This is a genomic window from Streptomyces sp. NPDC053367 (genome assembly GCF_044545925.1).
Classification (GTDB): domain Bacteria; phylum Actinomycetota; class Actinomycetes; order Streptomycetales; family Streptomycetaceae; genus Streptomyces.
Genome location: NZ_JBITYN010000012.1, coordinates 225,724 through 282,286 on the forward strand (window position 1 = coordinate 225,724; position 56,563 = coordinate 282,286).

The following is a 56,563-nucleotide window of genomic DNA, read 5'->3' on the forward strand; positions in this document are numbered from 1 at the left end:
CTTGGTGGCGTCGGTGATGATGCGCGGGCCGGTGACGTAGTCGCCCCACTCGGCCGTCTCGGAGACGGACCAGCGCATCTTCTCCAGGCCGCCCTCGTACATGAGGTCGACGATCAGCTTCAGCTCGTGCAGGCACTCGAAGTAGGCGATCTCCGGCTGGTAGCCCGCCTCGACCAGGGTCTCGAAGCCGGCCTTGACCAGGGCGGAGGTGCCGCCGCACAGCACGGCCTGCTCACCGAACAGGTCGGTCTCGGTCTCCTCGGTGAAGGTCGTCTTGATGACACCGGCACGGGTGCCGCCGATGGCCTTGGCGTACGACAGGGCCAGCGCGAAGGCGTTGCCGGTGGCGTCCTGCTCGACCGCGGCGATCGCGGGGACGCCGCGGCCCTCCTCGTACTGGCGGCGGACCAGGTGGCCCGGGCCCTTCGGGGCGACCAGGGCGACGTCCACGCCGGCCGGGGGCTTGATGAAGCCGAAGCGGACGTTGAAGCCGTGCGCGAAGAACAGCGCGTCGCCGTCCTTCAGGTTCGGGGCGATGGACTCCTCGTAGACCTGGGCCTGGATCGGGTCCGGGATGAGGATCATGATGACGTCGGCCTCGGCGGCGGCCTCGGCGGGCGTCACCACACGCAGGCCCTGCTCCTCGGCCTTGGCCTTGGACTTGGAGCCCTCGTGCAGACCGACACGCACGTCGACACCGGAGTCGCGCAGCGACAGGGCGTGGGCGTGGCCCTGGGAGCCGTACCCGATGACCGCGACCTTGCGGCCCTGGATGATGGACAGGTCGGCGTCGGCGTCGTAGAACAGCTCGGCCACTTTGGGTTCTCTCCTTGAGTGCAGGTGTTGCGTCCCACCGTATGACGGCGGGGGGAGGGGAAGTTCGGGGGTCTCGGCATACGGGCGGCCGCGTGTCGGCGGCCGCCCGGGGCCGGTGCCGTCAGGCGGAGCGGTCGAGCGCGCGCAGCGACCGGTCGGTGATCGAGCGGGCGCCGCGGCCGATCGCGATCGTGCCGGACTGGACGAGCTCCTTGATGCCGTACGGCTCCAGCATCTTCAGCATGGCGGACAGCTTGTCGCTGGAGCCGGTGGCCTCGATGGTGACGGCCTCCGGGGAGACGTCGACGGTCTTGGCGCGGAACAGCTGGACGATCTCGACGATCTGCGAGCGCGTCTCGTTGTCGGCGCGCACCTTCACCAGAACGAGTTCGCGCTGAACGGCCTGTGCGGGCTCCAGCTCGACGATCTTCAGCACGTTGACGAGCTTGTTGAGCTGCTTGGTCACCTGCTCCAGCGGCAGGTCCTCGACGTTCACCACGATGGTGATGCGGGAGATGTCGGGGTGCTCGGTGACACCGACCGCGAGGGAGTCGATGTTGAAGCCGCGGCGGGAGAACAGGGCGGCGATCCTGGCCAGGATGCCGGGGGTGTTCTCCACCAGGACGGAGAGCGTGTGCTTGGACATGGTCTGCTTCCTTTACCTACGGCTCTCAGTCGTCTTCGTTGTCGCCGAAGTCGGGGCGGACGTCCCGGGCGGCCATGATCTCGTCGTTGGAGGTGCCGGCGGCGACCATCGGCCACACCATGGCGTCCTCGTGGACGATGAAGTCGATGACGACCGGACGGTCGTTGATGGAGTTCGCCTCCTCGATGACCTTGTCGAGGTCCTCCGGCGACTCGCAGCGGATGGCGTGGCAGCCCATGGCCTCCGACAGCTTCACGAAGTCGGGGACGCGGGTGCCGCGGGCCTCGGGGTTGACGTCGTCCGGGCCGGAGTGCAGGACGGTGTTGGAGTAGCGCTGGTTGTAGAACAGCGTCTGCCACTGGCGGACCATCCCGAGGGCGCCGTTGTTGATGACGGCGACCTTGATCGGGATGTTGTTCAGGGCGCAGGTGGTGAGCTCCTGATTGGTCATCTGGAAGCAGCCGTCGCCGTCGATGGCCCACACGGCCTTGTCGGGTGCGCCGGCCTTGGCGCCCATGGCGGCCGGGACGGCGTAGCCCATGGTTCCGGCGCCGCCGGAGTTCAGCCAGGTGGCGGGCTTGTCGTACTGGATGAAGTGCGCGGCCCACATCTGGTGCTGGCCGACGCCCGCCGCGAAGATCGTGCCCTCCGGGGCGAGTTGGCCGATCCGCTCGATGACCGCCTGCGGGGACAGCGAGCCGTCCTCGGGCTGGTCGTAGCCGAGCGGGTAGGTGTCGCGCCAGCGGGAGAGGTCCTTCCACCAGGCGCTGTAGTCGCCCCTGTGGCCCTCGCTGTGCTCCTTCTGCACGGCCTGGACCAGGTCGGCGATGACCTCGCGGGCGTCACCGACGATCGGCACGTCGGCGGCGCGGTTCTTGCCGATCTCGGCGGGGTCGATGTCGGCGTGGACGATCTTGGCGTACGGGGCGAAGCTGTCCAGCTTGCCGGTGACTCGGTCGTCGAAGCGGGCTCCGAGGGCGACGATCAGGTCGGCCTTCTGCAGCGCGGTGACGGCGGTGACCGCCCCGTGCATGCCCGGCATCCCCACGTGCAGCGGGTGGCTGTCGGGGAACGCGCCGAGCGCCATCAGCGTGGTGGTGACGGGCGCTCCGGTGAGTTCGGCGAGGACCTTCAGCTCGGCGGTCGCCTTGGCCTTCAGCACGCCGCCGCCGACGTAGAGGACGGGCCGCTTGGCGGCCGTGATGAGCTTGGCGGCCTCGCGGATCTGCTTGGCGTGCGGCTTGGTCACCGGGCGGTAGCCGGGCAGGTCCATGGTGGGAGGCCACTGGAAGACCGTCTTCGCCTGGAGGGCGTCCTTGGCGATGTCGACCAGGACCGGGCCGGGGCGGCCGGTGGAGGCGATGTGGAAGGCCTGCGCGATGATCCGCGGGATGTCCTCGGCCTTGGTGACCAGGAAGTTGTGCTTGGTGATCGGCATGGTGATGCCGACGATGTCCGCCTCCTGGAAGGCGTCCGTGCCGATCGCCTTGGAGGCCACCTGCCCGGTGATCGCCACGAGCGGCACCGAGTCCATGTGGGCGTCCGCGATCGGGGTGACCAGGTTGGTGGCGCCCGGGCCGGAGGTGGCCATGCAGACGCCGACCTTGCCGGTGGCCTGCGCGTAGCCGGTGGCGGCGTGGCCGGCGCCCTGCTCGTGGCGGACCAGGACGTGGCGCACCCGGGTCGAGTCCATCAGCGGGTCGTACGCGGGAAGGATCGCACCGCCGGGAATGCCGAATACCGTGTCGGCCCCGACCTCCTCGAGAGAGCGGATGAGGGACTGCGCACCCGTGACGTGCTCGGGGGCGGACTGCTGTCCTCCGGATCGGGGCCGCGGCTGCGGATGGTGGGCCCCGGTGGCCTGCTCGGTCATCGGCATTCTCTTCTCGATGCTGAGGGTTTTTGCGAGGTTCGTGCGGCTTGCGGCTGTTGTACAGGCTGCCCTGTGCAACAAAAAACCCCTCGTGCCAGAAGGCAAGCGAGGGGAGCGCGCCGGGTGGGTCTGCCAGGAGTCCGGGTCGGTCCGGACGTCACCAGCTTCAGCCGACGCGCTTTCCAAGTACGAGAATTCGGGTGCGCATGGCACTGACCCTCCCCCCGGCGCGCACCTACTGTCAAGTGGGTGGGACGGGAGTCTCATTATGTGAGCGGAGGGTCGTCCCGCCACCGAAGATGGTGGTCACGCCCGTGCCCATGCCGTCGAAGCCGCGGCCGACCCCGCCCGCGAACGCGGGTTCGGACGGACCGTGCGGCACCGGGTAATGGCCGGAAGTGAGCGCCCGGCGCAGCCGGTACTCGTCCAGCGGCCCGGCGAAGGCCATGCCCTGTCCGTGCGTACAGCCCATCCCGCGCAGGGCGACGACCTGTTCCGGCAGGTCCACCCCGTCGGCGACGGACTGCAGCCCGAGATCGCAGGCGATGCGCAGCAGCCCGCCGGTGATCTTGTGCAGCCGCGCGGACTCGACGACACCCTCGACGAGAGAGCGGTCCAGCTTCAGTATGTCGACGGGCAGCCGCCGGAGGGCGGTGATCGCCGCGAAACCATTGCTGAACCCGTCGAGCGCGATCCGTACGCCGAGCCGTCTCAGGGCGCCCAGACGCCGCTCCAGCTCGTCCAGGGACACCCGCGGGTCGGCGTCGGACAGCTCGATCACCAGCGCGCCCGAGGGCAGCCCGTGCCGGGTCAGCAGCGCCTCCACCGAGCCGAGCGGCAGCGAGCGGTCCAGCAGGCGGCGGGCGCCCATCCGGACGACGACCGGCACGGCGAGCCCGGTCGCGGTGCGCTCGGCGGCCTGCTCGACGGCCTCCTGGAGCACCCACCGGCCCAGCTCTGCGGTCTTCTCGCTGTCCTCGGCGACCCGCAGGAACTCCGCCGGCGTGAACAGCACCCCTTGCGAGGACCGCCAGCGCGCCTGAGCCGCGACCGAGGTGATCCGGCCGTCCTCCAGGCACACCACCGGCTGGTGCAGCAGCGTGAACTCGCCGTCGTTCAGCGCCGACCGCAGCCGGGTGGCCAGTTCCGCCTTGCGGACGACGTCCTGCTGCATCTGCGGCTCGTACAGCTCGACCCGGCCCTTGCCGGCCGACTTGGCCCGGTACATCGCCAGGTCGGCGTTGCGCAGCAGCTCGCCCGCGCCGAGACCGGGCTCGGCGAAGGCGACCCCGATGGAGGCGGCGACGCGGACATCGTTGCCGTCGATCGTGTACGGCTGGGACAGCGTGAGCCTGAGGCGGTCGGCGAGCTCCAGGATGTGCCGTTCGCGGGCGACCCGGTCGCGGCCTCCGTCCCCGACGATCAGGGCCGCGAACTCGTCGCCGCCCAGCCGCGCCGCGGTGTCGGACTGGCGGACCGCCTCCTGGAGGCGGCGCGCGGCCTGGACGAGCAGTTCGTCGCCGGCCTGGTGCCCGATGGTGTCGTTGACGGCCTTGAAGCCGTCGAGGTCGATGAACAGCACGGCCGTGCCGCGGTCGGTGGAGCGGCGGCCGGACAGTGCCTGCTGCACGCGCCGGGTGAACAGGGCGCGGTTGGGCAGGTCGGTGAGCGGGTCGTGTTCGGCGTTGTGCTGGAGCTGCGCCTGCAGGCGCACTCTTTCGGTCACGTCCCGGCTGTTGAAGATCAGGCCGCCGTGGTGGCGGTTGACGGTGGACTCCACGTTCAGCCAGCCGCCGTCGCCGGAGCGGAAGCGGCACTCGATGCGGGTGGTGGGTTCGTCGGCCGGGCTGGCGGCGAGGAAGCGGCGCACCTCGTGCACCACGCAGCCCAGGTCGTCGGGGTGGATCAGCTCGGCCAGTTCGGTGCCCACCAGGTCCTCGGCGGGGCGTCCGTAGACCCCGGCGGCGGCCGGGGAGACGTATCGCAGGACGCCGTTGGGGGCGGCGATCATGATGACGTCGCTGGAGCCCTGCACCAGGGAGCGGAAGTGGTTCTCCTTCTGCGCCAGCTCCTGGGTGAGGGTGATGTTGTCGAGCAGCATGATGCCCTGGCGCACCACGAGGGCGAGGACGACCGTGCCGGCGGTGAGCAGCACGAAACGGTCGACGCTGCGGCCGTGCAGGACGTTGTAGAGGATGCCGAGGGTGCACACGGCCGCGGCCAGGTACGGGGTGAGCGCCGCGAGCGAGCCGGTGATGGGCCGGGCCGCGGCGTAACGGCCGGGTTCCTGCGGGGTGCGGTGGTGATGGTGGGCGCCGCCGGGGTGCCCGGGCCGGTGCTCGTGGACCACGCGCGTGTGCGGCTCCTCGTCGGGCAGCCCCTCCCGGGGCGCGGCCCAGGGGGCGTACGCCAGCAGCAGGGAGCCCGCGAACCAGCCGGCGTCCAGCAGCTGGCCGGAGCGGTAGTTGTTGTGCAGCAGCGGCGAGGTGAACAGCGCGTCGCACATCACGGTCAGGGCGAGCGCGCCGATCGCGGTGTTGATCGCGGAGCGGTGGGCGCCGGAGCGCCGGAAGTGCAGCGCGAGCACCATGCTCACCAGCGCGATGTCGAGCAGCGGGTAGGCGAGCGAGAGCGCGGTGTGCGGCACGCCGGAGCCGTCGGCCCGGGCGGTCTGCGCGAGCGCCAGGCTCCACGCCAGGGTGAGCAGCGAGCCCGCGATCAGCCAGGCGTCCAGGACCAGGCAGATCCAGCCCGCCTTGGTCACCGGCCGCTTGGCGAGCACCAGCAGGCCGACGATGGCCGGCGGCGCGAAGCACAGGAAGAACAGGTCGGCGTAGCTGGGACTGGGCACGGGCCGGTCCAGGACGACCTCGTACCAGCCCCAGATCAGGTTGCCCAGGGCCGCCATCGCCGAGGAGAGGGCGAACAGCAGCCAGGCGGACCGGAAGGGGACCCGGTGGCTACGGGCGTAGAGGAAGCAGGAGACGGCCGCGGTGCCCGCCGCGGCGCTCAGCCCGAAGTCGCCCATGACCAGAGCTGCTTGCTCGGAGCCCCAGCCGAGCGCGGAACCGACGGCGTATCCCGCGCACACCACGGCGAGACCGAGTTGGCGGCCCGGGCCCGCCCCGCCGCCGGCCGGTGGCCTGTGCGGGGCCGCCGGGGGTGCCGGGCGGCCGCGCAGCGCTGTGTCGAGCGTGGTCATGGGGGGTGGCGAGGTCACCGGTCGCTCCCGGTCCGGGCCGCACCCTCCGGGGTGCGGTGCGCGGGAGGCGCCTGCCGCCTGCGGCCGCTGTGCCTGCGGTGGCTGCTTCTGCCGCCGTGGCTGCTGTGGCTGCTGTGATTCGTGTGCTGGCTGTGACTGCCGCGGTGACCGTGACTGCCGTGGCAGCCGCGTTCGAGCGCGGCCGCACGCCAGGGCCGTCGCCGGCGGCCTCGCCGCGTCGGATCGCTTGTCCATAGGCCGTGCATCGCCCGTCGCCCCCCTCACAGTCTGAAATGTCCGTCCCCGGCGCCGATCGGTGCGCGGCGCTGCCCCTGTCGGGACGATACACCAGTCTCGTCACTCAGGGACATAGCTTCTCTACGCTCCGTGACGACCAGGGGTAACGCGAGCACCGCCCGCATCCGCAGGACTGCGGAGGGTACTCGAACCGGACTACGCGTCCGGCGCGCCCGTCGTAAGGATCACGTTCGCCAGCGGCTCCCGGTTCACAAACCGGCGCAACTGCCCTACGAGGAGCCGCTTGGCGCGCGGCAGGAACGCGGACGTGGGGCCGCCGACGTGCGGGCTGATGAGCACACCGGGCGCACGCCACAGCGGATGGCCCGCCGGCAGCGGCTCGGGGTCGACCACGTCCAGGGCGGCGGTGATCCGGCCGCTCTCCAGTTCGGCGAGGAGCGCCCCGGTGTCGACGACGGCCCCGCGCGCGACGTTCACCAGCAGGGCGCCGTCCCTCATCCGGGCCAGGAAGGCCTTGTCCACCAGGCCGCGCGTGCTGTCGTTCAGGGGTGTGGTCAGGATGACGACGTCCGCCTCGGGCAGCAGCGCGGGCAGATCGGTGAACGGGTGCACCGGGCCGCGCTCCGTGGTGCGCGCCGAGCGCGCGACGCGCAGCACCCGCGCGACCTCGAACGGTACGAGCCGGTCCTCGACGGCCGAGCCGATCGCCCCGTAGCCGACGATCAGCACGCTCTTGTCGGCGAGCGAGGGATGGAACGCGCCCTGCCAGTGCTCGCGCTCCTGCGCCCGCACGAAGGAGGGGATGCCGCGCAGGGACGCCAGCGTCAGGGTGAGCGCCAGTTCGGCGGTGCTCGCCTCGTGCACCCCGCGCGCGTTGCACAGCTGTACACCCGTCACGAGGTCGTCCAGGCGGGACATGACGTCGTCGACGCCCGCGGTCAGCGTCTGCACCAGCCGCAGGTTCGTCATCTGCGGGAGCGGCCGCACCTTCACCGGGTAGCGCTTCATGTACGGCACGACGTAGACGGCACAGTCCGCGGGGTCGGCCGGGAACTCCTGCTCACCGTCCACTCCCCCGTCCCAGAAGTGGTAGGTCAGGCCCTCGGGAAGGCCCTCGATCTCGTCCGGCGGGATCGGCAGCCACACATCGGAAGTCATGGTCAGGAGGCTATGCCAGGGTTCCGCGGGCGCAGAGGTTAGGTTGGGGTCCCAAGAGAGGGAGGGTCACGACCAGGTGGAGCGCAGGACGATCGGCGCGGGGGCACTCTCGGTGGGGGCCGTCGGGCTCGGGTGCATGCCGATGAGCTGGGCCTACAGCACGTCACGGCAGCGGGGCGACGAATCCCTCAGGGCGGTGCACCGGGCGCTCGACACGGGCTCGACGCTGCTGGACACCGCCGACATGTACGGGCCGTTCACCAACGAGCTGCTGATCGGGCGGGTGTTGAAGGAGCGGCGCGCGGACGCCTTCGTGTCGACCAAGGTCGGACTGCTCGTCGGCGAGCAGCACATCGTCGCCAACGGCCGCCCCGGCTATGTGAAACGGGCCTGCGACGCGTCCCTGCGGCGCCTGCAGACGGACGTCATAGACCTCTACCAGCTGCACCGCGCCGACCCCGAGGTGCCGGTGGAGGAGACCTGGGGCGCGATGGCGGAGCTCGTACGGGCGGGCAAGGTGCGGGCGTTGGGGCTGTGCGCCGTCGGGGTGCGGGGCAACCGCCGCTCGGGGGCCCGCCTGTACGACGCGACGCTGCGGCAACTGCAGCGTGTGCAGCAGGTCTTCCCGGTGAGCGCCGTGCAGGCCGAGCTGTCCGTGTGGTCGCCGGAGGCGCTGCGCACCCTGCTGCCCTGGTGCGAGGCCCGCGGTATCGGCTTCCTGGCGGCGATGCCGCTCGGCAACGGCTTCCTCACCGGCACCCTCACCCCTGGGCAGGGGTTCGAGCCGGACGACATGCGCGCCCGGCACCCTCGCTTCACCGCCGAGATGATGGCCGCGAACCAGCCGATCGTCGTCGGCCTGCGCCGGGTCGCCGCCCGCCACGGCGAGGCGGTCACCCCGGCCCAGGTGGCCCTCGCCTGGGTGCTGGCCCAGGGGCCGCACGTGGTGCCGGTGCCGGGGGCCAAGCAGGAGCGGTGGGTGGCGGAGAACGCGCGGGCGGCGGACCTGCGGCTGAGCCCGGAGGACCTGGCCGAGCTGGCGGGACTGCCGCGGGCCAGGGGATCCTGGGACTGACGGGAGCGCGCCGGGGCCGGGAGGTCATGGACCGCTCGGACGGGGTGATCGGCCGGCTCGGACCCGGGATCTGCCGGACCGTATGAGCCGGGGACCGGCGGACCGCGGGGATCGGGGACCCGCTGAATCGCGCGGAACGGGAACCCGAGGGGTGCCGGCGGTGTATGAGAAGGAGTAGCCGCCGCGTCGAAGGGACCAAGATCGTGCAACGTCGAGTCGGGACGGCCGTGCTGGCCGCCGCGCTTCTGCTGACGGCCGGCTGCTCCTCGGACGGCGGCGGAGGGGATCCGCCCGGTGGGCCGGGGAGCACGGCATCGGGGAGTACGGCGGCCGGTGCGCCCTCCTCCGCCGCGGCCGAGGAGACCCCGCCGGCGAAGGGCTCGGTGAAGGTCGTCCGTACGGTCGCGGAGGGCCTGGACAGTCCGTGGGGCCTGGCCCCGCTGCCGGACGGCGACCTGCTGGTCTCCTCACGCGACGAGGGCACGATCCTCCGGGTCGACGTGGAGACCGGCCGCAAGACCGAGCTGGGCGAGGTGTCCGGGGTGTCCCCGGAGGGCGAGGGCGGCCTGCTGGGCATCGCGCTGTCGCCGGACTACGCCTCGGACCACATGGTCTACGCCTTCTTCACCTCCGCGTCGGACAACCGCATCGTGCGGATGCTGTACGACGCGGACAGGCCGCCGGGCGAGCAACTGGGCGCGCCCGACACGGTGTTCAAGGGCATCCCCAAGGGGTTCATCCACAACGGCGGCCGGATCGCCTTCGGCCCGGACGGCATGCTCCACGTCGGCACGGGCGAGACCGGCGACACCGGACTCGCCCAGGACAAGGAATCCCTGGGCGGCAAGATCCTGCGGCTGACCCCGGAGGGCGAACCCGCCCCGGGCAACCCCTTCCCCGACTCCCCCGTGTACTCCTTCGGCCACCGCAACGTGCAGGGACTCGCCTGGGACGCCGAGCAGCGGCTGTTCGCCTCGGAGTTCGGCCAGGACACCTGGGACGAGCTCAACGCGATCGCACCGGGCGGCAACTACGGCTGGCCCGAGGCCGAGGGCCGCTCCGGCGACGGCGACTTCACCGACCCGCTGGCACAGTGGCACACCGCCGACGCCTCCCCCAGCGGTGTCGCCTACGCCGAGGGCTCCCTGTGGATGGCGGGCCTGCGCGGCGAGCGGCTGTGGCGCGTCCCGCTCAAGGGCACCCAGGCGTCGGCCGACCCGCAGGCCTTCCTGGAGGGCGAGTACGGCCGGCTGCGCACGGTGGTCTCCGGGGGCGGCGGCAAGCTGTGGCTGGTGACGAGCGAGACCGACGGCCGGGGTTCCCCGGAGGAGGGCGACGACCGGATCCTGGAGCTGGAGGTGCGCTAGGGGGTGCCGGAGTGCTCCTCGGTCGCCGGGGCGGGGCCCTCTTCGGCCGGCTGGGGTGCCCTGACGACGACCTTCCCGGACGCCAGGTCTATCGGCCCGCGCCCGGGATCGTTGTCCCCCACGTCCTCACGGGTGAGCTCCAGCCGCTTGCGCTCGTCCCGGGTGTGCTTGCGGCCCGGAGCGAAGAGTTCCTCGAAGGGGCTGAACATCGTCTCCCTTTCCTGGGGCCGGGTGGCCGGTTGGGTCACCTGTTCCATCATCGCGCGGCCGGCCTCAGCCCGGCTCGGGAGAGAACAGTTCCAGCCGATGAGCCAGCGCGGCCGCCTCACCCCGGCTCGGGAGAGAACAGTTCCAGCCGATGAGCCAGCGCGGCCGCCTCACCCCGGCCGGAGACGCCGAGCTTGGCGAGGATGTGGGAGACGTGGACGCTGGCCGTCTTCGGGGAGATGAACAGTTCCTCGGCTATCTGGCGGTTGCTGCGGCCGGCCGCGACCAGGCGGAGGACGTCGCGTTCCCGGCCGGTCAGGCCCAGCGCCCTGGCGGGGTCGGTGGGGGTGGCGTCCGCCGGGGCGGTGCCGTCGAGGGTGAGGCGGGCGCGCCGGGCGAGGCGGGTGACGCGGTCGGCCAGCGGGACGGCGCCCAGGTGGCGGGCGGCCGCGAGGGCGAGCCGCAGCAGCTCGGTGGCGCGGTCGCGGGTGTCGTCCGAGGCGGTGTGCCGGTCGTCGGCGGTGGGCGGTGGGCCCGCCGAGAGCAGGGCTTCGGCGAGGCGGTGACGGACGCGGGCGAGGTCGTAGGGGCGCTCCAGGCACTCGAAGGCGGTGACCACGGCCGACCAGGTGCCGGGGGTGTCCTCACCCCGGGCGTGGGCGAGTTCTGCGCGGACCCAGGCCTCGTGGGCGTGCCAGACGGGCGCGTCGGTGGTGAGCTTCCTGGTCACCTCGCGGATGCGGGCGAGGGCCTCGGTTCGGCCCTCCTGCGCGGCGGGCAGGGCCCGGGTGTCGGCCTCGGCGACGGCGGCGTCCAGCAGCAGGGGCCAGGCGTAGTGATGGGTGCCCGGGGGGATGCCGGCGTCCAGGGCGCGGGCCAGTTCGGCGCGGGCGTCCTTGAGCCGGCCTTCGGCCGCGGCCACGCCGACAGCGGCCCGGGCCAGGGGCAGCCACTGCTGCGGCACCCGGTCGTGGGTGCCGAAACAGCGCCCGGCGACGGCCAGTTGGCGGGCGGCCTCGGCCGGTTCGCCGCGGTCCAGGGCGATCTGGGCCAGGCACATGGCGGCGGCGCCCAGTGGCTTGGAACTGAGGTCGCGGCGGGCCGCCTGCTGTGCGGCTTCGACGGCCTCGTCCCAGCGGCCGGCGGAGTACAGGGTGTCGGCGAGGTTGGCCCAGCTCCACGCCTCGGCGACGAGCAGGCCGTATCGCTGGGTGAAGCGGATGCCCTCCTTCAGGAGCGGGGCGGCCTCGCGTGAGCGGCCCACGGATTCGAGGGCGTGGGAGAGGTTGGCGTGGGCGCGGCCGGCGATATGGGGGAAGCCTTTGGTCACGGCCTGTCGGCGGACCTGGTCCAGCTCCGCCAGGCCGGTGTCGACGTGGCCGGCGTCCACCAGGAGTCCGCCGTGGGTGACACGGGCGTTGAGCTCGGTCTCGCGGGCGCCGATCATCCGGGCGTACTCCAGGGCGCGTTCGGCGGCGGTGAGGGCGTCGGGGCCGGGCTCGTGGAGCATCGTCCAGTCGGCGACGGTGCCGAGCACCTCGGCGTGCACCTCCGACGGGGGAAGTCCGCGCAGGAGTTCCTGGGCGGTGGCCAGCTCGTGGTGTCCGTCGCCGCGGCCCAGTGACTGCACGAGCGTGGAGCGCTGGGTCCAGAACCAGGCGGCGCGCAGGGTGTCGCTGTCACCGCCGTCGCCTTCGCCGTCACCGTCGGCGTCGAGCAGGTCGAGGGCCCGCTTGGTGATCTTCAGGGCGCGTTCGCGTTCCCCGCACAGCCGTCCGGCGACGGCGGCCTCGGCCAGCAGGTCCAGATAGCGCAGGGTGGTGGTGGCGGGGTCGCAGCCGCAGTAGGCGTCGGTGTGGTCGCCGAGCCGCAGTGCGCCGCGGGTGTCCTCGGCGGCGCTGTCCCACAGCTCCATCGCCCGTTCCAGGAGCCTGAGTTGCTCGGCGTAGGCGTGGCGGCGGCGGGCGGAGGCGGAGGCGTCGAGGACGGCGGGCAGGGCCTTGGCGGCGTCGTGCGCGTGGTACCAGTAGCTGGCCAGGCGGGTGACGCGTTCACCGGCGGGCACGAGCGTGGGGTCGGCCTCCAGCGCCTCGGCGTAGCGGCGGCTGAGGCGGGAGCGCTCACCGGGGAGCAGGTCGTCGGCGACGGCCTCGCGGACCAGGGAGTGGCGGAAACGGTAGCCCGCCCCGTCGGGGGCCGGGGTGAGGATGCCGGCGTTGACGGCGGCGCGCAGGGCGGTGATGAGGTCGTCCTCGGTGAGCCGGGAGGCCGCCGCGAGGAGCCGGTGTTCGACGGTGGAGCCGCCCACGGCGACGATCCGGGCGACCTGCTGGGCGGCGTCGGGCAGGCTCTCGACGCGGACCAGCAACAGGTCGCGCAGGGAGTCGGTGAGGCCGGTGGGGCAGCCCTCCTGGGCGGCGACGGCGAGTTCCTCGACGAAGAAGGCGTTGCCGTCGGAGCGTTCGAAGATGGCGTCGACCTGGGCGGGGTCGGGTTCGGCGGCGAGGATGCCGGCGATCTGGCGGCCGACCTCCTCGCGGTTGAAGCGGCTCAGTTCCAGGCGGCGTACGGTGCGCAGCCGGTCGAGTTCGGCGAGCAGGGGGCGCATCGGGTGGCGGCGGTGGATGTCGTCGGAGCGGTAGGTGGCCAGGACGACGAGGCGGCCGGTGCGCAGGGTGCGGAAGAGGTACGCGAGCAGATGGCGGGTGGAGGTGTCGGCCCAGTGCAGGTCCTCCAGGGCGACGACGACCGTGCGGTCGGCGGCGGCGCGTTCCAGCAGGCGGACGGTGAGCTCGAAGAGCCGGGCGAGGCCCTCCTCGTCGTGTCTGCCGGCTCCGGTGTCGCCCAACTCGGGCAGGAGTCTGGCCAGTTCGTCCTCCTGGCCGGCGGCCGCTGCGGCCAGTTCGTCCGGCAGGGCGCGGCGCAGGGCGCGCAGTGCGGCGGAGAACGGGGCGAAGGGCAGACCTTCGGCCCCGACCTCCACACAGCCGCCGAGCGCGACGACGGCCCCCGCGCGGGCGGCGGTGTCGGTGAACTCCTCCACCAGGCGGGTCTTTCCGACGCCGGCCTCGCCGCCGACGAGAAACGCCCGCGGCTCGCCCGCGGCTGCGCGGGCGAGCGCGTCGTTCAGCGTGTCCAACTCCTGGGCGCGGCCGATGAACACGGGACTGACGGACGTGGTCTGCACGAGTGCGAGCATCGCACGCAGGTGCGGGTGCTTGTCATCCGTGTGCTCCAGGGCCGCCGCCCCGGCCGCGCTCACGCGGTGCGTGCCGAGCGGAGCCGGCGTGGACGGCGGCTATGCGACTCGGCCTCGGCGGGCCGTGCGTCGGCCCCCCGGCGCTTCGCCTCGGCGCGCGCGGCACGGCCGGTGCGGACGGCCTCCCGGACCAGCCGCTCGTGGTCGGCGCGGCGGATCAGCTCGGCGGAACGCATCTGCTGCATCTCGTACTGGAACATCTCGGACTCCCTGGTGAAGGCCCGGTCTCCGTGTGGTCCGGAGCCCGGTCGGGGCACCGCTTTCTGCGATGCCTCGACCTTCGTCTCCCAGGGGGGTCCGCCACATCGGGAGAGTTCCGCATCTTCCGAGGTGGGAGGGGCCTTAGACATGCCTGAGGGGCCTCAGGGCGTGTCTAAGGCCCTTATGCGGAGGGCAGGCCCAGCAGGACGTCCGTGTACTTCAGCACGGCCAGCAGCAGACCGATGACGCCGAGGGAGACGCCCGCCCAGGAGACCGACCTGATCCAGTGGGCCTGCGGCCTGCCGGGGGCGCCGAAGGCGGGGCGGGCCAGCACCATCACGCCGGTGATCAGCGCGGCGAGGGCGAACACGCCGGCCCACAGGGCGGCGGCGTGCCAGGCGTCGCCGTAGCCCTCCTTGACCATGGTGGCGACGCTGGAGGACGAGGAGGTCTCCAGCTGGCCGATGAGCGACTCGCGCGCGGAGGCGACGGTGCCGATCCAGCCACCGGTGAGGGAGACCAGGCCGAGGGCGGCGGAGACGACGGCCCCGGCGCCCTGGCCGACCCCGGAGGGTCCCTCGTCGGCGGAGCCGTCCGGGGTCCCGGCCTCGTCCGCGGCCTCGTCCGCGGCCTGCCGGGCCGGGGTCCCGGTGGTCGCGGTGGTGCCGGGCGCCTCGGTGGTCTCGGCGCTGTCGGCCGTCTCGGCGGACTGGGCGCTGTCGACCGTCCCGGCCGTCTCGGCGTTCTCTGTCGTCCCGGCGGTCTCTGTCGTCCCGGCGGTCTCTGTCGTTCCGGCCTCAGTCTTCGTTCCCATGCTCCGCACCGTACGGACGGAGTCTGAGAGGGGCCTTAACGATCCGCGAGGGCCTCGCGAGCGCTCCGCCACTCGGCAGCGAGCAGCGACCAGACCTCCATGTCCAGACGTACGCCGCGATGCGGGTAGCTCTCGCGCCGCACGCCCTCCCGGGTCATGCCGAGGCGGCGGGCGACGTTGACGCTGGGCGTGTTGCCGGTGGCGGCGATCCACTCGACGCGATGGATGCCGCGGTCGAGGACGACATGGTCCAGCAGCACCCGCATCGCACGGGTGACCAGGCCGCGCCCGGTCGCGGCGGGCTCCAGCCAGCAGCCGACCTCGCAGTTGCCCTGGGCCTCGTCGAAGTTGAGGTAGAGCACCCCGCCGACGAGCTTGCCGTCGAGCCAGATGCCGTGCAGGGAGGTGGTGCCGGCCGCGCGCCAGTCGGCGTACCGCTGGAGCGTCTCGCGGGCCGAGGCCACGTCCGTGGCGCGTGAGCCGAAGGGCACGTACCGGTTGATGAACTCCCGGCCGCGCTCCAGGTGACCGAGGAACTCCTCGGCGTGCCAGGGCTCCAGGGGGCGCAGTTCGGCTCCGTCGTCACCCAGCGATATCGCGTACATTCCGTTCCCGCTCCTCTTCGAACTCGGCCGCAACCTCGGCGAGCTTCTCATGCGCGGCGCGGCACTCGGGCGGTTCGATGCTGATGCGGGGCAGACGCCGGTCGAGCCAGCGCGGGAGCCACCAGTTGGCGCCGCCGAGCAGATGCATCAGGGCGGGCACCAGCAGCGTACGCAGGACGAAGGCGTCGAGGGCGACGGCGGCGGCCAGCGCGATGCCGAACATGGCGATCACGCGGTCGCCGCTGAGCACGAAGGCGAGGAAGACGGAGATCATGATGACGGCCGCCGAGTTGATCACCCGGCTGGTCTCGGCGAGGCCGACGCGGACCGCACGCCGGTTGTCGCCGGTCTCCAGCCACTCCTCGTACATCCGGCTGACCAGGAAGACCTGGTAGTCCATGGACAGCCCGAACAGCACCGACACCATGATCACGGGCAGGAAGGGCTCGATGGGGCCCGCGCGGCCGAGGCCGAGCAGTTCGCCGCCCCAGCCCCACTGGAAGATCGCGACGACGACACCGAACGCGGCGGCGACGGCGGCGACGTTCATGGCGGCGGCCTTGAGCGGGATGCCGATCGAGCGGAAGGCCAGCAGGAGCAGGACGCAGCCGAGCCCGATGACGACGCCGACGAACAGCGGCAGCTTGCCGACGATCACGTCCGCGAAGTCGTCGTAGCCGGCCGTGACCCCGCCGACCTGCAGGTCGAGCGAGGTACCCGACTCGGCACGCGGCAGCACCTCGGCGCGCAGCACGTCGACGAGCTCGCTGGTCTCCCGCGACTGCGGCGAGGACTCCGGTACGACGGTGAGGTACGCGGTGTCGCCGCCGCTGTTGTACGTCACCGGGGTCACCGAGGTGACGCCGTGGGTGGAGCGCAGGGCGGTGTCGAGGTTGTCCAGGGCGAGCTTGTCGGCGGCGCCGTGCACCTGGCCGACGAGGGTGAGCGGGCCGTTGACGCCGGGGCCGAAGCCCTCGGCGAGCAGGTCGTAGGCCTGCCGGGTCGTCGAGGTCTCGGTGTTGTTGCCCTGGTCGGAGGTGCCCAGGCGCAGGGAGAGCGCGGGCAGGGCGAGCAGGGTCATCACGACGAGGGCGAGGGCGCCGAGCTTCTTGGGATGGCGTTCGACGAAGGCGGACCAGCGCGCGGCGAACCCGGTGGGGATCTCGGGCTCGGGCCCGTGCTCGGCGAGGCGGCGCCGCTCGCGGCGGCTGAGCGCCCGCATGCCGATCAGCTTCAGCAGCGCGGGCAGCAGGGTCACGGAGGCCGCGACGGTGAGGACGACGGTGAGCGAGGCGGCGATGGCGACGCCGTTGAGGAAGCTCAGCCGCAGTATCAGCATGCCCAGCAGGGCGATGCAGACGGTGGCGCCCGCGAAGACGACCGCGCGTCCGGTGGTGGCGACCGCGTTGGTGGCGGCCTCGGTGACGCTCAGCCCGCGTTTCAGGCCGCGCCGGTGCCGGGTGACGATGAACAGGGCGTAGTCGATGCCGACGCCGAGTCCGATCAGCATGCCCAGCATGGGCGCGAAGTCGGCGACCGTCATGACGTGGCCGAGCAGCACGATCCCGAAGTAGGCGGTGCCGACGCCGATCAGCGCGGTGGCGATGGGCAGCAGCGAGGCGGCGAGCGAGCCGAAGGCGAGGAACAGCACGACCGCGGCGACGACCACGCCGACGACCTCGGCGAGATGCCCGCCGGAGGACTCGGTGAGCGCGATGGCGTTGCCGCCGAGTTCCACCTGGAGCCCGTCGGCCTCGGCGGCCTTCGCCGTCTCGACCACGGCCTTCACCTGGCCGGCGTCGAGGTTCTCGGCCGACTGCTCGAAGGTGACGGTGGCGTAGGCGGTGTGCCCGTCCTCGCTGATCCGGTCCGCGCGGTGGCCCCCGTAGGGGCTGGTCACGGAGGCGACGCCCGGCAGCTCCGCGATGTCGTCGAGGGCGCGGGTCATGGTCTGCTCAACGTCGGCGGCGCGGACGCTGCCGGAGCCGGTGTGCCAGACGACGGTGTCGCTGTCCCCGCCGAGGCCCTGGAAACCGTCCCGCAGCAGCTGGGTGGCGCGGCCCGACTCGGTGCCGGGGACCTCGTAGTTGTTCGAGTACGCCGAACCGGCGACGGCGGCGGCCGCGGAGACCCCGCCGAAGGCGAGGAGCCACAGCAGAACGGTGACGAGGCGGTGCCGGACACACCAGCGTGCAAGGGCTGCCACGAACCTGCTCCCAGAGACGACCGTTTGTGAATCTTTGACCGGGAACAGTCGTGCATGAACCGAACAGCCCGCAAAGAACCTATGAGAATGCCTAGTCACTCTTACAGGCGGAAATGATCCTTTGGACTGTTCGTGGGCTTATTCACAGAAGTGGGCGCCGACGCACGGATCGCTCACCCGTCACACGCCGATCAGTCGAACTGGTCCCCGAGGGCCATCACCATCACGCCCGCGATCAACAGCCACAGCGCCCGCCGGGTGCGCCCGCGGGAGCCGATGAGGGCGGCGGTCGCGCAGACCGCGGCGCCGAGGGCGTAGGCCGCGGGGACGAGTGCGGGCGCGGTGCCGGCGAGCCGCAGGAGGGCCGCCGCGAGCCCGGCGAGGGCCAGCAGGACGCCGGTGCCGGTCGCCGTCCAGCGTGCCCGCCGCGCGTCCTCGGCGAGGTCCTCGTCGGCCGCCTCGGCCATGTGCGCTGTCGCTGTGTGCGGTGTCTCTGTGTGCGGTGTCTCTGTGTGCGCTGTCTCTGTGTGCGCTGTCTCTGTGCGCGGTGTCTCTGTGCGCGGTGTCTCTATGTGCGGTGTCTCGGAATCGACGGGTCCCTTCATGGCGCGGCAGCGTAGCGCCTGGGGTTCGCGGGCATGCCACAGGCCCTGGGGAAACGGGTCCCCAGGGCCTGTACGCGGATCGGGCTCAGCCCTCGCCGACGCCCAGCTTCTCCAGGATCAGCTCCTTGACACGGGCGGCGTCGGCCTGGCCACGGGTGGCCTTCATGACCGCGCCGACCAGGGCGCCGGCCGCGGCCACCTTGCCGCCGCGGATCTTGTCCGCGACGGCCGGGTTGCCGGCGATGGCGTCCTCGACGGCGGCGGTGAGCGCGCCCTCGTCGGAGACGACCTTCAGGCCGCGCTTGTCGACGACCTCGTCCGGGGTGCCCTCGCCCGCGAGGACGCCCTCGATGACCTGGCGGGCCAGCTTGTCGTTCAGGTCGCCCTTCGCGACGAGCTCGGTGACCCGGGCCACCTGCGCCGGGGTGATCGCCAGCTCGTCGAGCGCCTTGCCGGATTCGTTGGCGCTGCGGGCCAGCTCGCCCATCCACCACTTGCGGGCGGACGCGGCGTCGGCACCGGCGTCGATCGTGGCGACGATCAGGTCCAGCGCACCGGCGTTCAGGATCGCCTGCATGTCGGTGGCGGAGATGCCCCACTCGGCGAGCAGCCGGGTGCGGCGGGCCAGCGGCATCTCCGGGAGGGCCGCGCGGATCTCCTCGACCCACTCACGGGACGGGGCGACCGGCACGAGGTCGGGCTCCGGGAAGTACCGGTAGTCCTCGGCCTCCTCCTTCACACGGCCCGAGGTCGTCGAGCCGGTGTCCTCGTGGAAGTGGCGGGTCTCCTGGACGATGGTGCCGCCACTGCCGAGCACGGCCGCGTGGCGCTGGATCTCGTAGCGCGCGGCACGCTCGACCGAGCGCAGCGAGTTGACGTTCTTCGTCTCCGAGCGGGTGCCGAACTTCTCGGTGCCGTTCGGGCGCAGCGAGAGGTTCACGTCGCAGCGCATCTGGCCCATCTCCATACGGGCCTCGGACACACCGAGCGCCCGGATGAGCTCGCGCAGCTCACGGACGTAGGCCCGCGCGACCTCGGGGGCGCGCTCGCCGGCACCGACGATCGGCTTGGTGACGATCTCGATGAGCGGGATGCCCGCGCGGTTGTAGTCGAGGAGCGAGTGCGAGGCGCCGTGGATACGGCCCGTCGCGCCACCGACGTGGGTCGACTTGCCGGTGTCCTCCTCCATGTGGGCGCGCTCGATCTCCACGCGGAAGGTCTCGCCGTCCTCCAGCTGGACGTCGAGGTAGCCGTTGAAGGCGATCGGCTCGTCGTACTGGGAGGTCTGGAAGTTCTTCGGCATGTCCGGATAGAAGTAGTTCTTCCGGGCGAAGCGGCACCACTCGGCGATCTCGCAGTTCAGTGCGAGACCGATCTTGATGGCGGACTCGACTCCGGTCGCGTTGACGACCGGGAGCGCGCCGGGCAGGCCGAGGCAGACCGGGCAGGTCTGGGTGTTCGGGTCGGCGCCGAGCGCGGTGGAACAGCCGCAGAACATCTTCGTCTTGGTGCCGAGTTCGACATGGACCTCAAGGCCCATGACGGGGTCGTACGACGCGAGAGCGTCCTCGTACGACACCAGGTCGGTCGTGGTGGTCACGGTGAAACTTCCCTCTCAGCCCAGCAGGACGTCGTCGTCGCCCAGCCGCTTCAGCTCGCGGTAGAGGATGGCGAGGCCGGTGACGATCGCGGCGGCGGACACGGCGGCATCGACCAGACGGAGCGTGTCGCTCTCGGCGCGGGCGAGCTTCGCCTGCTTGGCGACGCTGAACGCGCCGAACGCGGTGGTGGCCATGGACAGGTACAGGCCGTTCTTGGACTTCTTGAAGCCCTTGGCCTTCGACAGCTTGCTCACAGCGACGGTGCCTCCTCCAGCAGCGGGTGACCCCACTTTTCCACGAAGGCGGCCTCGACGGCGGCGCCGACCTTGTACAGACGCTCGTCCTTCAGCGCCGGGGCGATGATCTGCAGACCGACCGGGAGGTTGTCCTCCGGGGCGAGGCCGCAGGGCAGGGACATGGCCGCGTTGCCCGCCAGGTTGGTCGGGATGGTGCACAGGTCCGCGAGGTACATCGCCATCGGGTCGTCGGCGCGCTCGCCGATCGGGAAGGCGGTCGTCGGCGTGGTCGGCGAGACGATGACGTCGACCTGCTCGAAGGCCTTCTCGAAGTCGCGCGTGATGAGCGTGCGGACCTTCTGGGCGCTGCCGTAGTACGCGTCGTAGTAGCCGGAGCTCAACGCGTACGTGCCGAGCATGATGCGGCGCTTGACCTCGGCGCCGAAGCCCGCCTCACGGGTGAGGGAGGTGACCTCCTCGGCGGAGTGCGTGCCGTCGTCGCCGGTCCGCAGGCCGTAGCGCAGGCCGTCGAAGCGGGCGAGGTTGGAGGAGCACTCGGAGGGCGCGATCAGGTAGTACGCCGACAGCGCCAGGTCGAAGGACGGGCAGTCCAGTTCGACGATCTCGGCGCCCAGCTCCTTGAGCAGCTCGACGGACTCGTCGAACCGCTGGATGACGCCGGCCTGGTAGCCCTCGCCGCGGAACTGCTTGACCACGCCGACCCGCATGCCCTGCACGCTGCCGTTGCGGGCGGCCTCGACGACCGGCGGGACCGGGGCGTCGATGGAGGTGGAGTCGAGCGGGTCGTGCCCGGCGATGACCTCGTGCAGCAGGGCCGCGTCCAGGACCGTGCGGGCACAGGGGCCGCCCTGGTCGAGGGAGGAGGAGAAGGCGACCATGCCGTAGCGGGAGACCGCGCCGTAGGTCGGCTTCACGCCGACCGTGCCGGTGACGGCGGCCGGCTGGCGGATGGAGCCGCCGGTGTCGGTGCCGATGGCGAGCGGGGCCTCGAAGGAGGCGAGCGCGGCGGAGGAACCGCCGCCGGAGCCGCCCGGGATCCGGGTGAGGTCCCAGGGGTTGCCGGTCGGGCCGTAGGCGCTGTTCTCGGTGGAGGACCCCATGGCGAACTCGTCCATGTTGGTCTTGCCGAGGATGACGACGTCGGCGGCCTTCAGCTTCTTGGTGAGGGTCGCGTCGTACGGCGGGATCCAGCCCTCGAGGATCTTGGAGCCGACGGTCGTCGGGATGCCCTCGGTGGTGAAGATGTCCTTCAGCGCGAGCGGGACGCCGGCCAGCGGGCCGAGCTTCTCGCCACGGGCCCGCTTCTCGTCGACCGCGCGGGCCTGCGCGAGCGCGCCCTCCCGGTCGACGTGCAGGAAGGCGTGCACCTTCTCGTCGACGGCGTCGATCCGGGCCAGGTGGGCCTCGGTGACCTCGACGGCCGTGAGCTCGCCGGAGGCGATCTTCTCGGCGATCTCGGCGGCGGTGAGCTTGATGATGTCCGTCATGGCGATCAGTCCTCCCCCAGGATCTGCGGCACCTTGAAACGCTGCTGCTCCTGGGCCGGGGCGCCGGAGAGCGCCTGCTCGGGGGTGAGCGACGGACGCACCTCGTCCTTGCGCATGACGTTCGTCAGCGGGAGCGGGTGCGAGGTCGGCGGTACGTCTTGGTCGGCGACCTCGCTGACGCGGGCGACCGCGCCGATGATGTCGTCCAGCTGGCCGGCGAAGTGATCAAGCTCTTCGGGCTTCAGCTCCAGACGCGCCAGCCGGGCGAGGTGGGCGACCTCCTCGCGCGTGATGCCAGGCATGCAGCGATCCTCTGGGGTGAGTTGTGTGGTTGGGGGGCCGGGGTCGGTCGTCGCATCCCCGTCGTCCGCCCCGAAGGGCGGGTCGCGCGGCGTCCGTGCGTGCGATCGCAAGGCGCCGGAGCGGCCTCGTGGCGGGAGCCATGTGGCCGATTCGGCAACGCGGCGAGCGTGCGTGCCAGGCGTCGCGCGGCAGACGGGAATGTGACGACTGGCCCCAATCCTAGGGGGCGGGGGCCCGAGGCCGTTAAACGGTTTCGCCCGGGGCGGGCCGGTTCAGCGGCGGCCTTCCCAGGCGGGGCTGCGCAGGAAGTGGTTGTCGTACAGCTCCTGCACCTCCAGCAGGCTCTCCGGGCCGGCCTCGCCGAGGCGTATGCGCTGCAGGTGGCGGAAGTAGTCGAAGCGCTCCACACCGGGCGTGATGACGATGAGCAGGTCGGCGGTGCTGCCGGGCGGCGCGGCGAAAGCGTGCGGCCGGCCCGGCGGGACGATCACCAGGTCACCGCGCTCGGCGGTGATCACGTCCTCCCCGGAGAGCAGCTCGGCCTCGCCGTCCAGCAGGAAGAACATCTCCGCGGAGTTGCGGTGCAGATGCGGCCTGGCGCCGTCGGCGCCCTCGCCCAGCGTGACCCGCACGGTGGACAGCGCCCCGCCGGAGGCACTGCTGTCGGCCAGCAGCTTCACGGCGACGGGGTCCTCGCCGACCGTCTCGGCGTCGGCGTCCCGGACCAGCACCGTGTCGTCGAACGTCGGCACGAAGAGCGACATGCCCCAACCCCCTGATGATGTGCGGCGCGGTGCGCGCCCGTTGCGTTCATCAGGACAACGATCACCGTGCGGGCTTCGATTCCGCCCGGCCCCTGACTCGGCCCTGGAACTGGACCCCGACCGATGTCGGGGACAACGGTCACTCCGCCGCCGGGAGGGCCGCCTTCGGCCGCTGCCAGCCGCGCGCGCCGCGGGCGCGGAGCCAGGCCGTGGTCTCCTCGGGCGGCATCGCGGCGGCGACCAGCCAGCCCTGTACGGCGTCGCAGCGCAGGTCGCGCAGGCGCTCCCAGGTCTCGTCGTCCTCGACGCCCTCGGCGACGACCAGGAGGCCGAGGGAATGGGCGAGGTCCACGGTGCAGCGGACGATCTCGGCGTCCTCGTTGTCGACGGCGAGACGGGCCACGAAGGAACGGTCGATCTTCAGCTCGCTGACCGGCAGGCGGCGCAGGTGCACGAGCGAGGAGTAGCCGGTGCCGAAGTCGTCCAGGGACATCTTCACGCCGTGGCCGGTGAGCCCGGCGAGGGTGTCGGCGGCGCGCTGCGGGTCCTCCAGGAGGACGTGCTCGGTGATCTCCAGCTGGAGCGCCCCGGCCGGGACGCCGTGCCGGGCCAGCCGGGCGGCGACGGAGCCGGCGAAGCCGGGGGTGTGGACGTCGCGCGGGGAGACGTTGACCGCGACGGGCACGAACAGGCCCTGGGCGCGCCACTTGGCGACCTGGCCGAGCGCGGTCTCCAGGACGTACTCGGTGAGGTGCGGCATCAGCCCGGAGGACTCGGCGATCGCTATGAACTCGTCCGGCGGCACCTTGCCCCGCTCGGGGTGCACCCAGCGGACCAGGGCCTCGAGGCCGGCCACCTGGCCGTCGAAGCGGACTTTGGGCTGGTAGTGCAGCTGCACCTCGTGCGCGTCCAGCGCGCGGCGCAGGTCGGCGAGCAGTCCGAGGCGGTCGGGGGTGTTGGAGTCGCGCTTGGACTCGTACACCTCGACGCCGGTGCGGTCCCGCTTGGCCTGGTACATCGCCACGTCGGCGCGGCGCAGCAGGCCCTCCGCGTCCAGGGCGTGGTCGGGGAAGACGGCGACTCCGGCGCTGGCCTCCAGGACGAGTGTGAGCCCGTCGAGGTCGAGCGGGGAGCTCAGTGCGGCGACGATGCCGCGGGCGATACGGGTCGCGGACGTGGTGGAGTCGGCGACCGGCAGTAACACGGCGAACTCGTCGCCGCCGAGCCGCGCCACCTCTGCGCCGCGCGGCAGGGCCAGCCGCAGCCGGTCGGCGGTCTGCAGCAGCAGCCGGTCACCGGCGAGATGACCGAGCGTGTCGTTGACCGAGCGGAAACGGTCGAGGTCGATCAGCATCAGGGCGGCGCGGGCGCCGATGCGCTCGGCGTCGTCCAGGGCGGTCCAGATGCGCTCCAGGAGCCACTGCCGGTTGGGCAGCCCGGTCAGCGGGTCGCGCAGCTGCTCCTCGGCGCGGGCGCGGGCTATCCAGAGGGTGGAGTCGAGGGCGACGAGCGGGATCGCGAACAGCGGCAGCAGGATCGGCTCGGCCATGGCGACGACGCACACCAGCGGGGCTATCCCGAGCAGCGCGACCGCCACCAGGCCCTGTCTGACCAGGGCGGTGCGGGCGACGGTGGGCAGCCCTCCTGAGCGGGGCGCGTGCAGGTACCACAGGAGGGCGCGGGAGACCGCGAGGTACGCCCCGGCGGCCAGCACCACCTGGGGGGCGGTGTAGAGCGTCCAGGTGTCCGGGTACCAGGGGTTCTCCACGGACGGCACCCGGCCGAAGCCGGCCAGCACCAGGGCGCCCGCGCCGATGCCGAGGACGTCCACCGAGCCGTGCAGCACGCCCTGCCGCCAGCGGTGGCGCCGGGCTATGCCGACCAGTACGACGACGGTGAGGCTGACCATCCCGGCGGGCACCCAGCCGTACAGCAGCAGCACGGCGAGGGTGAGGGCGGCGCCCGAGCCGGTGCCGCCCCACCAGCGGGCCCTGCCGAGCATGACCAGGTGGCCGACGATCAGGCCGGCCAGCACGGCCAGTGACCAGCCGGGTGTGCCGGACGGGAAGAGGGCGTGGCCGCCGGTGAAGGCCCCGTAGAACCCGGCGCCCAGGACGAACCCCGCGGCCGCGACGACCGCGGCGGGCAGCGGGGGCCAGCTCGCGTGCCGGTCGGCCTCGGTGGTGCCGGGCAGTCCGTGGGTCTGCCCGGCGGTGAGCGGGGCGGTGCCGATCGGCACGGTGCCGAGGGGGCCGGTGCGGGCCCGGTCCGTTGCGTGATCGCGCGTACCGGCGCGCCGGGGGGCCGCCCGGCCCCCGCGCAAGGCGCCGGCCAGCCGGCGCAGCCGTGAGTGCGGGGCGGCGCTCTCGGTCGGTTCCATTCCCGTCCCTCTCACAGCCGGCGGTGCCCACGCCACGCGGCCCGATGCCCGACATCCCTCAACGGCACCGCGTCGGAAATCCCTTTCCCCCTGCTCTCCTGGAGCAGGGCGATGCCCCGACCGCAGCTGGGCACGGCAGGTGCATATCTCAACAGTAGGCCGCGTAAGGCTTCCTCGGGCAGCGGTCGCCGACGGTTGCCCGAATGCGCCCGGGCCACCCGTATGCATCTGATATGCGCCGATCGGGTGGCCTTCAACCGCTACTCCTCGGTCGGAAGTGCGACTTCCGCGGCGGCTTCCGGCCCTTGTCCGAGCAGGACGTCGAATCCGTCCTCGTCGAGGACGGGAACCTTCAGCTGCATCGCCTTGTCGTACTTCGATCCGGGGTTGTCACCCACAACGACGAACGAGGTCTTCTTCGACACCGAACCGGTCACCTTCGCACCCCTGCTCTGCAGGGCGTCCTTGGCTGCGTCGCGGGTGAAGCGCTCCAGGGTGCCGGTGACGACGACGGTGAGGCCCTCCAGCGGGCGCGGCCCCTCGTCCTCGCCGGAGCCCTCCTCCTCCATCCGCACGCCGGCGGCCTTCCACTTGCGCAGGATCTCCTGGTGCCAGTCCTCGGCGAACCACTCCTTGAGGGCCCTGGCGACGATGCCACCCACTCCGTCGACGGCGGTGAGCTCCTCCTCACTGGCCTGCTGGATGCGGTCGATCGACCGGAACTCGCGCGCGAGGGCCTCCGCGGCGACCGGACCGACATGCCGGATGGACAGTCCGGTCAGCAGCCGGGCCAGCGGGCGCTCCTTCGCTGCGGCGATGTTCTCCAGCATCGCAAGCGCGTTCTTCTTGGCCTCGCCCTGCTGGTTGGCGAAGACCGTGACGATCTTCTCCTCGCCGGTCTTCGGGTCCCGCTTGGGCAGCCCGCTGTCCTGGTCGAGGACGTACGCCTTGATGGGCAGCAACTGCTCGACCGTCAGGTCGAACAGATCGCCCTCGTCCTTCAGCGGCGGGTCGGACGGCTCCAGGGGCTTGGTGAGCGCGGCCGCCGCCACATAGCCGAAGTGCTCGATGTCCAGCGCCTTGCGGCTCGCGAGGTAGAACAGGCGCTCGCGCAACTGGGCCGGGCAGGTGCGGGCGTTCGGGCAGCGCAGGTCGACGTCGCCCTCCTTCATGGGCCGCAGCGGCGTCCCGCACTCGGGGCACTCGCTCGGCATCACGAACTCCCGCTCGGTGCCGTCGCGCAGGTCGACGACCGGGCCGAGGATCTCCGGGATGACGTCACCGGCCTTGCGCAGCACCACGGTGTCGCCGATCAGCACACCCTTGGCCTTGACCACGTCCTGGTTGTGCAGCGTCGCGAACTCGACCTCCGAGCCCGCCACCGTCACCGGCTCGACCTGCGCGTACGGCGTGACCCGGCCCGTACGGCCCACGCCCACGCGGATGTTGACCAGCTTGGTGTTGACCTCCTCCGGCGCGTACTTGTACGCGATCGCCCAGCGCGGGGCGCGGGCCGTGGAGCCCAGGCGGCCCTGGAGGCGGATCTCGTCGAGCTTGACGACCACGCCGTCGATCTCGTGCTCCACGGAGTGGCGGTTCTCGCCGTAGTACGCGATGAACTGCCGTACGCCGTCGAGGTCGTCGACCACCTTGTTGTGCGTGGAGGTGGGCAGGCCCCAGGACTTGAGCAGGTCGTACGCCTCGGAGAGGCGGGTCATGCCGTCGTAGCCCTCCAGGGCGCCGATGCCGTGGACGACCATGTGCAGCGGGCGGGAGGCGGTGACGCGCGGGTCCTTCTGGCGCAGAGAACCGGCAGCCGCGTTGCGGGGGTTGGCGAAGGGCTTGTCGCCGGCCTCCACAAGGCGGGCGTTGAGCTCCTCGAACTTCTCCATCGGGAAGTAGACCTCGCCGCGGATCTCCACGAGGTCCGGGACGCTGTCGCCCTGGAGGCGGTCGGGGATCTCGGCGATCGTACGGACGTTGGGTGTGATGTCCTCGCCGGTGCGGCCGTCGCCACGGGTGGCCGCGCGAGTGAGGCGGCCGTGCTCGTACGTGAGGTTGACGGCCAGGCCGTCGACCTTCAGCTCGCACAGGAAGTGATACGCCGAGGTGCCGACGTCCTTGTGGACGCGCTCGGCCCAGGCGGCCAGCTCCAGGTCGTCGAAGGCGTTGTCCAGGGACAGCATGCGCTGGGCGTGCTGGACGGCCCTGAACTCCGTCTCGTAGGCCCCGGCCACCTTCTGCGTCGGCGAGTCCGGTGTCCGCAGCTCCGGATACTCCTCCTCCAGCGCCTCCAGGGAGCGCAGGAGCTTGTCGAACTCCGCGTCGCTGATGACGGGAGCGTCCTTCACGTAGTACCGGAAGCGGTGCTCCTCGATCTGCTCAGCGAGCTTCGCGTGCTGCTCCCGCGCTTGTGCGGGCACCGTCGTCTCCGCTTGCCTGTCGCCGGCCACCGTGTCGTCCTCCCGTTACTCAGGGTTGTCCGCGAGGGATCTCGCCGCCCGGGCGCAGTGGGCGAGGGCCCGGCGGGCGTACTCGGGAGACGCGCCCGCGAGTCCGCATGCCGGGGTGACCGTGACCGCCTCCGGGAGAAGACCCGGTCGCAGCCCCAGCCTGCGCCACAGCGTCCTGACACCCATGACGCTACCGGCAGGGTCTGACAATCGGCCGTCCGTGCCCGGCACGACACCGGTGAAGAGGCGGGTGCCCGCCTCCACGGTTTCCCCGATCACATCGTCGTCACGCTCGGTGAGGAGCGAGAAGTCGAACGAGATCGCGGCCGCGCCCGCCCGGCGCAGCAGGGCGAACGGCACGTCCGGCGCGCACGAGTGGACCACGGTGCGGGCCGCCTCGTGCACCCCGAGGACGTCCCGCAGGGCGGCCTCGACGACCTGCCGGTCGACGGCGCGGTGCGTGCGGTAGCCGCTGGCGGTCTTCACCTGCCCGCGCAGTACGGCGGTCAGGGACGGCTCGTCGAGCTGGAGGACGAGCTGGGCGCCGGGGATGCGGCGCTGCACCTCGGCGAGGTGCTGGCGCAGGCCCTCGGCCAGGGACGCCGCGAGGTCGCGGCAGGCGCCGGGGTCGGACAGCGCGGCCTCGCCGTTGCGCAGCTCCAGGCTCGCCGCGAGGGTCCAGGGGCCGACCGCCTGCACCTTCAGCGGGCCCGAGTAGTCCTGGGTGAACTCCTCCAGCGCGTCCAGGTCCTCGCGCAGCCAGGAGCGGGCCCGCTTGGTGTCACGGCCGGGCCGGTCGCCGAGACGCCAGCCGCTGGGCTCCACGCGCGCGTACAGCTCGACGAGCATCCCGGCCGTGCGCCCGATCATGTCCGCGCCGGGGCCGCGCGCGGGGAGTTCCGCGAGGTACGGGAAGTCCTCGAAGGAGCCGACGACCGTCTTGGCGGCCTCCCGGGCGTCGCCGCCGGGCATGGAGCCGACGCCGGTGGCGGGGGCGAAGCTGAAGTGTTCGTTCACGCCAGGAAGCCTACGTACCGGGGAGCCCGCCCGGTCGCGTCGCCCCCGGCACCCTTGCCCGTCCCCTCCGCAGGGGCTCCGCCTCGGCGCCCCCGCCAGGAGGCTCCCCCGCCTCGGTCGGTCGAGAAGCGCGACCTGAGCCCGGTGATCGAGGGCGAGGCTCGTTCAGGACCGACAGCGGTCAGCGTCCCGGCCGGACCGTCACGTCGTTGATCTCCGCGTCCCTCGGCAGGTCGATCGCCGTCAGGATGGTCGTCGCGACGGACTCGGGGTCGATCCACTTCGACGCGTCGTAGTCCTTGCCCTCCTGCTGGTGGACCTTGGCCTGCATGGGGCTGGCGGTGCGGCCGGGGTAGACGGAGGTGACGCGGACGCCGTTGCCGTGCTCCTCGTGGCGCAGGGAGTCGGCGAGGGCCTTCAGGCCGTGCTTGGAGGCGGCGTACGCGGACCAGTCGGCGTGGGCGGCGAGGCCGGCGCCGGAGTTGACGAAGACCACGTGGCCGCGGGAGGCGCGCAGTTGGGGCAGGAAGTGGCGGGTCAGCTCGGCCGGGGAGATCAGGTTGACGTTGAGCTGGTGGCGCCAGGACTTCGGGGTCAGTTCGCCGACCGGGCCGAGGTCGACGACGCCCGCGATGTGCAGCAGGGTGTCGACGCGGTCCGGGAGGGCCTGGTGGGAGAAGGCCCAGCTGAGCTTGTCGGGGTCCGCGAGGTCGCCGACGAGGGTCTTCGCGCCGGGGAACTCGGCGGCCAGCTCCTTGGCGCGGCCCGCGTCACGCGCGTGCAGCACGAGGTCGTCCCCGCGCGCGTGCAGACGGCGGGCGACGGCCGCGCCGATGCCGGAACCGGCCCCGGTGATCACATGTGTAGCCATGCCCGCCATGCTCGCACTACTGCACGCCCTGACTCTCCTCGAGGTAGGCCAGCGCGCCCACCGGCTCCTCGGCGAAGAACACCAGGTCGGTCAGCGGGCGGGGCAGGAAACCCTCGTCCTCCATGCGGCGGAACTGCTCCTTGAGGCCGTCGTAGAAGCCCGCGGTGTTGAGCAGCACGACCGGCATGTCGGTGTGGCCGTGCTTCTTCAGCTCCAGGATCTCGGTCGCCTCGTCGAGGGTGCCCGTACCGCCCACCATGATCACCACGGCGTCGGCCTTCTGCAGGAGCAGCCTCTTGCGCTCGGCGAGGTCGTGGGCGATCACCATCTCGTCGGCGCCCGGACGGGCCTTCGCGGACAGGAAGTCCACCGAGACGCCGACCAGCCGGCCGCCCGCCGCCTGCACGCCGTCCGCGACGACCTTCATCAGGCCGACGTCCGAGCCGCCCCAGACCAGCGTGTGCCCGCCCTTGCCCATCAGCTCCGCGAACTCACGGGCGGGGCGGGTGTAGCGGTCGTCGAGGTCGGCGGCGGAGAGGAAGACGCAGATGTTCATGGGGACCACCGTACGGGGTGCCCTCTGCGCCGCCGGACGGGAAGGCGGCGCTACCGCACGTCCACGTAGTCGCCGGTGGTGGCCTTGGCGCCCGTGACGGAGTTCCCGCCGTAGTACCAGCGCCAGGTGCCGTCCTTCGTGGCGGTGACGGTCGTCCTCAGGGCGCCCGTGGACGAGGTCGTGACCGTCCTGACGTAGCTGTACGCGGTGGCGCCCGCCGCCTTGAACTGGAGGACGACCTTCTGCCCGCCGTAGAGGTCGTAGCGGTGCGTGTTCCAGTTGGCGCGCTTCAGGGTGCCCTTGACGGTGATCGGACCGCCCTTGGTGACCGGCTCGGGGGTCGCGTCGGCGCCCTCGATGACCGAGGCGCGCTTGAGGCGGGTGGTGTAGGAGAGCAGGTCGTCGTCGTAGCCGCCGCCGACCTTGATCCCGAGGCCGGCGGTCTTCCAGACGGTGGCGTCGCTGTTGACGAGCTTCCGGCCGCCCGGGAGCATGTCGGGGTCGACCTGGAGCGACTCGTCGCAGTCGTAGAAGGTGTAGCCGCCCGCGCTGGACTGGCTGCAATTCCACCGGATCGTTCCGATGGCCAGGTGATACGAGTTCTGGCCGTAGGTGCCCCTGTACGGCGACACCTGCCAGCTGTCCAGCCTGACCCTGGTCTTCAGCGTGTAGGTCATCGGCACCTCGATCTCGGCGCCCGTGCCGAGAACGATCGGCTTGCCCTTGTTGATCACCACGTTCGAGAACGTGATGTCGCTGTCGGCCGCGTGCGCGCCGGGCGCCATGAGCAGTGTGCCGGCGAGCGCCGTACCGGCGGCCGTGAGCACGGTCGCCGCGCGCGGGAGTCTGCGCTGTTTCCGCAGAGTCATGTCCCACCCCTGTTGTCTGCCTGTGAGCACCGGACGGACGATCTTCCGCCCGGTGCAGGCACTTTAGATCAGGAGTGCGACAGCGCCGCCGCGCGCGTGGTCGACGCGATCGTCGCCGAGCCCACCACGCGCGTGCCGTCGTACAGGACGATCGCCTGGCCGGGCGCGACGCCGCGGACCGGCTCGGTGAAGGACACGCGCAGCTCGCCGTCGACGAGCTCGGCCGTCACCTCGGTCTCCCCGCCGTGGGCGCGCAGCTGGGCGGTGTAGGTGCCGGGGCCGGTCGGGGCGGCGCCGCACCAGCGGGGCTTGACCGCCGTGAGCGCGCTGACGTCCAGGGAGGCGGCAGGGCCGACCGTCACCGTGTTGTTCACCGGGGAGATGTCGAGGACGTAGCGCGGCTTGCCGTCGGCGGCCGGGGTGCCGATGCGCAGGCCCTTGCGCTGGCCGATGGTGAAGCCGTAGGCGCCCTCGTGGGTGCCGAGCTTGGTGCCCGACTCGTCGACGATGTCGCCCTCGGCCTTGCCGAGCCGCTTCGCCAGGAAGCCCTGGGTGTCGCCGTCGGCGATGAAGCAGATGTCGTGCGAGTCCGGCTTCTTGGCCACGGCCAGCCCCCTGCGCTCGGCCTCCGCGCGGATCTCGTCCTTGGTCGTCACGGTGTCGCCGAGGGGGAACATCGCGTGGGCGAGCTGCTTGTCGTCCAGCACGCCGAGGACGTACGACTGGTCCTTGGCCATGTCGGCGGCGCGGTGCAGCTCGCGCGTGCCGTCCTCACGGACGATCACCTTGGCGTAGTGGCCGGTGCAGACCGCGTCGAAGCCCAGCGCGAGCGCCTTGTCCAGCAGCGCCGCGAACTTGATCTTCTCGTTGCAGCGCAGGCACGGGTTGGGCGTGCGGCCGGCCTCGTACTCGGCGACGAAGTCCTCGACGACGTCCTCGCGGAAACGGTCGGCGAGGTCCCAGACGTAGAACGGGATGCCGATGACGTCCGCGGCGCGGCGGGCGTCGCGGGAGTCCTCGATGGTGCAGCAGCCCCGCGCGCCCGTGCGGAAGGACTGCGGGTTCGCGGAGAGGGCGAGGTGGACGCCGGTCACGTCGTGGCCCGCCTCGGCCGCGCGGGCGGCGGCGACGGCGGAGTCCACACCGCCGGACATGGCGGCGAGGACGCGGAGGGGGCGGGAGCGCTGCGGGGTGTCAGTCATAACCCTTCCAGGGTAAGGGGGCGTGGGAACCGCAGCCCCCGAGTATCCGTTGGAGATCACATGGAGCGGACTACGGGGGACACGGACCGGCAGGTCAGGCGGCGCGCCCTGATCGTCGGCGGTATGGCGGCCGCGGCGGGCGTCGCCGTGCTCGCCCGCGACGACCTGCGCAGACTGTGGTGGCGGGCGCCGGGGGTGGACAAGCCGCGCAAGGAGGGCGAGGTCGACTTCGCCGGTGCCCGCTGGACGGCGGCGTCCGACGCCAACTTCCGCTGGGCGGACCGGCCCGACGACTACGGCATCGACCTGGTGGTCATCCATGTCACCCAGGGCAGCTTCGCGAGCGCGGTGAAGGTGTTCCAGGACCCGGGGCACGGGGCGGCGGCGCACTACATCGTCGGCCAGGACGGCCGGATCACCCAGATGATCCGCGAGCTGGACGTGGCGTACCACGCGGGCAACCGGGAGTACAACGAACGCAGCGTGGGCATCGAGCACGCCGGTTTCGTCGACCGCCCCCAGGACTTCACGGACGCGATGTACGCGGCCTCGGCACGTCTGACGGCCCGGATATGCGCGCGCTACGACATCCCCGTCGACCGCGAGCACATCATCGGCCATGTGGAGGTGCCGGGCACGGACCACACCGACCCGGGGCCGCACTGGGACTGGGACCGCTATCTGAAGCTCGTACGCAGAGCCCGTACGGCCCCTCCCGCACCCCGTACGGCACCCACGTCCGCGTAGCGGCTCGGCGCCGGACCCGGGCACGTGCGCCCAGCGGGCTCGGCCCGGGGCTCGGGCGCCTCCGCCCGGCGGCTCGGCCTCCGGCTCAGGTCAGCCCCGCCGCGCGGGCCCGCTCCACCGCCGGCCCGATGGCCTTGGCGACGGCCTGGACGTCGGCCTCGGTGGAGGTGTGGCCGAGGGAGAAGCGCAGGGTGCCGCGGGCCAGGTCCGGGTCGGTGCCGGTGGCGAGCAGGACATGGCTGGGCTGGGCGACACCCGCGGTGCAGGCCGAGCCGGTGGAGCACTCGATGCCCTGGGCGTCGAGCAGCAGCAGCAGGGAGTCGCCCTCGCAGCCGGGGAAGGTGAAGTGGGCGTTGGCGGGCAGCCGGCCCTCGGGCGCCGGGTCGCCGCCGAGGATCACGTCGGGCACGGCCGCGCGGACCGCGGTGACGAGGTCGTCGCGCAGGGCGCCGATCTCGCGGGCGAACCACTCGCGCTGCTCGGCGGCGAGCCGTCCGGCCACGGCGAAGGAGGCGATGGCGGGCACGTCGAGGGTGCCGGAGCGCACGTGCCGCTCCTGGCCGCCACCGTGCAGGACGGGCACGGGGCTGTACTCCCGGCCGAGGATCAGCGCGCCGATGCCGTACGGCCCGCCGATCTTGTGTCCGGACACGGTCATGGCGGCGAGTCCCGAGGCGGCGAAGTCGACCGGAATCTGACCGAACGCCTGGACCGCGTCGGCGTGCAGCGGGACCCCGAACTCCCCCGCGACCTCCGCCAGTTCGCGGACCGGCATGACGGTGCCGATCTCGTTGTTGGCCCACATGACGGTGGCGAGGGCGACGTCGTCGGGGTTGCGTGCGACGGCCTCGCGCAGCGCGTCGGGGTGGACGCGGCCGTGGGCGTCGACGGGGAGGTACTCGACCGTGGCGCCCTCGTGTTCGCCGAGCCAGTGCACGGCGTCGAGCACGGCGTGGTGCTCGACGGGGCTGGCGAGGACCCGGGTGCGGGCCGGGTCGGCGTCGCGGCGGGCCCAGTACAGGCCCTTGACCGCGAGGTTGTCGGCCTCGGTGCCGCCCGAGGTGAACACGACCTCGCTGGGGCGGGCGCCGAGCGCCTCGCCGAGGGTCTCGCGGGCTTCCTCGACCGTGCGGCGAGCCCGGCGGCCCGAGGCGTGGAGGGACGAGGCGTTTCCGGTGACGCCCAGGTGGGCGGTCAGGGCCTCTGCCGCCTCCGGAAGCATCGGCGTCGTCGCGGCGTGGTCGAGGTATGCCATGGTGCCGCCGATTCTACGGGGCGTTCACGGCGGGGCGGCGTGCGGTGCCCGCGGAGCGAGGCCGGAAACCGACTCGGCGGCCCCGGCGCGAAAGCCCCACCGCCGCGGGCTCAACCGCTCGGGAGCCGCGGCTCGGGCACCTTGTTGTCCCCGGCCCCATCACTCAAGAGCCCGCGACTCAGGCAGCCCGACGCCCCGGCCCACCACTCACAGGCACTCCGAGGTCCGGGGCCCATCTGCTCTCGAAGCCCGGCTCGGACAGCCCGAAGCCCCGAGCCGGCCACCCAAGAGCCCCCGGCCCAGGCACCCCGCAGCCCGTATCCCAACTGCTCACGAGCCCCCGGCCCAGGCACCCCGCAGCCCGTGGCTCAGAAGCTCCACGAGACGGCGTTGTCGGCCTGCATGAACACGGCCAGCACCACGAGGTCGGCGATGCCGAGGCCGAGGCCGAGGAAGGCGCGGCCGCGCCGCCCGGTCCCGCGCCACAGCGCGACACCCGCAAGGACGATCGCGGTCGGGCCGAGGAAGAGGTTGAAGACGAGCAGGCCCAGCAGTCCGAGGACGAAGGACGCGACGGCCATGCCGTCGGCGTCGCGGGCGGTGGAGGTCCGGCCGTTGGCCGGAGCGGTCAGCTGCATGACGATCGGCTCCCGATGGTCAGCGGATGGTTGTGTGGTGGCGGCGGCCGTGCCGCTCGCGCAGGGCGAAGACGCCGAGCCAGACGGCGATGACGGCGGCCGCGACCAGGCTGAAGGAGAGCGGTGCGTGGGCGACGGCGCCCAGGACCACACCGAGGAGCAGAAGTGCGGCGACGAGAAACAGCATGGGATGGAATCCCCCTCCGGATCGCCTCGGGGTTCGGCCCCGAAGTTTCGGTGAACGTTTGTGGTTACACTTGTTCACTGACTTTCGAGTCTAACGCACGTGACGACTTCCCAATTCCGGAGAACAGTTGTTAACTGCATGGTATGAGTCACACCCTCGGCGTCCGGCAGGCCCAGAAGCAGAAGACCCGTCAGGCCCTTCTGGACGCGGCCCTGGAGCTGCTGGAGCACCAGAGCCTGAGCAGCCTGGGCCTGCGTGAGGTCACCCGCGCCGTCGGAGTCGCGCCGACCGCGTTCTACCGCCACTTCCGCTCCACGGCGGATCTGGGCGTCGCGCTGGTCGAGGAGGCACTGGGAAGCCTGCACGCCACCGTGCGGGCGACGGTGTCCACGACCGGGGACGCCGACGAACGCATCGCCCGTGCCGTCGAGTTGATCGCCGGGCATGTGGACGCCCACCCCGCGCACGTGAGGTTCGTCGCCCGCGAGCGGCACGGCGGGGTGCGGCCGGTGCGGGAGGCCATACGGAGCCAACTCGCGCGGTTCGGCGAGGAGGTGAAGGCCGAGCTGGCCAAGGACCCGGTCTCGGCGGGCTGGAGCGAGGACGACCTGTCGATGCTCGCCGGGCTCTACGTCGACCAGATGCTGATCACCGCGTCCTCGTTCCTGGAGGCACAGGAGACCGGGGCCTCGGAGGAGCAGCGGCGGCGCGTCGCCCGGGTCGCGGAACGGCAGATGCGGCTGATCAGTGTGGGGCGGGCCCACTGGGCGGACTGAAGCCGGCCGCCCGGCGCCCCGGGGCGGGGGCTCAGCCCAGCCGGACCCGTGCCAGCTGGCGGGACTGGGCCACCAGCCGGTCCCGGCTGTCCCAGATCTCCGCGTCCTCCTCGAGGAAGCCGCCCGCGAGGTTGCGGGTCGTGATGGAGACCCGCACAGGACCCGGGGCCGGGCGGCACCGTACGTGGACGGTCAGTTCGACGGTCGGGACCCAGCCCTTGACGCCCAGCTCGAACGCGGTGGGCGGGAGGGCGTCCACGGCCAGGAGGAGGGACAGGGGGTCCATGTCGCGGCCGTCGGCGAGGCCGAACCAGGCGCGCATCTCGCCCCTGCCGGAGGGCTGACCGAGGGCCCAGCCGAGGGTGGCCGGGTCGAGCTTGAGCATCAGGCGGTCGGCGATGGCGGAGCTGCCGTCGACCGGGGCGGGGCCGTCCTCGGGGCCGAAGCACTGGTCCATGGGCGGAATCGCGGGCGGCACGGCCGTGGTGCGGACGTCGTCCGGCAGGGAGTCCAGGTCGCCGTAGGAGGCGAGGACGCGGATGCGCTCGACCTCCGTGCCCTGCTCGTCGTACTGGAAGAGCGAGGCCTGGCCGGTGGACAGCGTGCGGCCGGCGCGGACGACGTCCGTGCGGACGACCGCCGGGCCGGGCTGGGAGGCCGTCAGGTAGTGCGCGGAGACGGTGAACGGGTGCGGGTGCGGCAGGGCGTCGGCGAGGGCGCGGCCCAGTACCGCCAGGAGGTAGCCGCCGTTCACGGCGCTGATGATGGTCCAGCCCGCGGAGAGGTCGATGTCGTAGACGCCCTCGGAGCGGCGGGTGAGCGCGGTGTCTCGGTCGAACTCGCTGTCGCCGATGATCGCCTGGGATGCCTGAGCCATGGCGGTACCGTACAACAAGAAACTACTAAGCGGTAGCTTTTTCGGTTTCCTCGGTCACCGTGGACCGCCGGTTCCAGGCCCGCGGCGCCCGCCAGTGGTAGTGCATCGCCAGCAGCCGCAGCACGAAGGACGTGACGACGGCGAGACCCGAGGTGAACGTCGTCAGCACGTCGAAGCGGATGCACAGGACCACCATGCCCGCGCCGACCATCGCCGGCACGGCGTACAGGTCGCGGTCCCAGCGCAGCAGGGAGGGGACCTCGTTGGCGAGGACGTCGCGGAGCACACCGCCGCCGACCGCGGTCGCGAGGCCCAGGGCCGCGGACGCGGTGAGGTTCAGGCCGTACTCGTACGCCTTCGTCGTGCCCGCGACCGCGAACAGGCCGAGGCCCGCCGCGTCGAAGACGTTCACACCGAACTGGATGCGCTCCACCTCGGGGTGCAGGAAGAAGACCAGGAGGGCGGCCAGCAGCGGCGTCAGGAAGTAGCCGAGGTCCGTGAAGGCCGCCGGCGGCACCGCGCCGATGACCAGGTCCCGGAAGAGCCCGCCGCCGAGCGCCGTGACCTCGGCGAGGACGGCGATGCCGAACACGTCGAAGTTCTTGCGCACGGCCAGCAGGGCGCCGGAGATGGCGAAGACGAAGATGCCGACCAGATCGAGCGTGTGCTGGACGGACGGGCTGAAGAGTTGCTCAAGCACCCCTAATTCTTACCTATGAGCGAGCCCCCGCCTTACATTGCAAGGCGGGGGCTCACTCAGGGGTCACTTCTCTTTGGCGACCTCGGCTTCGGGGACGTCCTCGGCCGCAGCCTCGGCGGACCGCAGCAGCTTGGTGTCCCCCGGCTGCTGGTCCTCGAAGTTCTCCGGGTGGTGGCAGGCGACCTGCTGGCCGGGGCGCAGCTCGATCAGCGGCGGCTCGGTGGTCTTGCAGATCTCCGTGGCCTTCCAGCACCGGGTGTGGAAGCGGCAGCCGCTCGGCGGCGAGATCGGCGAGGGCACGTCGCCCTTGAGCAGGATCCGCTCGCTCTTGGCGGCCTTGCGCCTCGGGTCCGGGATCGGCACCGCCGACATCAGCGCCTTGGTGTACGGGTGCATCGGCGCCTTGTAGAGCAGGTCGCGGTCGGCCAGCTCCACGATCTTGCCGAGGTACATCACCGCGATCCGGTCCGAGACGTGCCGGACGACCGAGAGGTCGTGCGCGATGATCACGTACGTCAGGCCCAGTTCCTGCTGGAGGTCGTCCAGCAGGTTCACGACCTGCGCCTGGATCGACACGTCCAGGGCCGAGACCGGCTCGTCGGCCACCACGAGCTTCGGGTTCAGCGCGAGCGCGCGGGCGATGCCGATGCGCTGGCGCTGGCCGCCGGAGAACTCGTGCGGGTAGCGGTTGTAGTGCTCGGGGTTGAGCCCGACCACCGACAGCAGCCGCTGGACCTCCTTCTTGATGCCGCCCTCGGGCTCGACGCCCTGGAGCCTGAAGGGGGCGCCGACGATCGTGCCGATGGTGTGGCGCGGGTTCAGCGAGGAGTACGGGTCCTGGAAGATCATCTGCACGTCGCGGCGCAGCGGACGCATGCCCGCCACCCCGAGATGCGTGATGTCCTTGCCCTCGAACTCGACCCTGCCGCCGGTCGGTTCGAGGAGGCGGGTGATCAGCCGGCCCATGGTGGACTTGCCGCAGCCGGACTCGCCGACGACGCCCAGGGTCTCGCCGGAGCGGACCTCGAAGTCGATGCCGTCGACCGCGTGCACCGCGCCGACCTGCCGCTTGAGCAGGCCCTTCTTGATCGGGAAGTGCTTCTGCAGGCCGGTGACCTTCAGCAGCACCTCGCGCTCGGCGGGGGTGCTCTCGCTCTTGGCGGCGGTCGTCACCGCTTTCTCGTCACTCACAGCTTCGGCGCAATCTCTTCGGTCCAGATACGCTCCCGCTGCTCCTGCGTCATGTGGCAGGCGGCCCAGTGCTTGCTGCCGACCTCGGTCAGCTCGGGCCGGACCGTGCGGGTGACGTTGTCCTTCGGCAGATCCGCGTACGGGCAGCGCGGGTTGAAGGCGCAGCCGGACGGGACGTTGATGAGGGAAGGCGGGGAGCCCTTGACCGGGATCAGCCGCTCCTGCTGGTCGCGGTCCAGGCGCGGCATCGAGCCGAGCAGACCCCACGTGTAGGGGTGGCGGGGCTCGTAGAACACCTTCTCCGCCGGACCCCGCTCGACGCACCGGCCGCCGTACATCACCAGGAGGTCGTCGGCCAGTTCGGCGACGACGCCCAGGTCGTGGGTGATGATGATGACCGCCGAGCCGAACTCCGTCTGCAGATCGCGGATCAGGTCCAGGATCTGCGCCTGGACGGTGACGTCCAGGGCGGTGGTCGGCTCGTCCGCGATGAGCAGCTCCGGGTTGTTGACCAGCGACATCGCGATCATCGCGCGCTGGCGCATACCGCCGGAGAACTCGTGCGGGTAGTTGTCGACGCGCTTGTCGGGCTGCGGGATGCCGACCCGGTCGAGCATCTCGACCGCGCGGCGCCGCGCGGTCTTCTTGTCGACGTCGTGGTGGATCCGGTACGCCTCCACGATCTGCTGGCCGATCGTGTAGTACGGGTGCAGCGCGGACAGCGGATCCTGGAAGATCATCGCCATCTCGCGGCCGCGCATCCTGCGGACCTTGTCGGGATCGGCCGACAGCAGCTCGGTGCCGTTCAGCCAGATCTCGCCGGAGATCTGCGCCTTGCGCTTGCCGTACTGGCCGGCCGTGTGCAGGCCCATGATGCCGAGGCTGGTGACCGACTTGCCGGAACCCGACTCGCCGACGATGCCGAGGGTCTTGCCCTTCTCCAGCGAGAAGCTGAGCCCGTCGACGGACTTGACCAGGCCGTCGTCGGTCGGGAAGTGCACCTTCAGGTCCCGCACTTCGAGGAAGGCGGAGGGCGCTTCACCGGTGGTGGGCTCGCCGACGGCGGCACCGGTCTTGCTGAGTTCGGTCATGCGAGCCTCACTCGGGGGTCGATCACGGCGTACAGGACGTCCACCACGAGGTTGGCGATGAGCACCGCGAGGGAGGTGATCAGGGTGACGCCCAGGATGATGGGCAGGTCCTGGGTCCGGATGCCGTTGAGCACGGCCTGGCCGAGGCCGGGCAGGCTGAACGCGGTCTCGGTGAGGATCGCGCCGCCGATGAGGGCACCGAGGTCCATACCGAGCATGGTCAGGATCGGCGTCATCGTGGAGCGCATCGCGTGCTTGCCGATGACGACCTTCTCGGTGAGACCCTTGGCGCGCGCGGTGCGGATGTAGTCCTCACCCATGATCTCCAGCATGGTGGCGCGGGTGATCCGGGCGTACATCGCGGCGTAGAGGAAGGCGAGCGTGACCCAGGGCAGCAGCATGCTCTGGAACCAGCCGCCGAAGCTCTCCTCCAGCGGGACGTACTCGCCGTCCACCCAGCCGAGTCCGTAGTCGAAGATCGCCAGCGAGAGCATGGCGGTGAAGTAGATCGGCAGCGAGACGCCGCCGAGGGCGACGATCATCGCGCCGCGGTCCCACAGGCTGCCCCGCTTGAGGGCGGAGAGCACACCGGCCGAGACACCGAGCAGCAGCCACAGCACGGCCGCGCCGAGCGCCAGCCCCAGGGTCACCGGGAGGCGGTCGGTGAGCACCGGCCAGATGGCCTGCTCGCTGCGGAAGGAGTAGCCGAAGCAGGGCGCGGCGCACTCGGTGACGTCCCCGCCGCCCGAGTAGGTGCGGCCGACGAAGATGCCCTTGAAGAACTCCCAGACCTGGGCGTAGATCGGGTCGCTCAGGCCCAGCTTGGACCGCACGGCCTCGACGGCCGCAGGGTCGGCCTGCTTGCCCACGAAGCTCGTGGCGATGTCGACGCCCGCCCACTTCGGGACGAGGAAGAAGATGCCGAAGACCACCATGATGATGACCACGAGCATCACTGCGGCGGCGAACAACCGCCTGATGAGGTAAGTGAGCACAGCTCTCGGCCCGCGGCGGGCCGCGGACCACCGGAGGTCTTCCGGTGGCCCGCGGCTCACGCCTCGCCGGCCTTCACCTGCCTTTCGTGCCGTGCGGCGGGTGTGCCGGTTACTTCGCGGACTTCAGGCCGAGGTTGACGAAGTCGTACATGCCGCTGTAGCCGTCCGTGGTGTAGACGTTCGCCAGCCGGCTGCCGCGCCAGTTGATGAACTTCTCGAAGACGAAGGGCAGGTAGTAGCCGCCTTCCATGACCTTGTGGTTGATCTGCGTGGAGATCTTGGCCTTCTCGGCGTCGTCGAGGGTGTTGACGTAGTCGTCGAACAGCCCGTCGATGGCCTTGTCCTTGATCAGGGCGTAGTTGTTGTTGCCCGACTCGAGGATGTACTTGCTGTGCCACAGCGGCAGACCGAAGCCCTGCACGGACGGGAAGTCCGGACCCCAGCCCATGATGATGATGCCGAAGCCCTTCTTCTTCACGTTCGAGGGGCTGCCGATGATGCCGGAGGTCTGCGAGCCGTCGAACTGCTCGATGTCGGCCTGGACGCCGATCTTCTTCAGCGACGCCTGGAGGGACTCGGCGGTGGCCACCTCGACCGGCTTGTTGTTGCGCACGGCGATGGTGGTCTTGAAGCCGTTCGGCTTGCCGCAGGCCTTGAGCAGCTTCTTGGCCTCGGCCACGTTGCCGCTCTTGTTCTTGCCGGCCAGCTCGAACGGGTCGTAGGACTGGCCCTCGGAGCCCGGGATGGACGGCGGCAGCATGTTGGTGCCGATGTCACCGCCGGCGATGGGGCCGCCACGGGCGTTCTGCAGCGACACGTGGTCGGCGCCGAGGATCACGGCCTTGCGGCAGTTCTCGTTGTCGAACGGCTTCACGCTCTGCGGGAAGACCGCGTAGCGGATGTAGCCGGAGACCGGGTTGTCCAGGTTGGCCTTGTGCTCCTTCAGGGCGGTGGTGCGGCCCTGCGGGGACATGCCGGTCTGGTTGATGTCCAGGTCGTAGTCGCCCGCGATCAGGCGCTGGTCCATGTCGTTGGCGTTGGAGAAGATGTTGAGCGTGATCGCGTCCGGGTACGCCTTGCGGACCGGGTCGGATGCCTGCTTCCAGTTCTCGTTGCGGACCAGCTTCAGCGACTTGCCCGGGTCGTACGACTCGAACTTGTACGGGCCGGAGGAGAAGGGACGCAGGCCGTACTTGGACTTGGTGTCCTTGTCCTGGCGGACCGGGGAGGCGGAGATCAGCGCCAGCATCTCCTCGAAGTCCGAGTTGGCCTTCGGGAGCTTGAAGACGATGGTCTTGTCGTCCGGCGTCTCGATCGCCTTCAGGCCGAGCTTGTCGGCGGACTTGTCCTTGTACGGACCCTGGTACTCGCCCTTGGGGTCGAGCACCTCCTTCAGGTACGTCGGGCCGCCGGCCAGGACGTCCTGGGCCCAGACGCGCTCGATGCCGTACTTGACGTCCTTGGACGTGATCGGCTTGCCGTCCTCCCAGGTGACGCCGTCACGCAGGGTGTACGTGTAGGTCTTGCCGTCGTCCGTGACCTTCGCGAGGCCCGTGGCGAGGTCCGGGGTGAGCTCGGCGCCCGCCTTGCCCGGCTCGGTCTTGTTCGTGACGAGCTGGCGGCTGTAGTAGCGCGCGAAGTTCCACATGAAGCCGTAGTAGCCGCGGGTGGTGTCCCACGAGTCGGCGTCCTGGGCACCGGCGAACTTCAGCGTGCCGCCCTTCTTGGCCAGCGAGGCCTGGGCGACCTTGTTGTTGGCGGCGTCGAAGCCGGCCGCGCCGGTCTTCGAGCCGTTGTCGCCGTCGCCGTCGCCGCCGCCGCACGCCGCCGTGGTCAGCAGCGCGGCGACCACCGCGGCAGCGGCCATGGCCTGCTTGCGCCGCCCTGAGGTGCGTTGGGTAGTCACGATCTCGGATCCTCCGGTTGTGATGAGAGATCCCGTGTGGTGTGCCACGGGTCGCTTGGGGTACGGCAGTTCAGCGGGAGCCCTTCGGGTCGAGCGCGTCGCGCACGCCGTCGCCGAAGAGGTTGAAGGCAAGAACCGTGATGAAGATCGCTACACCCGGGACGACCATGTACATGGGGTCCGACTCGTAGTAGTCGATCGCGTTCGAGAGCATCTGCCCCCACGAGGCCGTGGGCGGCTTGACGCCGACGCCCAGGAAGCTGAGTGCCGCTTCGGTGAGGATGTTGGTGGGGATCATCATCGTCGTGTAGACGACGATCGGGGCGACCAGGTTGGGCAGCAGTTCCTTGAACAGGATGTAGAAGCGCCCGGCGCCCAGCGATCGGGCGGCCTCGACGTACTCCCGCTCGCGCAGGGAGAGGGTCTGACCGCGCACCACGCGTCCGATGTAGGGCCACCCGAAGAAGCCGATGACCAGGATCATCACGAACAGGCGGACGTTCGTGCCCTCCAGGCCCAGCATCTCGCTCGGCATGACGGAGACCAGCGCGATGATGAAGAGCAGCTGCGGGAAGGCCAGCAGACCGTCCATCACACGGCTGATCACGGAGTCGACCCAGCCGCCGAAGAAGCCGGCGAGGATGCCGAGGACGGTGCCGATGGCGACGGCGACGACGGCGGACAGGAAGCCGACGAGCAGCGAGATCCGCGCGCCGTAGACGATGCGCGCGAAGATGTCGCGGCCGCTGACCGGTTCGACGCCCAGCAGGTGATCGCCGCTGATGCCGCCCAGGGAGCCCTTGGGCGTGCCGAACAGCGGGTCGATGAGGTCCTCGTGGTGGGACTCGGGGTCCTGGCCGACGAGGTCGGTGATCAGCGGGGCGAACACGGCGACCAGGACGAGCAGCAGCACGAGGGCGCCGCCCGCCAGAGCGAGCTTGTCGCGCTTGAGGCGCTCCCAGGCGATCCGGCCCAGGGAGCGGCCCTGTACGGCCTTCGCGTCACCGCTGACTGCCGCGGCTTCCTCGACCGCGCTCGGGGCCGCTTCCGCGGTCGGCTCGTGCAATGGTGCCGTCATCTGGCAGGGACCCCTCTCAACCGGCGGTAGCCGGCCCGCACTTGCCGCTGTAGCGGCGTTGTCAGTCCGTCGTACTGGGGCGAACACCCGGGCGAACACCCCTGGTGCGGGAGTCTTCAACGCTTTGGCGATCTGTTGCCAGACTTGGCGGTGAATGGATGCGTAAACGTGATGCTGTCCTGGGGAATCCGTTATCCGGACAGCGGGTAACGGCGGCCGGACGAGGACAACTTGTGGCGTCTGGGACAGATGGGGCGATACCGACGGTATCTACGCGCGCAGAAGGATCTCTGCGGATCCGGGAGGACTGAGGGATGAGACGGCTCAGTACGCGCCCTGAACCGGCGGGTAGCCGTAGCCCGCGGCCGGCGCGGGAGCGGCGTGCGCCTCGCGGTCGTAGAAGGGGCGGGCGTTGGACCGCATCCACATCGCGACCGGGCAGTACTCGTCGGACATCGCCACCGTCGACACCGGCAGGCCGTCCGGTACGGCGCCGATGGACTGGTGCATCATCGCGCGTACGGAGTCCACGGCCTGCGGCGAGGTGTCGTACACGTCCAGGCCGATGGCCAGGTACGGTGCCCCGAGCGAGGGCTGCACCCAGGCGCGACGCAGGGTGCGCACGGCGGGGGTGCGGTGGGCGTTCTGCGCGAGGAGGGCGTAGAACTGCGGGATCTCGATGCCGGGTTCGGCCAACCGCAGCGGGCCGGCCGGCTGGCGGTCCAGGCCCGTCGCGATCCGGCGCAGGTCGAGCCACGGGATGCCGACGCCGCCGCCGGGGGCGTGCGGGTTGAGCCAGAGGCCGTAGTGGTCGGGGTAGAGCGTGCGGGCGACGTCGATGCCGTCGGCCACCTCGTAGCTGCGGTTCCAGCCGCTGGCGGCGAGTTCCTGCGCGGAGGTCACACAGGGCGCGTAGGCGTGGCCGTCGACCTCCATCGTGCCGTACTGGGCGTCGGGGGAGCCGGCCTGGCCGTGCCACAGCAGCATCCAGATCTGGCCGGAGGTGGGCGTCGCGAGGGCACGCAGGAGCGCCTCGTAGGCGTCGTAACGCCCCGGGGAGACCTGGCGCAGCGTGTGCTCGACCGTGCCGGTCGCGGCGGTGCCGCTCGCGCTCACTGTGTTACGCCCCTTCTTTCTTCGACTGGGTAATGAAACCAGGTTATGTCGTCCGGGGGGAGGATCGGAGGGGGCTCGGGGGTTGTTCCGACGTCCGCCGGGTGCCGGCTTCGTCGTGGTCGCTCGCGCTCACGCGGCGGCAGCCGCACATCGATACAGCCCCGCGCCCCTCAGGCAGGCGCGGTCCGCTACCGCTGGAAGAACGGGCGGACCTTCGTCTTCATCCAGTCGCCCACCGGGTCCTGGGCCACGTCCAGCAGCACCAGGTTCACCGGCCACCGCACCGGGACCCTGCCCAGTGCCCGGCCCAGGGCGTCCATGGGTACCGTGCGCAGGTCGCCCTCCCACTGGGAGAGCTCGACGCCGATGAACAGCGCCGGGTCGGCGGTCTCGATCGCGGCGAGGCAGCGGCGGGCGCTGAGGACGACGCCGGTGGCCTCGAACTCGGCGGCGGCCGCGGACAGGAAGTCGACGGGGTCGTCCTGCCAGTCGGGCTCGAAGAGGCGGACCCGGCCGCCGCTCGCGGGCCCGTCCAGCGGGCTGCGGCCGGCCCGGCACAGCTCGGCGACCGCCTCGGGCGGCAGCGGGACACCGACCACACCGCCGGGGTTCAGCGCGATGCCCGCCTGCGGGGGCAGCCCGCGGGCGAACTCGACCGCGGGCGCGATGGCGTACGACATGGCGGGCCCGGCGCCCTGGCGGAACTGCTCCTCGGAACTGAAGACGGGCACGTAGGCCTGTCCTTCGATCTCCAGGGTGGGCAGGTCCAGGGGGCCGCTGTCGGGGCCGCCGCCGTTGGGCAGGGGCACCCACACGAAGCTGCGGCCCAGCACCTCGACGATCCGCGGGCCGGCCGACGGCACGCCCAGGGAGGCGGAGAGCACCTCCTCCAGTTCGTTGCCGGGCCAACCGCCGTGCGGATGGGGGTGCGCCTGCGCCGGGAAGTCCATCTGCTGCCTACCGCCTGCCGGGAACCTGCTGAGGCTCAAAAGGCTAACCCGTACGGGCCACCGCCCCACCGGCCCGCCGTCAGCCGGTGAAGCCGATGCGCCGCAGGGCGTCCGCCGCGTCCCGGTCGAGCAGGACCGCCGATCCGCAGCCGCGGGGCAGGGCGCCGCGCTGCACCCGGCGCAGCAGCCGCGAGGCCGCGCCCCGGTGGCGGCGGAAGGCGTAGCTGGACACGCCCCGGCCGCGCTCGCGCTGCCCGGCCAGGGCCTGCTCGGGGGTGACGTCCAGCAGGAGCAGATGGAGCGTGCCGCCGCGCCGGCGGGCCTCGCGGGCCAGCCAGCCGCGCACCCAGGCCTGGGTGCCGCAGTCGTGCACGACGAGGCCCTCGCCGCCGCGCAGGGCGCGGCGCAGCCCGGCGTAGTGCGCGAAGCGGACGAGCGGCCGGTAGACGGCGTAGGGGAGGAAGCGGGGCATGCGGGCGTCGAAGCGGTCGCGGGTGTCCTGGGAGTCGATGCGGATGCCCGGCACCGCGCGCCGCATCAGGGTGGACTTGCCGCTGCCGGGCAGACCGGTGATGACGACGAGGTCGCGGGGGCCGAAGAGCAGCGCGTGCGGGCTGCGGCCGCCACGGTCGCGCAGATCGCGGACGACGGGGGCGGAGGGGACCTCGCGGGCCGGGACCGCGGGCTGTGCGGGCAGTGCGAGGGCCGGGGTCGTGGTGGCGTACGACGTGGTCCTGTTCACCGTGATCGTCCTCCCCTGGGGCGGGTCGTAGGACCCATGCCCGTCGTGTGTAAAGAGACGGTAATGCGGTACGGCCGGTGATTTCGTGTGCGTACTGCCACAGGCCGGTCACAGATGCGGCCTGCCGTGCCGGGCGGATGCGTGCAATGATGGGCCCGCCAACTGCATACCGGCCGTTTGAATCCGCGCGGGAGAGTTCCCAGCCTGGCTGGGGCGCCGAAGGAGCAAGTCCCTCCCTTGAATCTCTCAGGCCCCGTTACCGCGCGGGCGAGGCACATCTGAAAAGCGGGCCGCTGTCGTTCAGTGGTCCCACCCAAGGTGCAAGCCATGCCCTCTCCTGTACACCCGTTGTACGGGCGGTCATGGCGAACCTCTCAGGTTCCGATGACAGATGGGGAGGAATGACCTCGCCTGTCGTGTACTTGGGAGACGACCGACCGATGAGCAGTACCGAACTCCGTCGCACCGCGCTCGATGCGCTGCATCGTTCGCTGGGCGCGACGATGACCGACTTCGCCGGCTGGGACATGCCGCTGCGTTACGCCTCCGAGCGCGACGAGCACAACGCCGTGCGCACCAGGGCCGGGCTCTTCGACCTCTCGCACATGGGCGAGATCACCGTCACCGGCGCACAGGCCGCGGACTTCCTGAACTTCGCGCTCGTCGGCAACATCGCCGCGGTCGGCGTGGGCCGCGCCCGCTACACCATGATCTGCCAGGCCGACGGCGGCATCCTGGACGACCTGATCGTCTACCGGCTGGCCGAGACCGAGTACATGGTCGTCGCGAACGCCTCCAACGCCCAGGTGGTGCTGGACGCGCTGACCGAGCGCGCCGCCGGTTTCGACGCCGAGGTCCGCGACGACCGTGACGCGTACGCGCTGATCGCGGTCCAGGGCCCGGAGTCCCCCGGCATCCTGAAGTCGCTGACGGACGCCGACCTGGACAACCTGAAGTACTACGCCGGCCTGCCCGGCACGGTCGCGGGTGTCCCCGCGCTGATCGCGCGCACCGGCTACACGGGCGAGGACGGCTTCGAGCTGTTCGTGAAGCCCGGGCACGCGGTGGAGCTGTGGCAGGCGCTGACCGAGGCGGGCGAGGGCGTCGGCCTGATCCCGTGCGGTCTGTCCTGCCGGGACACGCTGCGCCTGGAGGCGGGCATGCCGCTGTACGGGCACGAGCTGACGGCGGAGCTGACGCCGTTCGACGCCGGCCTCGGCCGGGTCGTGAAGTTCGACAAGGACGGCGACTTCGTGGGCCGCGAGGCGCTCACCGAGGCCGCCGCGCGGGCCGAGCAGAACCCGCCGCGGGTGCTCGTCGGCCTGGTCGCCGAAGGCCGTCGTGTGCCGCGCGCGGGCTACTCCGTGGTCGCGGGCGGCGAGGTGATCGGCGAGGTCACCTCCGGCGCCCCCTCCCCCACCCTGGGCAAGCCGATCGCCATGGCCTACGTCGACGCCGCGCACGCGGCGCCCGGCACCGAGGGCGTGGGCGTGGACATCCGGGGCACCCACGAGCCGTACGCGGTCGTGGCGCTGCCCTTCTACAAGCGCCAGAAGTAGACACTGCGAGCGGGCGGTGCGTGACCTCACGCACATTCCCGCTGTTCACGCACGTTTCCTGCAGTCCCCCCGTCATCAGCACGTTCCCGCGTACAGGAGAATTCAGGCCATGAGCAACCCCCAGCAGCTGCGCTACAGCAAGGAGCACGAGTGGCTGTCGGCCGCCGAGGACGGCGTGTCGACGATCGGCATCACCGAGTTCGCGGCCAACGCGCTCGGCGATGTCGTGTACGCCGACCTGCCGGCCGTCGGCACCGAGGTCACCGCGGGCGAGACCTGTGGTGAGCTGGAGTCGACGAAGTCGGTGTCCGAGCTCTACTCCCCGGTGACCGGCGAGGTCGTCGAGATCAACGAGGACGTGGTGAACGACCCGTCGCTGGTGAACAGCGCCCCCTTCGAGGGCGGCTGGCTGTTCAAGGTGCGCGTCGCGGAGGAGCCGGGCGACCTGCTCTCCGCCGACGAGTACGACGCCCACACCGCCGGCTGAGGAGACCCATGTCCGTCCTGAACACGCCCCTGCACGAGCTCGACCCGGAGGTCGCCGCGGCGGTCGACGCGGAGCTGGTGCGGCAGCAGTCCACGCTCGAGATGATCGCCTCGGAGAACTTCGCTCCGCTCGCGGTCATGGAGGCGCAGGGCTCGGTCCTGACCAACAAGTACGCCGAGGGCTACCCGGGCCGCCGCTACTACGGCGGCTGTGAGCACGTCGACGTCACCGAGCAGATCGCGATCGACCGGATCAAGGAGCTGTTCGGCGCCGAGTACGCCAACGTCCAGCCGCACTCCGGTGCCTCCGCGAACCAGGCCGCGCTGTTCGCGCTGGCCCAGCCCGGCGACACGATCCTCGGCCTGGACCTGGCGCACGGCGGTCACCTGACCCACGGCATGCGCCTGAACTTCTCCGGCAAGCAGTTCGACGTGGTCGCCTACCACGTCGACGACGCCGGTCTGGTGGACATGGCCGAGGTGGAGCGGCTCGCCAAGGAGCACCGCCCGAAGGTGATCATCGCCGGCTGGTCGGCGTACCCGCGTGAGCTGGACTTCGCGGAGTTCCGCCGGATCGCCGACGAGGTCGAGGCGTACCTGTGGGTCGACATGGCGCACTTCGCGGGCCTGGTCGCGGCAGGGCTCCACGCCAACCCGGTCGAGTACGCGGACGTGGTGACCTCCACCACGCACAAGACGCTCGGCGGCCCGCGCGGCGGCATCATCCTGGCGAAGAAGGAGTTCGCGAAGAAGCTGAACTCCTCCGTCTTCCCGGGCTTCCAGGGCGGCCCCCTGGAGCATGTGATCGCCGCCAAGGCGGTCTCCTTCAAGGTCGCCGCCTCGGAGGAGTTCAAGGAGCGCCAGCGGCGTACGGTGGACGGGGCGCGCATCCTCGCCGAGCGGCTCACCGCGGCCGACGCCCGTGAGGCCGGGATCAACGTGCTGTCCGGTGGTACGGACGTACACCTGATCCTGGTCGACCTGCGCGAGTCGGAGCTCGACGGCCAGCAGGCCGAGGACCGGCTCCACGAGGTGGGCATCACGGTCAACCGCAACGCCGTCCCGAACGACCCGCGTCCGCCGATGGTGACCTCCGGTCTGCGCATCGGTACGCCGGCCCTGGCGACCCGCGGCTTCACGGCCGAGGACTTCGCCGAGGTCGCGGACGTCATCGCGGAGGCGCTCAAGGCGCCTTCTCCCTTCGGGGAAGCCGAGGCGGAGAGCCTGAAGGCCCGGGTGCAGGCGCTCGCCGACAAGCACCCGCTGTACCCCGGCCTGAACAAGTAAGTCCCCGGCGGGGTACCCGGCGATCCCGGGTGCCCCGCCACCCCAGCTTTGAGGAGTCGACGTGGCCATCTCGGTCTTCGACCTGTTCTCGATCGGCATCGGCCCGTCCAGCTCCCACACGGTGGGCCCGATGCGTGCGGCGCGCATGTTCGCCCGCCGGCTGCGCAACGAGGGCCTGCTGCCCTCCGTCGCCTCGGTGCGCTGCGAGCTGTACGGCTCGCTGGGCGCGACCGGCCACGGCCACGGCACCCCGAAGGCGGTGCTGCTCGGCCTGGAGGGCGACTCGCCGCGCACGGTCGACGTGGAGGGCGCCGACGACCGGGTGGAGTCGATCAAGGCTGAGGGCCGTATCCGGCTCCTCGGCGAGCACGAGATCCCCTTCTCCTTCGACGACGACCTGGTCCTGCACCGCCGCAAGGCGCTGCCGTACCACGCCAACGGCATGACGGTGTGGGCGTACGACGCCTCCGGCGCCGAGCTGCTGTCGAAGACCTACTACTCGGTGGGCGGCGGGTTCGTCGTCGACGAGGACGCGGTCGGCGAGGACCGCATCAAGCTGGACGACACGGTCCTGAAGTACCCGTTCCGCACGGGCGACGAGCTGCTGCGCCTGACGAAGGAGACGGGCCTGTCGATCTCCGCGCTGATGCTGGAGAACGAGCGCGCCTGGCGCACCGAGGAGGAGATCCGCGAGGGTCTGCTCGACATCTGGCGCGTGATGCAGGCGTGCGTGTCGCGCGGCATGTCCCGCGAGGGCATCCTGCCCGGCGGCCTGAAGGTGAAGCGGCGTGCGGCGACCACGGCCCGCAAGCTGCGCTCGGAGGGCGACGCGCAGGCGCTCGCGATGGAGTGGATCACCCTCTACGCGATGGCGGTGAACGAGGAGAACGCGGCCGGCGGCCGGGTGGTCACCGCCCCGACGAACGGCGCGGCCGGCATCATCCCGGCGGTACTGCACTACTACATCAACTTCGTGCCCGGAGCCGACGAGGACGGCGTGGTCCGCTTCCTGCTCGCCGCGGGTGCGATCGGCATGCTCTTCAAGGAGAACGCCTCCATCTCCGGCGCCGAGGTCGGCTGCCAGGGTGAGGTCGGCTCCGCCTGCTCGATGGCCGCCGGCGCCCTCGCGGAGGTGCTGGGCGGCAGCCCGGAGCAGGTCGAGAACGCCGCCGAGATCGGCATGGAGCACAACCTCGGCCTCACCTGCGACCCCGTCGGCGGCCTCGTCCAGATCCCCTGCATCGAGCGCAACGGCATGGCCGCGGTCAAGGCCGTCACCGCCGCGCGCATGGCGATGCGCGGCGACGGCTCCCACAAGGTGTCCCTGGACAAGGTCATCAAGACCATGAAGGAGACCGGCGCGGACATGTCGGTCAAGTACAAGGAGACGGCCCGCGGCGGGCTCGCGGTCAACATCATCGAGTGCTGAGCACGGACCGGCGCACGCGCCATCGCACGGACATCGGGGGAACGCGTTCCATGAGCGGCACCATCGCTGCGGTCAGCAGCAACGGCACCTACTCCTTCACCAAGCCCAACCGGGACAGCATCACGCTGATCGCCGGGCACGGCGTGGAGGGGGACGTGCACGCCGGGACGACGGTCAAGCACCGGTTCCGGATGCGGAAGGACCCTTCGCAGCCGAACCTGCGGCAGGTGCACCTCATCCATGAGGAGCTGTTCGCCGAGGTGGCCGAGGCCGGGTTCGAGGTCGCCGCGGGACAGCTCGGGGAGAACGTCACGACCCGCGGCATCGACCTCCTCGGCCTGCCCACCGGAACCCGGCTGCACCTCGGGGACGAGGCCGTCGTGGAGGTGACCGGGCTGCGCAACCCGTGCGCGCAGATCGACGGCTTCCGGAAGGGGCTGATGAAGCAGGTCGTCGGCCGGGACGCCGACGGCGCCGCGCGCTTCAAGTCCGGCATCATGAGCGTCGTCCTCACCGGGGGCGTGGTGCGGCCCGGCGATCCGGTGAGGGTGGAACTTCCGCAGGGCCCGCACCGGCCGCTGGACGTCGTATGACCCGCTGAACCGATCGCCGGCTCCGATCAGGTTTCACGGGCGTCGTGCGTGGCCACACTCATGCAGTTGCGGCACGGCCAGGAGGGGGCGGAGCAGCATGGCGGAGACGGATGCCGTGGAGACGGCGTGGCGCATCCACTCGGCTCTGGCCGACTGGACGGGCAAGGTGGACGCGAAGGCCGGGTTCGCGCTGACGCTCGAGTCGGCCGCGCTCGGCGCGATGGTGGCGTTCGCCAAGGCCGATCACCATCCGGCGCAGGCCGCCGACACGGCCCCGCGGCTCCTGTTCTGGCTGGGTGCCGTGCTGCTCGGGGTCGCCGCGCTCGCGTCCGTGTCGGTGGTCAGCCCCCGGTTGCGCACCCGGCGGCCGCACGACTGGCGGGAGCACTTCGTGTTCTTCGGCGACCTGCGCCACTGGGAGCCCGCGAGGCTCGCCGAGACGCTGACCACCACCTCTCCCCTCAACTCGCTCACGCGTCAGCTCGTCGACATGAGCGAGATCGCGTGGGCCAAGCACCGGCGCGTTCGGCAGTCGTTGGTCCTCGCCGTCGCCGGTGTCCTCGTCACAGCGCTCGCCTGGCTGCTGAGCTGACCGATGAGCAGACGCCCGGCCCCCTTCTGGCAGGCACTCGAACCGGCCGACCGCACGGCGCTGGCCGAGGGCACGGCCGTCGTGTCGCTGCCCGCCGACCGGCTGCTGCTGGCCCAGGGCGAGGACTCCGACCATCTGATCGTGCTGCTGCACGGCTGGATCAAGATCGTCGCCCAGTCCCACGCCGGCTACCGCGCCCTGCTCGCGCTGCGGGGCCCCGGGGAACTGCTCGGTGAGCAGGCCGCCCTGGAGCGGCGGCGCCGCTCGGCCTCACTGGTGACGGCCACCGCGGTCGACGTCCTCCAGGTGCGGGCCGCCCGGTTCCACAGCCTGGCCCGCTCCCGGCCGGGCATCGCCGCGGCGCTGGAGCAGACCCTGTCGCAGCGGCTGCGGGAGGCCGACGTGCAGCGCACCGGCATCACGGAGCCGGTGCCGGCCCGGCTGGCGGCCCTCCTGCTCGACCTGGTCGAACGCTGCGGGCAGCCCGAGCCGGACGGCTCAGGACACCGGGTCGGGCTGGCCCTGACCCAGGACGACCTCGCCGGTCTGCTGCTCACCTCCCGCCGTACGGTGAGCCGGGTCCTGGAGCAGTGGCGTGCCCGGGGCTGGGTGGTGACGGGGAGGCAGTCGCTCCTGGTGCGGTCCGTGGACCGGCTGAAGCTGCTGGCCGCCGGTGAGTGAGGCCCCGGTGAGTGAGGCCCCGGGCCTGCGCCCCGGGGCCCGGCGGCCGGGCGGCCTCAGCAGGGCGTGTGCTCGACGCCTTCCCTGGGCGCCTTGAATATGCGGTAGCCGTCGCTGTCGGTCAGCTGGTAGTCGATTCTCCAGTCGGTGCAGGTCTCGCTCGGGTCGGGCTCCGGGCCGTAGCCGGAGTCCTGGCTGCTGCGGAAGCTCACGGTGGCGACGGTGTAGCCGCCTTCGGACCGTACGTCGCTGAGCACGATGTCGTTGTCCTCGGTCGTGGCCATGACCTCCTTCCAGGCGGCGCGGCTCTCGCCGGAGTCGACGTCGACGACGCGGGTGCCGGGGTCGTAGAGGTCGAGGGCGGTGTCGTAGTCCCCGGTGTTGATCGCGCCGAAGTAGCGGGCGAACATGCCGGCCACCGCCTTCGCCCCGGGGTCGTCGGCGGCCTGGGAGAAGTCCACGGAGGCTCCGGGTGCTTCGGCCACGGTGTCCGAGGTCCCCTCGGCCCCGCCGCCGTCCGGGGAGACGCCCGCCCCGTCGCCGGAATCGGTCAGCGGCGAGGAACTGGCGCTCGTGTCGGGCGAGTCCAGCACGTCCGCCACCTCCGGCCAGTACTTGTTCGCCGCCCAGCCGCCGCCGACCAGCAGCAGGACGACGAAGATCGTCCAGCCCACCCAGCTGTTGCCGCCCGAGGCGGGCTGCGGCGACGGAGTCCGCACGGGGGTGGGCTGCGGACTCGGCGCCGGTGCGGAAGGGGTCCGCGGGGCGGTCCGGGGCGGCACGGTGTTCGTGGTCGCGGTCGCCGTCGTGTTCGTGTGGGTGGCCGTGGTTCTGTTCGTGGCCGCCGTTCTGTTCGTGGCCGCCGTTCTGTTCGTGGCCGCGGCCGTGCTGGTGTTCGTCGTCGTGGTCGCGGCCGTGCTGGTGTTCGTCGTCGTGGTCGCGGTCTTGGCCGCTTTCGTCGCCGTCGCGTTCGCCGCCGTGTTCGTCGCCGTGTTCGTCGCCGTCGTCGTGTTCGCGGCGGCGCGGGCGCGGCTGAGGCGGTAGTGGGCCAGCTCCAGGGGGCGTATCCAGTCCGAGAGCGCCGGCCTGCGCCGGGGGTCCTGCTGGAGGGCGCGGGTGGCCAGGCCCGCGAGCTCGGTGGAGGCGGCCCGCAGCGGCCCGGCGTCGGTGCTGTCCTGCTGCCGGTCGAACAGCCTGATGGCCAGCAGGCCGAACTTCCAGGAGTCCGCCGCCATGGTCCCCTTCTGCGCCTCGGGCACCTCCCAGTCCGGGGTGTCCACCTGCGGCAGGACGTCCTTGTTGCGGTAGCGCATGGAGTCGCAGTCGATCAGGATGCAGCGGGGCGTGCCGATCAGGGTGAACAGCACGTTCTTCGGGGACAGGTCGCCCACCACGACGGAGTTGCGGTGCAGCCGCTCCAGCGTGCGCGCCAGGTCCAGGAGGAGCGCGAGGCGCTGTGTGTCGTCGACGACCAGCCCGATCCTGACGCCGTAGTCGTCGCCGTTGAGCAGGAACTCCAGGGCCTGCTGCTTGGGTTCCTGGAACATCGGGCTGTGCAGCTCGAAGTCGCGGATCACCCTGGGCATCAGGAAGCCCCGCACGGCGGTGCCGGCGTTCCGGGACGGCGGCAGCGTGGCCGGCGGGGAGCCCGTGTAGACCATCGCGCGCGGCCAGGTGAGCCTGTCGTCGAGGAAGCTCCGCTCCCCCTGGGACAGTTGCAGCCGGAAGCACACCATGTCGTGCAGGACGTCCGGGTCGAACCCGACACCCGAGGCGTACTCCTTGTACGCCAGGTACTGCCCCGCGAACTTCCCCGGCGGCGCGGGCACCCCGTACACCGTGCCCTGTCCGCCTCCGCCCAGCCGGTGCGCCTGGTAGTCACCGAGCTGGTCGGGCCGGACCCAGGACACCGACAGACCGGTCATCTGCGGCCTCCCGTGCCGGGGCTGCGGGGCCACAGGGCGAGCAGGGTGCGGTCGTCGTCGAAGGTCTCGCGGGAGAAGTCGAGCAGGTGGGCGAAACCCAACGGCGGTACGGGCTTGCGCAGTTGGTCGGCGAAGAGCCGGCCCACGTCGCCGCGGCCGTCGCCGACGGGATCGCCGAAGCCGTCCGTGCCGACCAGCAGGACCGTGCCCGGTTCCAGAACGAAGTCGAAACGGCCGGGTTCGGCGGGCACATAGGGCAACGGCTGCACGGCGGAGGAGACCAGCCCGTCGGCGCCGGCCTGCTTGCCGCCCTTCATGGGGTAGAGGCGGTCGTGCTTGATCTGCCAGATCCCGGAGTCCCCCACCCAGAGCAGGCCGACGGCGACGCCCTCGGCGGTGGGCGTGGCGACGCCCGCCACCAGGGTGGTGGCGAGCAGATCGGCCGTCTCCGCGACCTCGGCCTCCTGCGGCAGGCCGAGGATGCGGCCGGCCTGGGCCCGCAGCTGCCAGTGGATCATCTGCAGCACCTTGCGCCATTCGGTGACCCGGCCCTGAGAGGCACGCACCTGGGCGGACATCTCGTCGACGGCGGCCCGGCAGGCCAGCTGGGAGCCGATGTGCGGCTGCCGGGCGTCGGAGACGCCGTCCGCGACGGCGAACAGCACGGTGCCGCTGTCCGGGTCCCAGGCCGCCGCCGCGTCGTCCTCGCGGGGGCGGCCGTCGTAGCGGTGCTGGTAGCCGCGCACCGACGCGAGGCGCAGGTCGAGCTCGGCGGTCGACCAGCCGTCGCAGACGGTGTCGGGGCGGTACGACAGACCGCCGGGCGGCCTCGGGTCGAACCGCGGCACCGGCGTGCCCACCACGAGGGGACGCCACGGGTCGGCGCAGCGCCCCTCGTCCTCCTCCCGCGGGGCGGCCTGCGGCGCGGCGGCCTGCGGGGCGAGACCCTCTTCGTACTGCCAGTCGTAGAACTGGGGCGGCTGGGGCTCCCGGTACAGCTCGGGCGGGGGGCCCGGCGGAGGCGGCACCGGCCGCGCGGCCTCGTCCCCGTGCCCCGCGGCGGCGCGCCGCTCGGACCAGAAGTTCACGTCAGATCACATCGATCGCGACGGTGAAGCCTTCCGGCTTGTCCACGACCAGCTGGGGGGAGGACGACGCCAGCGAACGCCCCGACGCGATCACGCTCTTGGTGAGGGACGCGCAGAACTTGGCGATGGCCGCGCCGACGTCGACCCCCTTGTTGACGATGAAGCCGAACTCGGGCTGGGTGGCGACGGCGTTGATGGTCTGCGCGTCGGCGTCGACGATGCCGCAGGCGATGATGTTGGGCGCGCCGAGGGTGACACCGCGGTCGGTGAGCCGGCGGTGCGCGTCCTGCCAGTCCTCGCCGCGGTTGGGCAGGCCGTCGCTGAAGAAGAACACGGCGGGCCGGTGCACCTGGTAGCCCTCGGCCTTGAGGCCGCCCACGTCGGACGGGATGCGGGTGATCAGGTCCTCGAAGGCGGCACGGTAGCTGGTCATGCCGCGGGTGGTCAGGCGCGGGAACTCGTTCGCGCTGCGCAGGTCGACCAGGCGGACCCGCTCGACGACGTCGTCGGAGAACCCCAGCACGGAGAAGCGCACCTTGGCCGCGGCCATCGGCTCGCCCAGCAGTGCCTGGTGCAGCGACCTCAGCCCGTCGTTGAGGTCGTCGATGTTGTCGGACATCGA

The 56,563-nt window shown here is 71.5% G+C and carries 51 protein-coding genes and 1 riboswitch (2 of these 52 running past the window's edge); of the genes, 11 read left to right on the top strand and 40 right to left on the bottom strand.

Features of this window, described 5'->3' with window-relative positions; all coding sequences use genetic code 11:
• The 5 genes from ilvC to ACIGXJ_RS31225 form a co-directional block, all read right to left on the bottom strand.
• On the bottom strand, window positions 1–816 hold the 5' portion of the coding sequence (gene ilvC, locus ACIGXJ_RS31205; protein WP_399652435.1) for a ketol-acid reductoisomerase. 183 nt of this gene lie to the left of the window's left edge; 816 of the gene's 999 nt are visible here — the first part of the coding sequence; it begins with the start codon at window positions 814–816; its stop codon lies off the left edge, out of view.
• A 121-nt stretch (window positions 817–937) separates the two neighbouring features.
• Entirely contained in the window at window positions 938–1,462 is a 525-nt protein-coding gene (ilvN, locus tag ACIGXJ_RS31210) for an acetolactate synthase small subunit (RefSeq protein WP_059128941.1), read from the bottom strand.
• A gap of 25 nt (window positions 1,463–1,487) precedes the next feature.
• On the bottom strand, window positions 1,488–3,335 hold the full coding sequence (locus tag ACIGXJ_RS31215) for an acetolactate synthase large subunit (protein ID WP_399652438.1): 1,848 nt from the start codon (window positions 3,333–3,335) through the stop codon (window positions 1,488–1,490).
• Window positions 3,336–3,576: 241 nt separating this feature from the next.
• Entirely contained in the window at window positions 3,577–6,537 is a 2,961-nt protein-coding gene (locus tag ACIGXJ_RS31220) for a putative bifunctional diguanylate cyclase/phosphodiesterase (protein ID WP_399652440.1), read from the bottom strand.
• 453 nt (window positions 6,538–6,990) lie between these two features.
• Window positions 6,991–7,953, bottom strand: a complete 963-nt coding sequence (locus tag ACIGXJ_RS31225) for a 2-hydroxyacid dehydrogenase (RefSeq protein WP_399652442.1) — start codon at window positions 7,951–7,953, stop codon at window positions 6,991–6,993.
• A gap of 76 nt (window positions 7,954–8,029) precedes the next feature.
• On the opposite strand from ACIGXJ_RS31225, the gene ACIGXJ_RS31230 reads away from it, so the two are divergent.
• On the top strand, window positions 8,030–9,028 hold the full coding sequence (locus ACIGXJ_RS31230) for an aldo/keto reductase (RefSeq protein ID WP_399652444.1): 999 nt from the start codon (window positions 8,030–8,032) through the stop codon (window positions 9,026–9,028).
• 164 nt (window positions 9,029–9,192) lie between these two features.
• Window positions 9,193–10,395 carry a PQQ-dependent sugar dehydrogenase gene (locus ACIGXJ_RS31235; RefSeq protein ID WP_399652446.1) on the top strand — a complete coding sequence of 401 codons (1,203 nt, stop codon included), beginning with the start codon at window positions 9,193–9,195 and terminating at the stop codon, window positions 10,393–10,395.
• Here ACIGXJ_RS31235 and ACIGXJ_RS31240 read toward each other — a convergent pair.
• The 19 genes from ACIGXJ_RS31240 to mnmA all read right to left on the bottom strand — a co-directional run bounded on the left by ACIGXJ_RS31240 (window position 10,392) and on the right by mnmA (window position 32,052).
• On the bottom strand, window positions 10,392–10,604 hold the full coding sequence (locus tag ACIGXJ_RS31240; RefSeq protein ID WP_399652621.1) for a DUF6191 domain-containing protein: 213 nt from the start codon (window positions 10,602–10,604) through the stop codon (window positions 10,392–10,394). The two genes, ACIGXJ_RS31235 and ACIGXJ_RS31240, sit on opposite strands and share 4 nt — an antisense overlap.
• Before the next feature lie 116 nt (window positions 10,605–10,720).
• The gene (locus tag ACIGXJ_RS31245; RefSeq protein ID WP_399652623.1) at window positions 10,721–13,801 is read right to left on the bottom strand and encodes an AAA family ATPase; all 3,081 of its coding nucleotides are present in this window, start codon (window positions 13,799–13,801) and stop codon (window positions 10,721–10,723) included.
• A gap of 59 nt (window positions 13,802–13,860) precedes the next feature.
• On the bottom strand, window positions 13,861–14,061 hold the full coding sequence (locus tag ACIGXJ_RS31250) for a hypothetical protein (protein WP_399652449.1): 201 nt from the start codon (window positions 14,059–14,061) through the stop codon (window positions 13,861–13,863).
• A 182-nt stretch (window positions 14,062–14,243) separates the two neighbouring features.
• Entirely contained in the window at window positions 14,244–14,876 is a 633-nt protein-coding gene (locus ACIGXJ_RS31255; RefSeq protein ID WP_399652452.1) for a hypothetical protein, read from the bottom strand.
• A 35-nt stretch (window positions 14,877–14,911) separates the two neighbouring features.
• On the bottom strand, window positions 14,912–15,481 hold the full coding sequence (locus ACIGXJ_RS31260) for a GNAT family N-acetyltransferase (RefSeq protein ID WP_399652454.1): 570 nt from the start codon (window positions 15,479–15,481) through the stop codon (window positions 14,912–14,914).
• The gene (locus ACIGXJ_RS31265) at window positions 15,459–17,687 is read right to left on the bottom strand and encodes an MMPL family transporter (protein WP_399652457.1); all 2,229 of its coding nucleotides are present in this window, start codon (window positions 17,685–17,687) and stop codon (window positions 15,459–15,461) included. The genes ACIGXJ_RS31260 and ACIGXJ_RS31265 overlap by 23 nt, the downstream gene beginning before the upstream one ends.
• A 191-nt stretch (window positions 17,688–17,878) precedes the next feature.
• Entirely contained in the window at window positions 17,879–18,154 is a 276-nt protein-coding gene (locus ACIGXJ_RS31270; protein ID WP_399652459.1) for a hypothetical protein, read from the bottom strand.
• Between the two features lie 223 nt (window positions 18,155–18,377).
• A complete protein-coding gene (gene gatB / locus ACIGXJ_RS31275; RefSeq protein ID WP_399652462.1) occupies window positions 18,378–19,892 on the bottom strand; it encodes an Asp-tRNA(Asn)/Glu-tRNA(Gln) amidotransferase subunit GatB in 1,515 nt (504 codons plus the stop codon).
• A gap of 15 nt (window positions 19,893–19,907) precedes the next feature.
• Entirely contained in the window at window positions 19,908–20,147 is a 240-nt protein-coding gene (locus tag ACIGXJ_RS31280; protein ID WP_043504295.1) for a hypothetical protein, read from the bottom strand.
• Window positions 20,144–21,637: an Asp-tRNA(Asn)/Glu-tRNA(Gln) amidotransferase subunit GatA gene (gene gatA / locus ACIGXJ_RS31285; RefSeq protein ID WP_399652464.1), complete on the bottom strand. Its 1,494-nt coding sequence runs from the start codon at window positions 21,635–21,637 to the stop codon at window positions 20,144–20,146. The genes ACIGXJ_RS31280 and gatA overlap by 4 nt, the downstream gene beginning before the upstream one ends.
• A gap of 5 nt (window positions 21,638–21,642) precedes the next feature.
• Window positions 21,643–21,939, bottom strand: a complete 297-nt coding sequence (gatC, locus tag ACIGXJ_RS31290) for an Asp-tRNA(Asn)/Glu-tRNA(Gln) amidotransferase subunit GatC (protein WP_016432511.1) — start codon at window positions 21,937–21,939, stop codon at window positions 21,643–21,645.
• A gap of 273 nt (window positions 21,940–22,212) precedes the next feature.
• Window positions 22,213–22,704, bottom strand: coding sequence for a cupin domain-containing protein (locus tag ACIGXJ_RS31295; protein ID WP_399652468.1), 492 nt, complete (start codon window positions 22,702–22,704; stop codon window positions 22,213–22,215).
• Window positions 22,705–22,843: 139 nt separating this feature from the next.
• Window positions 22,844–25,084: a putative bifunctional diguanylate cyclase/phosphodiesterase gene (locus ACIGXJ_RS31300; RefSeq protein ID WP_399652471.1), complete on the bottom strand. Its 2,241-nt coding sequence runs from the start codon at window positions 25,082–25,084 to the stop codon at window positions 22,844–22,846.
• Window positions 25,085–25,344: 260 nt separating this feature from the next.
• Window positions 25,345–27,537 carry an NAD-dependent DNA ligase LigA gene (gene ligA, locus ACIGXJ_RS31305; protein ID WP_399652473.1) on the bottom strand — a complete coding sequence of 731 codons (2,193 nt, stop codon included), beginning with the start codon at window positions 27,535–27,537 and terminating at the stop codon, window positions 25,345–25,347.
• 15 nt (window positions 27,538–27,552) lie between these two features.
• A complete protein-coding gene (locus tag ACIGXJ_RS31310) occupies window positions 27,553–28,554 on the bottom strand; it encodes a methionine synthase (protein ID WP_399652475.1) in 1,002 nt (333 codons plus the stop codon).
• Window positions 28,555–28,735: 181 nt separating this feature from the next.
• Entirely contained in the window at window positions 28,736–29,434 is a 699-nt protein-coding gene (locus ACIGXJ_RS31315) for an SDR family oxidoreductase (RefSeq protein ID WP_399652478.1), read from the bottom strand.
• A gap of 7 nt (window positions 29,435–29,441) precedes the next feature.
• Window positions 29,442–29,981: a TIGR00730 family Rossman fold protein gene (locus ACIGXJ_RS31320; protein WP_399652481.1), complete on the bottom strand. Its 540-nt coding sequence runs from the start codon at window positions 29,979–29,981 to the stop codon at window positions 29,442–29,444.
• 50 nt (window positions 29,982–30,031) lie between these two features.
• Window positions 30,032–30,850, bottom strand: a complete 819-nt coding sequence (locus tag ACIGXJ_RS31325; RefSeq protein WP_399652483.1) for a hypothetical protein — start codon at window positions 30,848–30,850, stop codon at window positions 30,032–30,034.
• A gap of 68 nt (window positions 30,851–30,918) precedes the next feature.
• Complete coding sequence (gene mnmA, locus ACIGXJ_RS31330) at window positions 30,919–32,052, bottom strand: tRNA 2-thiouridine(34) synthase MnmA (RefSeq protein ID WP_399652486.1); 1,134 nt, start codon at window positions 32,050–32,052, stop codon at window positions 30,919–30,921.
• 60 nt (window positions 32,053–32,112) lie between these two features.
• Between mnmA and ACIGXJ_RS31335 the strand changes: the two genes are divergently transcribed.
• A complete protein-coding gene (locus ACIGXJ_RS31335) occupies window positions 32,113–32,799 on the top strand; it encodes an N-acetylmuramoyl-L-alanine amidase (RefSeq protein ID WP_399652488.1) in 687 nt (228 codons plus the stop codon).
• A gap of 85 nt (window positions 32,800–32,884) precedes the next feature.
• Here ACIGXJ_RS31335 and ACIGXJ_RS31340 read toward each other — a convergent pair whose 3' ends face one another.
• From ACIGXJ_RS31340 to ACIGXJ_RS31350, 3 genes are all read right to left on the bottom strand, one after another.
• A complete protein-coding gene (locus tag ACIGXJ_RS31340) occupies window positions 32,885–34,054 on the bottom strand; it encodes a cysteine desulfurase family protein (RefSeq protein ID WP_399652491.1) in 1,170 nt (389 codons plus the stop codon).
• Between the two features lie 368 nt (window positions 34,055–34,422).
• Window positions 34,423–34,692, bottom strand: coding sequence for a DUF4190 domain-containing protein (locus ACIGXJ_RS31345; RefSeq protein ID WP_399652493.1), 270 nt, complete (start codon window positions 34,690–34,692; stop codon window positions 34,423–34,425).
• 19 nt (window positions 34,693–34,711) lie between these two features.
• Window positions 34,712–34,879: a hypothetical protein gene (locus ACIGXJ_RS31350; RefSeq protein ID WP_399652496.1), complete on the bottom strand. Its 168-nt coding sequence runs from the start codon at window positions 34,877–34,879 to the stop codon at window positions 34,712–34,714.
• Between the two features lie 143 nt (window positions 34,880–35,022).
• Between ACIGXJ_RS31350 and ACIGXJ_RS31355 the strand changes: the two genes are divergently transcribed.
• Window positions 35,023–35,655 (top strand): TetR family transcriptional regulator, encoded by a 633-nt coding sequence (locus ACIGXJ_RS31355; RefSeq protein WP_399652499.1) that lies wholly within the window; start codon window positions 35,023–35,025, stop codon window positions 35,653–35,655.
• A 31-nt stretch (window positions 35,656–35,686) separates the two neighbouring features.
• On the opposite strand, the gene ACIGXJ_RS31360 is transcribed toward ACIGXJ_RS31355, so the two are convergent.
• From ACIGXJ_RS31360 to ACIGXJ_RS31405, 10 genes are all read right to left on the bottom strand, one after another.
• A complete protein-coding gene (locus ACIGXJ_RS31360; protein WP_399652501.1) occupies window positions 35,687–36,532 on the bottom strand; it encodes a thioesterase family protein in 846 nt (281 codons plus the stop codon).
• A 25-nt stretch (window positions 36,533–36,557) separates the two neighbouring features.
• Window positions 36,558–37,232 carry a trimeric intracellular cation channel family protein gene (locus ACIGXJ_RS31365; RefSeq protein ID WP_399652503.1) on the bottom strand — a complete coding sequence of 225 codons (675 nt, stop codon included), beginning with the start codon at window positions 37,230–37,232 and terminating at the stop codon, window positions 36,558–36,560.
• A gap of 63 nt (window positions 37,233–37,295) precedes the next feature.
• Window positions 37,296–38,423, bottom strand: coding sequence for an ABC transporter ATP-binding protein (locus ACIGXJ_RS31370; protein ID WP_399652506.1), 1,128 nt, complete (start codon window positions 38,421–38,423; stop codon window positions 37,296–37,298).
• A complete protein-coding gene (locus ACIGXJ_RS31375; RefSeq protein WP_399652508.1) occupies window positions 38,420–39,514 on the bottom strand; it encodes an ABC transporter ATP-binding protein in 1,095 nt (364 codons plus the stop codon). The genes ACIGXJ_RS31370 and ACIGXJ_RS31375 overlap by 4 nt, the downstream gene beginning before the upstream one ends.
• Window positions 39,511–40,509 carry an ABC transporter permease gene (locus ACIGXJ_RS31380; RefSeq protein WP_399652510.1) on the bottom strand — a complete coding sequence of 333 codons (999 nt, stop codon included), beginning with the start codon at window positions 40,507–40,509 and terminating at the stop codon, window positions 39,511–39,513. Before ACIGXJ_RS31380 ends, ACIGXJ_RS31375 begins: the two co-directional genes overlap by 4 nt.
• Window positions 40,510–40,618: 109 nt before the next feature.
• On the bottom strand, window positions 40,619–42,415 hold the full coding sequence (locus tag ACIGXJ_RS31385) for an ABC transporter substrate-binding protein (RefSeq protein ID WP_399652513.1): 1,797 nt from the start codon (window positions 42,413–42,415) through the stop codon (window positions 40,619–40,621).
• 70 nt (window positions 42,416–42,485) lie between these two features.
• On the bottom strand, window positions 42,486–43,493 hold the full coding sequence (locus ACIGXJ_RS31390; protein WP_399652516.1) for an ABC transporter permease: 1,008 nt from the start codon (window positions 43,491–43,493) through the stop codon (window positions 42,486–42,488).
• A 324-nt stretch (window positions 43,494–43,817) separates the two neighbouring features.
• The gene (locus ACIGXJ_RS31395) at window positions 43,818–44,609 is read right to left on the bottom strand and encodes an enhanced serine sensitivity protein SseB C-terminal domain-containing protein (protein ID WP_399652518.1); all 792 of its coding nucleotides are present in this window, start codon (window positions 44,607–44,609) and stop codon (window positions 43,818–43,820) included.
• Between the two features lie 188 nt (window positions 44,610–44,797).
• Window positions 44,798–45,559 carry an enhanced serine sensitivity protein SseB gene (locus ACIGXJ_RS31400; RefSeq protein ID WP_399652521.1) on the bottom strand — a complete coding sequence of 254 codons (762 nt, stop codon included), beginning with the start codon at window positions 45,557–45,559 and terminating at the stop codon, window positions 44,798–44,800.
• A gap of 79 nt (window positions 45,560–45,638) precedes the next feature.
• Window positions 45,639–46,307, bottom strand: a complete 669-nt coding sequence (locus ACIGXJ_RS31405) for an AAA family ATPase (protein ID WP_399652626.1) — start codon at window positions 46,305–46,307, stop codon at window positions 45,639–45,641.
• Between the two features lie 172 nt (window positions 46,308–46,479).
• Window positions 46,480–46,573: riboswitch (glycine riboswitch) on the top strand.
• 168 nt (window positions 46,574–46,741) lie between these two features.
• Here ACIGXJ_RS31405 and gcvT point away from each other — a divergent pair.
• The 7 genes from gcvT (at window position 46,742) to ACIGXJ_RS31440 (ending at window position 52,928) form a co-directional block, all read left to right on the top strand.
• Window positions 46,742–47,860, top strand: a complete 1,119-nt coding sequence (gene gcvT, locus ACIGXJ_RS31410) for a glycine cleavage system aminomethyltransferase GcvT (RefSeq protein WP_399652523.1) — start codon at window positions 46,742–46,744, stop codon at window positions 47,858–47,860.
• A 109-nt stretch (window positions 47,861–47,969) separates the two neighbouring features.
• On the top strand, window positions 47,970–48,347 hold the full coding sequence (gene gcvH, locus ACIGXJ_RS31415) for a glycine cleavage system protein GcvH (protein WP_399652525.1): 378 nt from the start codon (window positions 47,970–47,972) through the stop codon (window positions 48,345–48,347).
• A gap of 8 nt (window positions 48,348–48,355) precedes the next feature.
• Window positions 48,356–49,633: a serine hydroxymethyltransferase gene (gene glyA / locus ACIGXJ_RS31420; protein ID WP_399652527.1), complete on the top strand. Its 1,278-nt coding sequence runs from the start codon at window positions 48,356–48,358 to the stop codon at window positions 49,631–49,633.
• A 61-nt stretch (window positions 49,634–49,694) separates the two neighbouring features.
• Window positions 49,695–51,062, top strand: coding sequence for an L-serine ammonia-lyase (locus ACIGXJ_RS31425; protein ID WP_399652530.1), 1,368 nt, complete (start codon window positions 49,695–49,697; stop codon window positions 51,060–51,062).
• 50 nt (window positions 51,063–51,112) lie between these two features.
• Entirely contained in the window at window positions 51,113–51,655 is a 543-nt protein-coding gene (locus ACIGXJ_RS31430; RefSeq protein ID WP_399652533.1) for an MOSC domain-containing protein, read from the top strand.
• Window positions 51,656–51,752: 97 nt separating this feature from the next.
• Complete coding sequence (locus tag ACIGXJ_RS31435) at window positions 51,753–52,247, top strand: Pycsar system effector family protein (protein ID WP_399652535.1); 495 nt, start codon at window positions 51,753–51,755, stop codon at window positions 52,245–52,247.
• Between the two features lie 3 nt (window positions 52,248–52,250).
• Window positions 52,251–52,928 (top strand): Crp/Fnr family transcriptional regulator, encoded by a 678-nt coding sequence (locus ACIGXJ_RS31440; protein WP_399652537.1) that lies wholly within the window; start codon window positions 52,251–52,253, stop codon window positions 52,926–52,928.
• 56 nt (window positions 52,929–52,984) lie between these two features.
• Here the strand turns inward: ACIGXJ_RS31440 and ACIGXJ_RS31445 are convergent, their stop codons facing one another.
• The 3 genes in view from ACIGXJ_RS31445 to ACIGXJ_RS31455 are tightly spaced (at most 1 nt apart) and all read right to left on the bottom strand, a layout consistent with a single transcriptional unit that may run on beyond the window.
• On the bottom strand, window positions 52,985–54,853 hold the full coding sequence (locus tag ACIGXJ_RS31445; RefSeq protein ID WP_399652539.1) for a hypothetical protein: 1,869 nt from the start codon (window positions 54,851–54,853) through the stop codon (window positions 52,985–52,987).
• A complete protein-coding gene (locus ACIGXJ_RS31450) occupies window positions 54,850–55,941 on the bottom strand; it encodes a protein phosphatase 2C domain-containing protein (RefSeq protein ID WP_399652542.1) in 1,092 nt (363 codons plus the stop codon). The genes ACIGXJ_RS31445 and ACIGXJ_RS31450 overlap by 4 nt, the downstream gene beginning before the upstream one ends.
• A gap of 1 nt (window position 55,942) precedes the next feature.
• Window positions 55,943–56,563: the 3' portion of a VWA domain-containing protein gene (locus tag ACIGXJ_RS31455; RefSeq protein ID WP_399652545.1), read on the bottom strand. The gene runs 129 nt beyond the window's last position; 621 of the gene's 750 nt are visible here — the last part of the coding sequence; the start codon falls outside the window, past its right edge; its stop codon occupies window positions 55,943–55,945.

Bases quoted from the DNA above. Each gene is read 5' to 3' on its own strand.
- ACIGXJ_RS31335 (WP_399652488.1), top strand. From the start codon at position 32,113: ATGGAGCGGACTACGGGGGACACGGACCGGCAGGTCAGGCGGCGCGCC.
- ACIGXJ_RS31375 (WP_399652508.1), bottom strand. From the start codon at position 39,514: ATGACCGAACTCAGCAAGACCGGTGCCGCCGTCGGCGAGCCCACCACC.
- gatC (WP_016432511.1), bottom strand. From the start codon at position 21,939: ATGCCTGGCATCACGCGCGAGGAGGTCGCCCACCTCGCCCGGCTGGCG.
- gatA (WP_399652464.1), bottom strand. From the start codon at position 21,637: ATGACGGACATCATCAAGCTCACCGCCGCCGAGATCGCCGAGAAGATC.
- ACIGXJ_RS31360 (WP_399652501.1), bottom strand. From the start codon at position 36,532: ATGGCTCAGGCATCCCAGGCGATCATCGGCGACAGCGAGTTCGACCGA.
- ACIGXJ_RS31430 (WP_399652533.1), top strand. From the start codon at position 51,113: ATGAGCGGCACCATCGCTGCGGTCAGCAGCAACGGCACCTACTCCTTC.
- ACIGXJ_RS31300 (WP_399652471.1), bottom strand. From the start codon at position 25,084: ATGGAACCGACCGAGAGCGCCGCCCCGCACTCACGGCTGCGCCGGCTG.
- ACIGXJ_RS31240 (WP_399652621.1), bottom strand. From the start codon at position 10,604: ATGTTCAGCCCCTTCGAGGAACTCTTCGCTCCGGGCCGCAAGCACACC.
- ACIGXJ_RS31260 (WP_399652454.1), bottom strand. From the start codon at position 15,481: ATGTACGCGATATCGCTGGGTGACGACGGAGCCGAACTGCGCCCCCTG.
- ACIGXJ_RS31225 (WP_399652442.1), bottom strand. From the start codon at position 7,953: ATGACTTCCGATGTGTGGCTGCCGATCCCGCCGGACGAGATCGAGGGC.
- ACIGXJ_RS31355 (WP_399652499.1), top strand. From the start codon at position 35,023: ATGAGTCACACCCTCGGCGTCCGGCAGGCCCAGAAGCAGAAGACCCGT.
- ACIGXJ_RS31325 (WP_399652483.1), bottom strand. From the start codon at position 30,850: ATGACTCTGCGGAAACAGCGCAGACTCCCGCGCGCGGCGACCGTGCTC.
- ACIGXJ_RS31400 (WP_399652521.1), bottom strand. From the start codon at position 45,559: ATGGACTTCCCGGCGCAGGCGCACCCCCATCCGCACGGCGGTTGGCCC.
- ACIGXJ_RS31215 (WP_399652438.1), bottom strand. From the start codon at position 3,335: ATGACCGAGCAGGCCACCGGGGCCCACCATCCGCAGCCGCGGCCCCGA.
- ACIGXJ_RS31315 (WP_399652478.1), bottom strand. From the start codon at position 29,434: ATGGCGGGCATGGCTACACATGTGATCACCGGGGCCGGTTCCGGCATC.
- ACIGXJ_RS31320 (WP_399652481.1), bottom strand. From the start codon at position 29,981: ATGAACATCTGCGTCTTCCTCTCCGCCGCCGACCTCGACGACCGCTAC.
- ACIGXJ_RS31270 (WP_399652459.1), bottom strand. From the start codon at position 18,154: ATGGCCGAGGCGGCCGACGAGGACCTCGCCGAGGACGCGCGGCGGGCA.
- ACIGXJ_RS31440 (WP_399652537.1), top strand. From the start codon at position 52,251: ATGAGCAGACGCCCGGCCCCCTTCTGGCAGGCACTCGAACCGGCCGAC.
- ACIGXJ_RS31350 (WP_399652496.1), bottom strand. From the start codon at position 34,879: ATGCTGTTTCTCGTCGCCGCACTTCTGCTCCTCGGTGTGGTCCTGGGC.
- ACIGXJ_RS31220 (WP_399652440.1), bottom strand. From the start codon at position 6,537: ATGACCACGCTCGACACAGCGCTGCGCGGCCGCCCGGCACCCCCGGCG.
- glyA (WP_399652527.1), top strand. From the start codon at position 48,356: ATGTCCGTCCTGAACACGCCCCTGCACGAGCTCGACCCGGAGGTCGCC.
- gcvH (WP_399652525.1), top strand. From the start codon at position 47,970: ATGAGCAACCCCCAGCAGCTGCGCTACAGCAAGGAGCACGAGTGGCTG.
- ACIGXJ_RS31235 (WP_399652446.1), top strand. From the start codon at position 9,193: ATGAGAAGGAGTAGCCGCCGCGTCGAAGGGACCAAGATCGTGCAACGT.
- ACIGXJ_RS31255 (WP_399652452.1), bottom strand. From the start codon at position 14,876: ATGGGAACGAAGACTGAGGCCGGAACGACAGAGACCGCCGGGACGACA.
- ACIGXJ_RS31445 (WP_399652539.1), bottom strand. From the start codon at position 54,853: ATGACCGGTCTGTCGGTGTCCTGGGTCCGGCCCGACCAGCTCGGTGAC.
- ilvN (WP_059128941.1), bottom strand. From the start codon at position 1,462: ATGTCCAAGCACACGCTCTCCGTCCTGGTGGAGAACACCCCCGGCATC.
- ACIGXJ_RS31250 (WP_399652449.1), bottom strand. From the start codon at position 14,061: ATGTTCCAGTACGAGATGCAGCAGATGCGTTCCGCCGAGCTGATCCGC.
- ACIGXJ_RS31345 (WP_399652493.1), bottom strand. From the start codon at position 34,692: ATGCAGCTGACCGCTCCGGCCAACGGCCGGACCTCCACCGCCCGCGAC.
- mnmA (WP_399652486.1), bottom strand. From the start codon at position 32,052: ATGACTGACACCCCGCAGCGCTCCCGCCCCCTCCGCGTCCTCGCCGCC.
- ACIGXJ_RS31295 (WP_399652468.1), bottom strand. From the start codon at position 22,704: ATGTCGCTCTTCGTGCCGACGTTCGACGACACGGTGCTGGTCCGGGAC.
- ACIGXJ_RS31435 (WP_399652535.1), top strand. From the start codon at position 51,753: ATGGCGGAGACGGATGCCGTGGAGACGGCGTGGCGCATCCACTCGGCT.
- gcvT (WP_399652523.1), top strand. From the start codon at position 46,742: ATGAGCAGTACCGAACTCCGTCGCACCGCGCTCGATGCGCTGCATCGT.
- ACIGXJ_RS31340 (WP_399652491.1), bottom strand. From the start codon at position 34,054: ATGGCATACCTCGACCACGCCGCGACGACGCCGATGCTTCCGGAGGCG.
- ACIGXJ_RS31390 (WP_399652516.1), bottom strand. From the start codon at position 43,493: ATGACGGCACCATTGCACGAGCCGACCGCGGAAGCGGCCCCGAGCGCG.
- ACIGXJ_RS31245 (WP_399652623.1), bottom strand. From the start codon at position 13,801: ATGCTCGCACTCGTGCAGACCACGTCCGTCAGTCCCGTGTTCATCGGC.